This is a genomic window from Collimonas sp. OK607 (genome assembly GCF_900111995.1).
GTDB lineage: Bacteria > Pseudomonadota > Gammaproteobacteria > Burkholderiales > Burkholderiaceae_D > Collimonas.
In genome coordinates, this window is sequence record NZ_FOKF01000014.1 from 1 (window position 1) to 57,529 (window position 57,529).

Below are 57,529 nucleotides of genomic sequence, written 5' to 3' on the forward strand. Positions count from 1 at the left end.
GTAAGCGTCTGCTTAGCGCCGTCTGTACTACCTGATCCGATGCCTGCATGATTGAATTGGGTGCACAAATTGAATGTGCCCACAATTTCAATTATGGACACAAAAATTCAACCAGTCATTTCGTCCCCAAAGCGCGGCCCGTACCGTCGGCACACAGTCGAATTTAAGCGTGCCGTTGTTGCGCGCTCGTTGGCGATCGGCACGTCGGTCTCACGTGTGGCTCGCGAGTACAACGTGAACGCCAACCAAGTCTTCGCCTGGCGCAAGCAGTTTGGTGAAGTGCCGCACAACGTCGCTGCCGACGGAGCTTGCCAACTGCTACCGATCACGGTGACCGAATCGGCGCCGCTATCTTGCGATAGCGCTGAGAGCGCAATGCCCGCTGCCGGTGTGATCGTGCTTAACGTGGGACGGGTGCAACTGCGCCTGGAAGGCAGCGTTGACGCGACGACGCTAGCCCAGGTGCTGGGGCGCCTGCTACCGTGATCGGCCTGCCGGCGGGCACGCGCATCTGGCTGGCGGCCGGCGTCACGGACATGCGTTGCGGCTTCAATGGTCTGGCCGCCAAAGCCCAAACGGCTTTGCAGGAAGATCCGTTCAGCGGGCATGTGTTCGTGTTCCGGGGCCGGCGCGGCGACATCATCAAATTGCTCTGGTGGACCGGTGACGGTTTGTGCCTGCTGGCTAAACGGCTTGAGCGCGGCCGCTTCGTCTGGCCGCAGGCCGTCGACGGCGTGGTGTCGCTGACCCAGGCCCAGCTGTCGATGCTGCTTGAAGGCATAGACTGGCGCCGCCCTGAGCGCACTTGGCGGCCATCGTCGGCCTTGTAAACGTTGCGAGGCTCGCGTAAACTTGGCGCATGCTCAGCTCAGCCGACCTGCCCAACGACATCGATGCCTTGAAGGCGTTGTTGCTCGCCAGCGAGCGCTTGTTGCAAGAACGTGACGATCAACTGGCCGGCCTGACCGAGCAACTCAATACGCGCGCCGTCGAGATCGAGCACCTCAAGTTGCAGATCGCCAAGCTGCGGCGTATGCAGTTCGGTCGCAAGTCCGAGAAACTTGACCATCAGATCGAGCAACTGGAACTGCAACTCGAAGACCTGCAGGCCGACGAAGGCGAAGCGGGGCGCGAGATGCCGGCCGCCGACCAGGCACCGCGCAAGAAGTCGGTGCGCCGCCCCTTGCCTGACCATCTGCCGCGCGACGAGAAGATCTATGCACCGCCAGCTGATGCCTGCCCGGCCTGCGGCGGCGGTTTGCGCCAGCTCGGCTGCGACGTGGCCGAGCAGCTTGAGTTCGTGCCGGCAAGCTTCCGCGTGATCCGCCATGTACGCCCCAAGCTGGCCTGCTCCTGCTGCGACGCGATCGTGCAGGCGCCAGCGCCCAGCCGGCCAATCGAACGAGGCATCGCCGGCCCGGGCCTGCTGGCGCACATCCTGGTGGCCAAGTTCGCCGACCACTTGCCGTTGTATCGCCAGTCGGTGATCTATGCACGCGAAGGTGTTGAGCTTGATCGCGCCTTGCTGGCCAGCTGGGTCGGTGCCGCCAGTGCGCTGTTGCGCCCGTTGGTCGATGCAATCCGGCGCCACGTGCTGGCAGCGTCCAAGCTGCATGCCGACGACACCCCGATCCCGGTGCTCGCGCCCGGCAACGGCAAGACCAAGACGGCACGTCTGTGGACCTATGTGCGCGATGACCGGCCCGCTGGTGATACCACGCCGCCGGCGGTGTGGTTTGCTTATACGCCGGATCGTAAAGGCATCCATCCGCAAACCCACCTGGCAAAGTTCGAAGGCGTGCTGCAGGCTGACGCGTATGCGGGCTTCAACGCGCTGTTTGAAGGCGGCACCATCCGCGAAGCGGCATGCTGGGCGCATGCGCGGCGCAAGTTCTACGATCTGCACGCGGCCAGGCCAACGGCCTTGACTACCGAGGCGCTGCGCCGGGTCGCAGAGCTGTATGTGATCGAGGCCGAGATCCGGGGCAAGCCGCCCGATGAACGAAGACATATCCGCCAAGCCCGATCACGCCCGCTGGTCGATAACTTCGAACACTGGCTGCGTGCCACGTTAGAGACACTGTCGCGCAAGTCCGACACGGCAGCGGCGATCCTGTATGCCCTCAAGCTGTGGCCGGCGCTGGTGCGCTACTGCGACGATGGCACCATCGAGATCGACAACTCTGCTGCCGAGCGCGCCTTGCGCGGCGTGGCGATCGGCCGTCGCAACTACCTATTTGCCGGTGCCGACAGCGGCGGCGAGCGCGCTGCCGCCATCTACTCGTTGATTGGCACTGCCAAACTCAATGGTGTCGACCCCGAGGCTTGGTTGCGCCATGTGCTGGCCCATATCGCTGACCATCCGGTCAACCGTGTTGAAGACTTCCTGCCATGGAACTGCGCGACGCTAGTGCCATCTAGTTCCAACCACTCGAGAAGCACATAATTCCCACACAATCTGCTTTGCGATAATGCGAACATTTCCTACACAATCTGCTTTACTGAAAAGCAGATTGTGTAGGAAAAAAAACAAACACAACTGACCCGTTAACATAAATTTCGACGCAAATTTGGATATGCCATTCATGCATGCCAAAACAGGTGAAAATCACGATTCGGCTTCGCGTCGTTACTCTCAATCATCCTAAACTCAGCAGGCCTTGTCCACACGGTACAGGGAAGACGCTTACGACCTACTGATCACGAATCAAACATTAAATTTCGAACCGGACGTCCAAATCACGAACCAGAGAAAGTAGATCGAATTCGTGTGAGTAACACCCATAGATCCGAACATCCAAAAGAAAAAAGCGCTTAATAATCAAACTAACCATTTGATTATTAAGCGCTTTTTTCTTGTTCTCCCAGATAACTATCTGAGCAGCTGACTCTTTGGCGGTGGATGCAGTCTTGTGCGAACCTGTCTACGCCCCCTATTCCCTGTAACAGGGAAAAATACAGCGAATTGACCGAATTTGTTCTGCTTTTGGTTGGGGGAACTATGGACAAACCCGCGCCAGCGCTCGCGTTCCCGGCTAATTTAAGCAACTGATGGAATTACAGAACAGGGACCCAATAGGGAACGGGCAGGGAATTTTCAATTCGCGTTCGCAGCTCGAGCGGATGACAGACGTGTCCGTGCTGCTGGGGGGAAGGCCATACATTCATTCCGGTTCAAGTTAAAATTGTAGACAGCGTCCGGGCCTAATCCATAGTGCTGCGCTCAATCAGTGACTCCTTCGGGGGTGTCGAGGAATCTCAACTTTAAGCCCCCCTCTCCCGAGAAAAGGCGTCCACCATTACTCCGCATAGGCCTCATATTTCAACAGCCCGTCGCTGACTACAGCTCAATTTGATACTTCCGTGATAGCCCGTTTAAATAATGCCAACGCCAACAAACGCTGCGTTGCATGATCGACAATAGGCGCAGGATATTCAGTAGTTAACCCGCTTATTGTTTTATCCAGCCATGGCGCATAAATGGCTTTATTACTCAATTGAGCAAGTTCCGGGCAATAACGGCGAATAAATTTACCCTCAGGGTCAAAACGTTCCGATTGCGTCACCGGATTAAAAATTCTGAAATATGGCTGTGCGTCGCAACCGGTCGAAGCAGCCCATTGCCAGCCGCCGTTATTTGAGGCCAGATCAAAATCCATCAGCTTTTCAGCGAAATATCGTTCTCCCCAGCGCCAATCAATCAACAAGTCTTTGACTAAAAAACTGGCGGCAATCATGCGCAAACGATTATGCATATAGCCTGTTTGATTAAGCTGACGCATCGCAGCATCGACAATCGGAAAACCTGTACGGCCTTGGCACCATGCAGCAAAATACGCCGGATTATTGGGGAAAACAATGGTGTTATATGACGGTTTAAATACCTGCGTTACCACTTCTGGCCGATGCCAGAGAATTTGCTGATAAAAATCGCGCCAGATCAATTCAGATAACCAGGTCTGGGCGCCAATACCTCCCGTATGCCATGCCACACGTGCCAGTTCCCGGATGGATACCGTGCCAAAACGCAGGTGCACAGACAAATACGAAACCCCTTTGATGGCGGGGAAATCTCTGGCCTGATGGTATTGTCCGATGCGCTGGCAAAAATCTTCAAACAACATCTCGCCGCCTTGCATCCCCGGTTTATACAAATCGACATTGCAATCTTCAAAACCCAGCTCGGATAATGGCGGTAGCTCAGGTTCAGTCAATCTGGCCAGATTATTCAGATACGGTAAAACCGGATAAGAGCGCAAATAAAAATCGTCCACTTTGGCCAGCCATACGCGCTTATAGGGCGTAAACACGCTGTACATACCCTGCGCCTGCGTCAGGATCTCGTCTTTTTCAAAAATGACCTGATCTTTATAGCTGTGAAACCCGATACCTTGCGCAGCTAATTGTTGTGCGACGCCAGCATCGCGGCAGATCGCCTCCGGTTCATAGTCATTATTGGCATAAACGGCAGCGGCTCTGTATTGTTGTGCTAAAGCGGGAATTTCACGACAAGGATCGCCATACCTAACCAATAAATCTGAGCCTTGCTCGCGCAGACTAGTTTTTAATTGCTGCAAGCTGTGCCAGATAAATGCCAGACGAGGATCTCGTTTGGGTAAGGTTTGCAAGATAGTGGAATCAAAAATGAATACAGCGATAACACGTTGTGAGTTTCTCAGCGCTTTATGTAAAGCAGCATGGTCAAACAATCGTAAATCGCGACGAAACCAAACTATTGCAGTGGCAGACATTGGCTTTAAAAAGGAAGAAATGTTACAACCGGCTAGCAAGCCAATTATGCATCTGTTTTGGCGATACGTTCAGAAAATAGTTGCGCCATCACTTGGCGCAGCCAGCGGTTCGACGCATCCGCGTGATAGCGCTCGTGCCAATGCTGCTTGACCGAGAAACTGGGCAGCTTGACCGGCACCGGCAGCATGCGGATATGTTCGCGTCCTGCCATCACCGCGCCATAGCGATGCGGCACGATGGCAATCATCTCGGTCTCGGCGACGATGCGCGCTACGCCGAGGAAACTCGGCAGTTGGAGTACGACGTTGCGCTGCACTGCTTCTTGCGCGAGCACCTTGTCGACGATGGCATGGCCGGTGCCGGAGGTGCGCACCACCACATGCGCCTCGCGCTGAAGTGCCTCAAGCCGCAGAGTCTTACCTATGCGCGGATGGTCGGCCGACACCAGGCAGGTGAAATGTTGGTTGAACAGGGTCTGCTGGTAGAAGCCCGCCTCTAGGTGCGGCATGAAGCCGACCGCCAGATCGACCGTGCCATCGGCCAGTTCGGCCGGGCTGTCCGGTGAAATTTTCGAAACGTCGAGGCGAATGCCCGGCCCCACTTCCCTCAGATGATTCAGCAACTGCGGCAACAGCACCACTTCGCTGATGTCCGTCATGCAGATGCGGAACTCACGCTGGCTGTCGGCCGGTTCGAACACCGGTTGTTCGGCCAACGCATGCTGCAGGGCCTGAATTGAGCGTCGCACATCGGCGATAGCGTTCTGCGCGCGCGGTGTAGGCTCCATGCCCTTGGCTGTGCGGCTGAACAGGCGGTCGTTGAAATGTTCGCGCAACTTGGCCAGTCCGATGCTGACCGTCGATTGGGGCAGGCCGAGGTTGTCGGCTGCGCGCGTCACGTTACGAGTCTTGTAGATCTCGTCGAATACCAACAGCAGTTCGAGGTCAAAACGGGCCATGATTTCACCCACCATTATTTAAAAACATGATTATAACAATCAAGTTATATCCATTTCCTAAATAACTTAAAAAGCGCAGAGTGATGCCATTCACAAGACGTATGGAGACCATCATGAAATCTGATAACACTGAAATTCCGTCCATCCTGATTGCCGGTGGCGGTATCGGCGGCATGGCGGCAGCACTGTCACTGGCGCGCCTTGGCATACAGGTAACAGTGCTGGAACAAGCCGCCGTCATGGGCGAGATCGGCGCCGGCATCCAACTTGGGCCTAACGCCTTCGCCGCGCTGGACGCGCTGGGCGTAGGCGCCGCCGTGCGCGATCGCGCCGTGTTCACGGAGCGTCTGGTGATGATGGATGCGGTGGATGCGACCGAAGTCGGTACCTTCGAAGTCGGCGAGCCGTTCCGCCAGCGCTTCGGCAATCCCTATGCGGTTATCCACCGCGCTGACATCCACGCCGCCATCCTGGAACAGGTACGGAAAACCCCGCAGGTCGAACTGATCACTTCTTGCCACATCGACAGCGTCAGGCAGGATGCTACCGGCGTCACCGTGACCGATCACCAGGGCCGCACCTTCCGCGCCGGCTACCTGATCGGCTGCGATGGCGTCAAGTCGGTGGTGCGCCAGCACGTGGTCGGTGACGACGTCCGTGTCTCCGGCCATGTGGTGTACCGTGCCGTAGTGCCAGCCGAACGCATGCCGATGCCGCTGCGCATGAACGCACCGGTGGTGTGGGTCGGTCCCGACTGCCACCTGGTGCACTACCCGCTGCGCGGTGGCGAACAATACAATCTGGTGGTCACCTTCCACAGCCGCGATGCGGAAGTATGGGATGTACGCGACGGCAGCAAGGAAGAGGTACTGTCCTACTTCACCGGCATCGACGCGCTGCCACGCCAGCTGCTGGAGACGCCGGACAACTGGCGCCGATGGAGCACCGCTGACCGCGAGCCGGTTGGCAACTGGACCGCCCGCCGCATCACGCTGCTGGGCGACGCCGCCCACCCGATGCTGCAGTACCTGGCGCAGGGCGCCTGCATGGCGCTGGAAGACGCAGTGACGCTGGGCGAAGCGATCAGTCACTGCAACTACGACATGACGGCCGCCTTCGCACTGTACCAGCAATCGCGCATCGCCCGCACCGCCCGTGTGGTGCTGTCGGCGCGCGAAATGGGCCGTCTGTACCACGCGTCTGGCGTCGAACGCCTGGTGCGCAACGATCTTTGGAAGGGGCGCGATGCCAACGGCTTCTACAACGCCCTGCAATGGCTGTACGGCTGGACCGCCGCCACCTGCCTGGCCACCGTCACCGACAAGGAGCAGCAGCATGCATAACGATCTGATCGTCGCCCGCCAGTCCCTTTACGACGACATGCAACAGCTACACCTGGCGCCGCTGTGGGCCTCGCTGCACACGCTGGTGCCGAAAGAACCGACGCCACCGTATGTGCCGGCCCTGTGGCGCTACGAAGATATCCTGCCGCACCTGCGCCGCGCCGGGGAACTGATCTCGGCCGAAGAAGCCGTGCGCCGCGTGCTCGTGCTGGAAAATCCCGCACTGCCCGGCCGGGCCTCGATCACGCAATCACTGTATGCCGGACTGCAGCTGATCCTGCCGGGCGAAGTCGCTCCGGCGCACCGCCATACGCAAGCCGCGCTACGCTTCATCGTGAGCGGCAGGGGCGCCTACACGGCCGTCGACGGCGAACGCACTACCATGCATCCGGGCGACTTCATCATCACCCCATCCTGGACCTGGCACGACCATGGCAATCTCGGCATCGACGGCCACACGGAACCGGTGGTCTGGCTCGACGGCCTCGATATTCCGATGCTGCGCTTCTTCGACGCCGGCTTTGCCGAAAACGGTGAGGAAACAATCCAGCATGTGGCGCGCCCGGAAGGCCAGAGCTATGCCGCCTACGGCAACAACATGGCACCCGTAAAACAGCTGCATGCGACACCCAGTTCGCCGGTGTTCAATTATCCGTACACCCGCACCCGCGAGGCACTGGAAACCTTGCGCCGCACCCAGGCGGTCGATGCCTGGCACGGCGTCATGCTTCGCTACATCAACCCGTTGACCGGCGGCTCACCAATGCCGACCATCGGTGCCTGCATGCAGCTGCTGCCGAAAGGCTTCCGAGGTCAGCGCCACCGCAGCACCGACGGCACCGTCTACAACGTGGTCGAGGGCAGCGGCAGTGTAACCATAGCGAACACCCGCTTCAGCTTTGCGCCGCACGACACCTTCGTGGTGCCTTCGTGGGCCACCGTCGCTTTCGATGCGCCCGAGGACGTGGTGTTGTTCAGCTTTTCCGATCGACCGGTGCAGCAAGCCATGGGCGTGCTGCGCGAAGCCTTCCTACCCGATTAAACCTCTCATCACATCAAGAGCACATCATGACCGCCAATTTCATTTTCCCCCCGCAAGCCATCGTCGGCCTGCCCGTCAACGGTACGGACGCCACCTTCCCGGTACGCCGCATCTACTGCGTCGGCCGCAACTACGCGGCGCACGCCCGCGAAATGGGTTTCGACCCGGATCGCGAACCGCCGTTCTTCTTCTGCAAACCGAACGATGCCGCCTCGGTGGTACCGGTGCCCGCCGATGCTACGGCGCAACTGCCATACCCGGCCAGCACCGAGAACTACCATCATGAGATTGAGTTGGTAGTCGCCATCGGCAAGGGCGGCAAAAACATTGCACCAGAGGAGGCGGCAGCTCACATCTTCGGTTACGCCGTCGGCCTGGACATGACGCGCCGCGACCTGCAGATGCGCATGCGCGAACAAGGCCGGCCATGGGAGATAGGCAAGGCCTTCGATTATTCGGCGCCCGTCGGCCCGCTGACTCGTCTGGCCGACAGCGGCGAATTGCGTAGCGGCGCCATCGAGCTGAAAGTCGATGACAAAACCACCCAGCGCAGCGACCTCACGCACCTGATCTGGTCCGTCAGCGAAACCATCGCCCAGCTGTCGACGCTGTTCGAACTGCAGCCGGGTGACCTGATCATGACCGGCACACCCGAAGGCGTCGGCCCGGTGGTGCGCGGCCAAACCATGGTCGCGCACATCGCCGGCCTGACGCCGATGACAGTCAAGATGGTCTGATACCTCGTTGCGGCCAGCCAGCAGGCCACAGAAGCCTGCGGCGATCGCATCCGACAACGCCACAACCACAACGCACGGAGACATGATGCCTACATCACCCACTATGGATGTCCAGCAGTTCATCGACAGCCATCCCTTTTCCCGCTTCCAGAAACAGCTGCTGGTACTGTGTTTTCTGGTAGTCGCCATCGATGGGTTCGACACAGCATCGATCGGTTTCATCGCCCCGGCGCTGCGCGCCGAATGGCACCTGACGGCAGCCAGCCTGGCGCCGCTGTTTGGCATCGGCCTGTTCGGCCTGATGTCCGGCGCGCTGCTGCTCGGCCCATTGGCGGACCGCTATGGCCGCAAGCCGGTGCTACTGCTATCGGTTGGCTTCTTCGCCGTCGCCAGCCTGCTATCGGCCTTCGCCACCGGCCTGCCGATGCTGCTGGCGCTGCGTTTCCTCACCGGTCTGGGGCTGGGCGGCGCGATGCCGAGCGCAATCACACTGACTTCCGAATACTGCCCGCAGCCACGCCGCGCCAGTCTGGTGACGCTGATGTTCTGCGGCTTCACGCTAGGCTCTGCGTTCGGCGGCCTGATCGCCGCGCAGCTTCTGGCATCGATAGGCTGGCGTGGCGTGCTGCTGATCGGCGGCGCCTTACCCCTGTTGCTGCTACCGGTACTGTGGATGGCGCTGCCAGAATCGTTGCGCTGGATGGTGATGCGCGGTCGCGGCGCCGTCGCTATCGCAGCCCTGGCCTCACGGATCGAAACACGATCCGGACATGCTCTGCCACAACTGGTGGTCAGCGATCGCAAGCTACCCGGTTCCCCGGTGGCGCAGCTGTTCCGTCCCGGCCTGCTGGGCGGCACGCTGCTGTTATGGAGCACCTTCTTTATGAGTCTCCTGATTATCTACCTGCTCTCCAGCTGGCTACCGACGTTGCTCAGTGGCGCGGGCCACAGCCTGTCGCAGGCGTCCTTCATCAGCTCCGCGTTTCAGATCGGCGGCACCGCCGGCGCCATCCTGCTGGGCCGCTGGATGGACCGCTACCGTCCCCAACGCGTGCTGGCGATCGCCTACCTGGCGGCAGCCGTGTGCATCGTGGCTGTCGGGCTGTCGACCGATAACGTCCCTTTGCTGGTGCTGGCCGTGTTCGGCGTTGGTTTCGGTGTTAGCGGTTCGCAGGTCGGCGCCAACGCGCTGGCTGCCGCCTTCTATCCGACCGCCAATCGCGCTACTGGCGTCAGCTGGGCCTCAGCCGTCGGCCGCAGCGGCTCAGTGGTCGGTTCCATGGTCGGTGGCGCGCTGCTGGCTGCGCAACTGAGCAACCAGACCATTTTCCTGCTGCTGGCCATTCCCGCCGTGCTGGCCGCCTGCGCCCTGCTAGCAATGGGCCGGCTGCAAGACCGGGCGAAAACAGCCTTTGTCTCGTCTCCTACCGTCACTGAAAGCACCGCAACATGAAACTGCATACCTATTACCGCAGCTCCGCGTCCTATCGCGTGCGCATTGCGCTGAACCTGAAGCAGCTCACTGCAGATGAAGCATACATCCACCTGTCGCGCAACGGCGGCGAACAATTCAGCACAGCATTCGACGCGCTCAATCCCCAGCACCTGCTGCCAGTGCTGGAGGATGACGGCCAGCTGTTGACGCAGTCGCTGGCCATCATCGAGTACTTGGACGAGACACGCCCGGTACTGCCGCTGCTGCCATCGGACGCCGCCGGACGCGCCCGCGTGCGCGCGCTGTCTCAAGCAATCGCCTGCGACATCCATCCGCTGAACAACCTGCGCGTGCTGAAATATCTGAGCGAACAATTGCAGGTGACGCTCGACCAGAAAAATGCCTGGTATCGCCACTGGGTCGCACTCGGGCTGCAAGGACTGGAGCAGCAACTGGCAAGCGACAGCATCACCGGGGCCTTCTGTCACGGTGAAACACCGACCATGGCCGATTGCTGCCTGTCTCCACAAATCTACAATGCGCGCCGCTTCGACTGCGACCTCACGCCCTACCCGACGCTGATGCGCATCAGCGCCAACTGCGAGGCATTGCCAGCCTTCCGCGACGCCGCGCCGGATCGACAGCCGGATGCCGAGTAACTTCACGCAGCACCATAAAATATAAAACATAAAACGGGGACTTCAATATGAAAAACATCACCTTCGGCGCGCTCGCGCTGGCAGCTCTGCACGCCGTTACGGCACAGGCCCAAAGCCAGGTCACAATGTACGGCGTCGTCGACACCGGCCTAGCCTACACTACAAACGTCAATGCCGCCGGCAACGCCCAGGTCAAGATGCCCAGCCTGACTGGCAGTCTGCCATCGCGTATCGGCTTCAAGGTAACGGAAGATCTGGGTGGCGGCCTGCAGGCGCTGTTCGTTCTGGAGAACGGCTTCAGCGTCGACTCGGCAGCGTCAACCAGGGCGGCCGCCTGTTCGGACGTCAATCCTGGGTTGGTTTGAAAAACGCCTACGGCACGCTGATGCTGGGCCGGCAGGTCAACATGACTTACCTCGCTACGCAAAAAACAGACGTGCTGGGACCGAACCTGTTCTCGATCAGCAGCATGGACCTGTACCTGCCTAATGCCCGCAGCGACAACGCCATCGGCTATCTGGGCAATTTCTCCGACCTCGTGATCGGCGCCACCTACAGCACCGGGCGCGACACGTCCTCGGCTGGCGGCGCCGCCGGCACCGGCTGTGCCGGTGAAGTGGCGGGCAACGCCAAAGCCTGTCGCCAGATCACTGCGCTGATCGGCTATGAAAGCACGCGCTACGGCATCAATACATCCTACGACATTTTGTATGGCGGTCCCGGTGCCGCCAATGGATTGACCAGTGCCGACAATCACGACCAGCGAGTGACTGCCAATGGCTACGTGATCATAGGCTCCACCAAAATCGGCGCCGGCGTAATCTCCCGCCAGGTGCGCGCCGCCACCGGCACAACCACCTCAGACTTGTACTATGCCGGCGTGACTCAGCCTTTGTCGCCATTGCTACAACTGGACGCGCAGGCGGCGCGCCGCAATGTCAAGAACAGCAGCGATGACACCACAATGCTGGTGGCCAGGCTCAGCTACCTCCTGTCGAAACGAACCTCGCTGTATTCGGCGATATCCGCATGTACAACTTGAGAGAAAAGCAGCCCTCCAACAAAGAAAACCGTCCATCTTTGAATACTCTCCATGGTCTCTGATTCCTGGAAATAAAAATTAGAAGCAGATCATGCATTGACACATAACCTGCAATTTTTTAATGCAAGCGTGAAAGACCGCAAATGGCCGTTTTGAGCTGGTCGCGGGAGGTTGATTTCGACCCTAAGGCGTCGGTCGCGCTTTCGAAAAGCGGACGTTATGAGTACATGCAACTGGAACTCATAGAGCTGCTTACCGCAAAGGCTGGTCGATTTTTAATGCTGACCTAAACGGATATCCCGCCTATCTCTGAAAGTCAGGACGACTCAGCATAAGGAAACCATGATTCTGCGCCATTGAATTCGTAGTCTTTGCCCTTTCGTCCTTCCCACTCTCCCAGAATGTACGGCCACTCTATCTCAAGTACGAAAATGTAATTGGGAAGAATGGTATAACGACGTTCCTCCATGTCAACGACCATGGTTTTCCGTTCAATCCGTTGACGCATCCAAGAAAAAGCTAGGTAGCGGGAACAAGAAGACATCGCAAAGGCACATCCCCAGGCGAGACCAGGGATATCGTGACCATCAATCTGAATTGTATGATACGAGTCACCCCACGGTGGTTCGCCCACGTAGGGCAACTGGATTTCGTGATTTCCATTCGGAGAAACCAAGAGAAAATCACCCATCCCGGCCCACTCTTGGCGATGTTCTTGGCTAAATTCGATTCGAGTTAACGTCATAACTAGCACTATCTTCTAAAAAATGACACCAGCTGTGAAACAACGGTGTCACGCGACATATTCTGGCCGGCATATAGCTACGAAATTTCAACCGAGAGCAAACATATAGGCACAACCGCTGGTCGCGGGACGTTTTTACCCATCCATGACCGCTTACGAATACAAGCACGACTGGCCGCTCCTGGCCGGTTGCCGTCGTTCAATGCTCTTACTTTGATTTTTTCATGCCTAACAACCCTTGAGTCTATTTGTGTACTTAGCATAAAAATGCGTTGAACTATCGAGGCAGGTTTTACGCTTACTATTTGCACATAAGGGTGTCCTCAGATACGCAGTACGGGCAGGTTGTATCCCCACCAACACACGTTCCCACATATTCGAGTTCTGATGTATTACCCTGACTTGTTAGTCTGGTGGTTGTGTAAATTTTGTCGCCCGGGACTCCTGCATCAACAAAAAATTGGCGTAAGGCCCGTGCACGTGCTTCTGCCAACGGAACTTGACTATTCTTGCCAGAACCAAGAGCGTCTCCATCTGTGATGATGATCAGCGTTTCTCTGCTCGCCTGAAGCATTGCCTGAATGTCGGCGGGATTGTTGGGGTCTGCCTTGATCGTGATATTGCCGCCGTTTGGCGGGGTGATCGTAATTTCAAGATTGCGCAATGACTCTTCAAGCTCTTTCTGATTGAGCAATTGAATTTGTTTCAGAATATCTTTTTCGTCATCCTGCATACATCCGCCCCTTTTATTTTTGACAATCATAGCCGAAATAAGCAGTGACTTTTCCTTGGCGATTGTGGGATTTTTGGTGTGTAGCGAGATTCGGCATTCTTTGCGAATGCCCTCAATAGAAAACTGACGGCGATAATAGTAAACACCGTGGCGGGATTGTTGGATTCTGCAAGCAAGCTTCATGGCAACCTCTGGTGAAGAGGTACCCCTATGAGTGCCACCATGAGTGAAATACAAATAAAAAAGCCCTTGAAAAATCAAGGGCTTATCTTATTCTGGCGGTGGATGCAGTCTTGTGCGAACCTGTCTACGCACCCTATTCCCTGTAACAGGGAAAAATACAGCGAATTGACCGAATTTGTTCTGCTTTTGGTTGACGTCACCAGGGACAAACCCGCGCCAGTACTCACGTTTCCGACTATTTTAAGCAATTGGCAGAATTACAGAACAGGGAACGACTAGGGAATGAGCAGGGAATTTTTAATTCGCGCCTGCAGTTCAAATCCGCTTTAGGGATTCGAACTGCGGATTACCTTTTCCCATTCGCGACCGAGTACCGTTGAGAGGGATAGATATCTAAAGAAACTTAGGCCATCGCGCAGGTCTTTTGACTGTCGGGCCAGGGACGCTTCGAATAGGTGGATTTCGACATTGGTGCCTTCCTTCCGACATTACGTCAAGAGAGCTACAAGTCGGAATGGATCAGCCACCTTGTGTACGTCAATCTGATGCATGTCTTCCTCCGTTTTCTTGATTATGTTTTTTTACTATCAGGAATAAAATATTGCGAATGCAGTGCCCCTCTCGCTCAGTAACGAGCGAGTTTTCTATGCATTCAGGAGGCGTATTTTCGAATGGGGGTTGCCGTCAACCGAATGGTCCGCATGCTGACCGCCTAAAAGAGTCGGCGACAGCTTGCGCGGATTTCAGGAGACGGCGCCTTCCCGGATCATGGTCAATTGGAGCAGGAGAAACTTGAAGCAACGTTGACGTCGCCAGCGATGTACTTCGGCCATTGCGGATACTCGCACAGTGGGCGAGTCCGGCCGGCAGTCGGGGGATTCATATCAGTGATGACCAGATTGCTCGGAGCCACGCCTTTTGTAATCCAGTTGTCCAACACTGTCAGCGCGTCATAGGCGCCTTCGAATTGTCCACCAAAACCATGGGCCCCACCTGGCACAAGGTAGAATTTGAGAAACGACGAGAGCTCTCCTTGTCCGTAAGATGCCAGCAACCGATTGTAGTAATCAATTGACATTTGCGCAGGAATAAACTGATCTGATTGCCCATGTTGAAGAATTAATTTTCCGCCACGATTTTTGAAAGCTGTCATATCAGTACTTGTGGCATCCATTAGATTACTTACCGTTTTCGTTCTATCAGTGAGAGCTCCCGGATTTGAAAAATTGAAAGTCATCAAGTCGATAGCGGGGTTCCGCGCAATAGCGAATCTGACCAGGTCATTCGGGAATGCATAGAAAAAAGATCCCTGACCTGCGGCGGCAGTAGCCGGATCCACGATCGCATTTTGTGCGGAAGTTCCCAGCGGGGCTACATAAGGATTCCAGAAATCAGTGCCGGAAAGAATGTTGTACGCGGGGATAGTGCGGATGCCGTTTGCGAAGTCAAAGCTAGTGACAAGTGGCGTCGCCATGGTATTGACTGTATTGATTTGAGCATCCGACAGGCAAGTGTTGCCTGAGTCGACGCCTCCGGGGCAACGGAGGGTCGCCGGATCGAAATGGCACAGCGCGGGATTGCTGATGAGGCCGTCCGCTGCACCATCCAGACTGTCACATTGCGCCATTACGGCGGCTTTCAGAACAGAAGCCTTGGCGACGCTGATAAACCCGCCAGGAGCAAGAGAGGCTTGTGAAACTCGGCCCATCTGAAATGACAGCCCTAAGAGTTCAGACGCGGGGTATGTGGCGATAACGCCATCATAATCGGCAGGGTATCTCTGCGCCGCCACGAGACCTTGGCGCCCACCGCCCGAGCCACCAATGTAATAGCTATGAGAGAAAGGTACTCCATAGCGATTCTTCGCTAGAAATTGGGAGACATCGTGTGTTTTTTTTACATGCTCTCCAGCGTAATTGGCCAGGGCTTCGTCGTTTTGCAAAAACGTGCCGTCCGAAACGTTCCCTTGGTGCCCACTATCGCTCCCGAGAGTCACATACCCGCGTGCCAGCGGAGACTTTGCCCCATTAACTTCAGTGGAGGTGAGGCCGGAGCTGGCAAAGCCAGTAGTCACTGGGATAGTGCCGTCGAGCCCCCCGCCACCAAAATGGACGGATTTTCCGTTCCAGGTGCTGGGCAGATCCACTTCAAAGCGTATGTCGGGAGCTGAAAAATCTACAGGCTGAATTTTTCCTAGCACCTTGCAATACTCGCCAGAAGTGTTGCCCTCTGCCGTCGCTGCGATCAGAGTCGCACTCGCAATCGACGCTCCGGACGTAGGAAGTCCAATCTCCGATGCGGGGACATTAAGTCCCTGCATGGCTGCACACATTTCAGCCGATGTTTTCGCTGCAACGGGCGACGTTATCGAATCGCTGCCACCACCGCAACCAGCGACGACAACCAATGCCGATCCGGCGACGCAAACCAGGCGCAAGCGCGCGCGGACAACCGATAGCTTGAATTTCATGTTTTGTCTCCTTTGAATTTTTAATGTGACTTCTTTACTACCTGGAATAAAATTTTGCGAAGGCAGTGACGTCCTCTCGCTCGGTAAGGAAAAGCGGACATTGGAACCCTGTGCGGCGAGTTGTTGAAATCGATGGCAAAGCTGCAAATGCCGTCCTGTGGGAACAGCCCTGCCATCACCGACCTTATCTACGCTAGTTCAGCCACTTTTTGACAAACGAGTAATGGCTTCTTTGCTCCCGGCCTGTTCCCGGAGCTTGAATTTCTGAATCTTCCCGGTCGCGGTCTTCGGCACCTCGGTGAAGACTACCCGGCGCGGGCATTTGAAGTGGGCCAGGCGCTCACGGCAGAAGGACAGAATCTCGGCCTCGGACGGCTCGGCTGCAGAGGATTTCAGTTCAACAAAGGCGCACGGAACCTCCCCCCATTTGTCGTCGGGCTGGCCCACCACGGCTGCATGAAGCACGGCGGGATGAAGATGCAACACATCCTCGATCTCGATTGAAGAAATGTTTTCACCACCAGAAATGATGACGTCTTTTGAGCGGTCCGTGATCTGCACGTAACCGTCGGCATGAACGACCGCCACATCACCAGTGTGAAACCAGCCGCCGTCAAATGCCCTCTTCGTTGCGTCCGGATTCTTCAGGTAGCCCATCATGACTGTATTGCCTCGCAGCAGGATCTCGCCGGCGGTCTTCCCGTCACGAGGCACTGGTACCAGTGTTTCGGGATCCGCGACCATCATGGCTTCGAACCCGGCAGCACGAGCGCCTTGCCTGACTCGAAGTTTGGACTTCTGGTCCGTGGGCAGGTCATCCCAACCATCCTGCCAAACGCAGCTCACCGGTGTTCCACAGACTTCCGTAATGCCGAAAACGTGATCGACCTGGAAACCCATGGCGGAGACCGCTTCGAGGACCGCGGCGGGTGGCGGCGACCCTGCCGTGAGCACCCGAACCGGACGTGGCAGTGCCCGTTTGACCGTCTCCCCAGCGTTGGCGATCATCGCCATCACAATCGGTGCAGCACAGAAATGATCGACACCGTGCTCCTCGATGGCGTCGAAGACATTCTCAGCAGACACCTTGCGCAGGCACACGTGCGTCCCCGCAGCCGCGGTGATCGCCCACGTAAAGCACCAGCCGTTCGCGTGGAACATAGGCAGGGTCCACAGATACTTTGCGGCGTGCGGCAACGCCCAGTTGGTAAGTTGCAGCATGCTCATAAGGTAGGTGGATCGATGACTTGCGACAACACCCTTCGGATCGCCTGTCGTCCCCGAGGTGTAGTTCAGTGCGATGGGCTCCCATTCGCTCTTTGGCCAACGACCCACAAAATTCGACTCACCTTCGGCCAGAAGGCTTTCGTAGTCGGCCTCAAAGACGGCATTAGAGGCTGGCGCGAGGTGGTCATTGATAAGAACTACGACCGGACGCAGTTCCAACCGGTCCAATGCCGCCGCTGCCACTTCAGCAAATTCACGGTCCACGAGAAGGAACTTGCATTCGCCGTGTCGCAGGATGAAAGCCAGCCCTTCGGCATCGAGCCGAACGTTCAGTGCGTTGAGAACGGCGCCGGCCAAGGGCACGCCGAAGTGGCATTCCAGCATTGCCGGGGTATTGGGCGCGAGAACGGAAACGGTGTCGCCGGCACCGATTCCTCTTGCGGCAAGCGCGGAAGCCAGCCGGTAGCAGCGATCACGTGTCTGGGCCCAGGTCTGCCGATAGTCACCGTGGATCAGCGCCGTCCGATAGGGATGCACAAGGGCGGCACGATCCAGGAAACCGAGCGGCGTGAGCGGCACATGGTTCGCTTCATTGCGCTCAAGTCCTGTCTCATAGGCGATGGATTTCATACGTCTGTCTCCTTATTTTTATCATGGAATGTGGTGAACGATTCAACCAGCTCGCGCTCCGTGGCCAAGGTATTCTCGATGCAACGCTCATCCGCGTAGCCCAGGCTCATGCCACACATCAGCATCTGGTCATCGGGGATGGCGAGCTCAGCCGAAATGATGCGGTGGTACTTCAGAAACGCGGCCTGCACGCAGGTGTGCAAACCTCTGCCCCGGGCCGCGATCATGACGCTCTGCAAAAACATGCCGTAGTCGATGAAACTACCCACCTCCATGCTGCGCTCCAGCGTGAAGAAGAGCCCCACGGGCGCGTCGAAGAACTGGTAATTACGGCCGTGCTGCACGTGCATGCGCGGCTTGTCGCCCTTGGTGATGCCCAGCAAACCGTACAAGTCCCAACCCACCTTGCGACGCCTCTCGATGTAGGGCGTCACCCATTCCCGAGGATAATACTGATACGGCTCTTCGAGTTCGGCGCTGAGCGCGGGGTCGTCGTCGACCTTGGCAATGGCAGCAGACAAATTAGCCTTGGCGTCCGCGGTGACGACGTGCACACGCCAAGGTTGGATGTTCATGCCGGAAGCACTGAACCGGGCCGTATCCAGTATGGATTCGACGTCTTCACGAGACACAGGCTGATCTGAAAAAGCACGCACGCTGCGCCGCGTACGAATCGACCAGTCCACAATACGTTGGATTTCGGAAAGCGACGACAGGGGTGGCGATGAGTGGCGATTCATGGGTGTGTTCAAGAAATATAGTGAGATGGAAGGATGGGCAGCCTCTGCATCAAGCCTTGGCCCGAACCGCGTTGACACGCGGCGCAGTGCTTGCCGCAGTCGAAGAAGCCGCGCGAGACTGATTGATGCACAACACGGCAATGGCGCCGATCACACCGGCCAATGCAATGGCTATGAAGTTCTGCTCGAGCGGCAGCTTCAGGGTCACAAGCCAGCCGATCAAAACGGGCGCCACGATTGCACCGATCCGCCCGATGCCGGACGCGAAGCCGACGCCCGTTGATCGAATGGAGGGCGGGTAGAAATCACCTGCGTAGGCATAGGCCAGCAGCTGTGTGCCAAGGGTGGACGCACCGACAAAAAACACGACCAGGAAAAGCATCTCCGTCGATTTTGTGTAGGCCAAAATGATCAGCGAGGCAGCGCCGACCGCGTAGAACGTGACCAGCACGTGTTTGATGTTCACCTTGTCGCTGAGCCAGCCGCCGCCAAGCGCCCCGACGATGGCGCCGACGTTGAAGACGATCACGAAATTGAGCGCCGATCCAAGGCTGTAGCCCGCCATGGCCATCAATTTTGTGAGCCAGGAGTTAAGCGCATACACCATGAACAGGCCCGTCATGAACGCGGCCCAGATCATCACCGTGCTGAAGCCTCTGCCCTCTTGAAACAGCGATATGACGGGTGCCTGCTTCTTGCTCGCCGCAGCGCCAAGAAATTCGTGTTGCGGTGTGATCTGGAAATCTGGCACGACCTTCTTGACGATGGCCCGCACTTCTTCGTCACGCCCCTCTTTAATCAGGAAAGCCAAAGACTCGGGCATGGTTTTCAGGATAAAGGGAATAAGGAGCACAGGCAGTCCGGCGACAAAAAACACCCACTGCCACCCGTGGCTCTCGATGAGTTCCTTGGCCGTGAGCGCAACCAGAATTCCGCCGACAGAATAGCCGGCGAACACGAGGGTGACCAGCCTTGTTCGCAGAGCCGTCGGCGAGAACTCGCCCATCTGAGCCGTCACGATGGGCAACACGCCGCCGATCCCCAGGCCTGCAATGAAACGCAGGACGCTGAAACTGACAGGGTCTTTGGTCAAACCCGCCGCCGCGGTAAAGATGCTGAAAAGCGCAACGCAGAAAGCGATCATCTTCGGCCGCCCCAGCCGGTCCGCCAAAGTGCCCAGAAAGATTGCGCCGAGCATGGTGCCAAAAAGCGCCGCGCCGGCCATGATGCCGGCACTCGTCGCGGTGATGCCCATATCTTTCATGATCGACGGCAGTGCGGCGCCAACGACAGCCAAGTCATAACCGTCGATGATGAGAATCAGCACGCACCAGAAAAGGACCAGGCCGTGATAGCGATTGAACCGGGACTCTCCGACGATCGCGTGTATATTGAGTTGCTGCATATTGTCTCCATTTCTTTTTATGTGAAGGGCATGGCTGCCCATATGTGTCCAGCGGCGTCCTGAGGACGGCCCGGGTGGACGCCCGTACCGGCTAAATCAGTTCAAAGGCCGGGGCTGTGACCTCGCCGCCGCCCATGCAAAGGGAAGTGATGCCGCGCTGACGATGACAATCGCGACGTGGTTTTCAATGATTGGATTCACGGGTTCACGTACGGATACTGGTTTTGTCTGACACGATGTGAGCGGTGTTGACTACCTCGGCGCCATCCGGATCGCGCCGTCGAGTCGGATAACTTCGCCGTTCAGGTAGGTGTTCTCGACGATGTGGAGCACCAGGCTCGCAAACTCGTCGGGCTGCCCCAGGCGCGAGGGGAACGGCACCATCTTGCCGAGCGCCAGTTGCACGTCCGCCGGCATGGCCGTCAGCATCGGTGTTTCCATGATTCCAGGTGCGATCGCACAGACGCGAATGCCGAACCGAGCCAACTCGCGTGCAATGGGCAGCGTCATGGCCACCACCCCGCCCTTGGATGCCGCGTACCCCGCCTGGCCGATCTGTCCGTCGTAAGCCGCGACCGAAGCGGTGTTGACGATGACGCCACGTTCACCGCCGGTCGTGGGTTCGTTCTTTGCCATGAGGTCCGCCGCAAGCCGTACCATGTTGAACGCGCCCACCAGATTGATCTGTACCGTTCGGGCAAATGACTCCAGCGAATGTGGTCCCTCGCGACCAATGACCTTTTCAGCCGGGGCGATACCTGCGCAGTGGACAAGGCCGTGCAGTTCCCCGTGCGTGGCCGCAAAATCTGCCATCACGGCTTGCACTTCGGCCGCATTGGTCACGTCTGCCTTCGCAAATTTTGCGTTCTCACCAAGCTCCGCGGCAACCGATGCCGCCGCAGGATTGACATCGATGAGGTACACATTGGCGCCTTGAGCCGCCAACCGCCGTGCCGTCGCGGCGCCGAGCCCCGATCCAGCCCCTGTAACGAGAAATCCCCGATCTTTGATATGCATGCTTTGTCTCTTCGGTTACGGCGGTGATGCCTTATGACCGAAGATTACCGACGAACCTGGTGTCGGACCATGTCCTCAAACTTCAACTTTTGTGGGGTACCTGGACACCCCCGCGCTTAAGGGGGCCAGCGCAAAGGAGGCGGCTCAAGCCTTCGGTTGAACCGTGGCGTCAACGTCACTGCCACGCCTGTAGGCGCCCGGGCTCACGCCCGTCCATTTCTTGAATGCGCGATGGAACGCACTGGTCTCCTGAAATCCGATGCGTGCGGCGACTTCTGCAACGGTGAAGACATCGACCGAGAGCAGGTCGATCGCAATGTCGCGACGCAACTCGTCCTTGAGGCGCTGGTAATTCATACCCTCGACCTGCAGCCTGCGCTGAAGGGTTGTACCCGACATGCACAAGACCCGCGCCAATTCATCGAGCTCAGGCCAGTCGCCCGGCGGCTGGCTCCGCAGCCTGCGCCGGATCAACGCGCTCACGCTGCTCTCGTTGCGGTACTTGACGAGTAAGTTGGCCGGCGCATCGCGAACAAATGCCGAAATGCTGGCCGGTGTTTCGAGCAATTTGAGGTCCAGCAGACTCGCGTCGAATCGAATCTGCGTCGATGGCGCATCGAACACGAGGTTCTGACAAAACCGCGTGCGGTAGTGGCTGTCGTCCAGCGGCGCTGGAGATCTGAAAGTGAGTTGTTCCAACGGAATCCGGCGCCGGACCAGGCCGCAAGCCAGGCCGTGGACCAGGATGAACCAGGTGCCATAGGCGAACAGGCGGCGCATCTTTCCGTGATCGTGCAGGGTGATCACGGCAAACGCGGCTTCGCGACGCAGTTCGCCCTGAAAATCATCCAGGACCAGGCCCAGAAATCTCAGGATTCGGTGTATCGCCTGTTCCAGCGTTTCGGCCCCGGCCGAAGCCTGGCACATCAGCCGGAAACTGCCCCTGCGCATCGGATGACTGTCCATGCCGAAGAACTCGTCATCGAGCAAATCCGCCAGAACGGCCCATAACTTGGCGTAGGCAATTGCCGAAACCCGTGACAAAGGCGCGTGCAGGAGTTGTTCGTCAATTCGGGCTTGCCGCAAAACACCCCCGACATCGACACCCCGTGCGAGTGCGGCCAGCAGTGCTTCATGCACCAGCTCAATTGAGACCGTTCCTTTGTCCCCCGCTTCATTCATCGGAATTTCCATGCAAGTGTTATGTTGTCGCCATCCATCACGTGGCAGGCTCGCCAACTTTGCTGATGTCAATGCCGTTGCCCAATTATAAATGAGTTGTGCCGCCCCCCGTCATTCCTAGCAAGTCGATCTAGAGATCGAGGATTTGCATCCGTAGCCATAGAATTGCCCATCATTTGGACGCAAGACGGTACCGAGATGCTTGTGGGCAGCATAACAATGGCGGAACAACCGCGCTGCAATCCTTCTTGTTGCTGACATTGGCTGCGGGTACTTTTTCGCAGCCTTTCCATTTATTATTATGCCCCCTCGTCGAAATTCAGCGTTACCAAGCAGGCCTATATTCGGCAGACTTGTACCGCTACCAGCCACGACCACATGGCTCGGTGAACTGCAGATACCCAATGGGTCTGCTGGTTGGATGACAACGAACCCGAACGACTTCAACGCCACGCTTGAAGCGAAAAACAAGGAACACAAGTCGCTGATCAAGCCAACCATTCGGCTGTTCAAGTACTGGAACGCAACTGCCGGGTTCCCGTTCCAATCCTTCGAAATGGAGAAATGGGTCTGCGGCATGAGCTTCTGGTTTCAGGCTAATCAGAAGGACTACTTCTTTGCAGTCATTGAAAACCTGAATACCAGTACGTCATACTCGCAGTGGGTGAACAACGAAATCACGCGCGCAAAGAATGTCGTGGCCAATGTCAGACGGTACGAGAAGGATGTGCGACAGCAATGCGTCAGGTGCGTATCGTTGCGGCGTTGAATACCACCACGTCGGCATGCTGGCCGATACGGAGCGTACCGCGTTTGACCAACTTGAAATTGCGTGCGGTCAGGCCGGTCATCTTCCAGATGGCGGTCTCCAGTGGAAACAGGCCGATATCGCGGCTATAGTGTCCGAGGATGCGTGGGAACGTTCCCCATAACCGAGGATGCGGTTTTTCTCCGGTAGGAATGCCGTCGGACCCAATCATGGTTTCATCGAAAGCAAGAATGTTCTGTACGTCGCCTTCGTCCATGCCGAAATAGATTGCGCTGGCGGGCTGCAGGCGAGCGGCCGCATCAGTTTTATCGATCTGCCATTCGGAGGCAATGGCGTCAAGATCGCGACCAGCCTGCTCTGGATGCGGTTCACTGGATGCAATCAGGATACGGCCCTGCAACCTGCTCGGATCTCGATGCAGCATGGTCGAACTGGCGTTATAGGGATAGCAATCAAGTGCTACGCATTGGCATTGCATCGCCTCCCGTATACGTGGCAATGTGATTGCGGACTTTCCGAAATTTTGCGCACGTTGTAACTTGTGATGAGAAATCACCACAGGCGAATCGAGTTCGCGGCCGATCAAGAACGTCTCTTCCAACGACACCATCGAGTTGTCGGCCTCGTCACGCATATGGGTGACGTAGACCGCGCCGGTGCCGGTGATCGGACGGCAGACATCGATGACTTCCTGCGTCGACGCGTGTGCAGCGGGCGGATAATAAGTGCCAGTCGAGATGCCGATAGCACCCGCTTCCAACGCCTCCTCCAGTAGCGCGTTCATGGCACCGATTTCTGACGATTCGGCGGCGCGCTCAAGAGAGGACATTGTCATTACGCGCAAGGTCGTGTGACCGACCATAGCGGCGACGTTGACCGCAGACGGCTGCCGCCGTAGTGCATCGAGATAGCTGCGAAAGGTTGCAAACCGCGCGCTTCCAACGTCGGCAAGTAGATTTAAGGGCGCCGGCAAAGGGCTCCCCGGGTGCAGCGGTGCAATGCTGATACCGCAATTTCCCGTGATAACGGTGGTGACGCCCTGAGATATCTTGAATGTCATATCCGGTTGCGCCAACACAGCCTGATCGTCGTGCGTATGCGAATCGATAAAACCGGCCGCCACGATTTTTCCTGTAGCGTCCATCTTGGCATCGGCTTCGCACATCGACAGATCGCCTATCGCCGTGATGAAGCCTTCGAGAATGCCGATGTCGGCATCGAAGCGCGGGGTTTTGGTACCGTCGATTACGGTGCCCCCATGTATTATTAGATCGAACTTAGGTGCGAGCGGCATGCTTTTGTCCTACTTCAAGGTTAGGTGCGGGTTGCAGGCGCCAGGTCATTGCGACGAGGAAAGCGACTACCGCAGAGGTGACTAAAAACCAAAACGCCACGAAATAGGAGCCATTGAAGGCCACGATCAGGCTGCCCATTACCAGTGGGGCGATGGAGCCGGCAAGTTGTCCGCCGAAGTTCATCAGGCCGGTGGCGCTGCCGATCAGATGTGCCGGAAAGTGCTTTAGTGGTACGGAAAACACTGTCGCATAGACAAAATTGAAGGACAGCAGGCACAGAGTCCAGAAAATCACCAGCAATACAATCGATGTGGTCGATATCATCAGGGCAAGAAACACGGCACTGCACAGCGCACCGCCCATCATGAAATATTTTTCCCGGTCCTTCCCATGTTTGTCCAACATCCAGCCGACGACGTTGGTGCCGAGAAAGGCGATTAGATAAGGAATCGAAGAAGCGATGCCGATATGCAAAAGATCAATCTGGTATACCTTGAGCAGGAAGGATGGCATCCAGGAAATCATGCCGATGTACAGGATGCTGGTGCAAAACCATATTGCGGTTAACCGTAATGCGGTTGGATTTCTAATCAATTCGCGCAACTGGTTCTTCGGCCGTGCTCCGATCTTCCCACGCTGGGTAGCCATACCACCTTTTAATGCGAACCATAGGATTGCGGAGACCAGTAATCCGGCCATTGCCAGGATATGGAAAGCGCCGCGCCAACCAAGATAAATCACCGTCACGGCGACCACACCGGACCCCACGGCATTGCCGAGAAATACGGTAGAAATCAGGAACGATTTCGCCCTGGCTCGTTCCTCCTTGGGAAACACCTCAGCCACCGTAACGGAACTGGCAGGAGAGAAAAAGCCTTCGCCTACGCCGAACAGGAAGCGAATGGCAAGCAATGAAACGAAGGACCAGGCGACACTGGTCAACCCGGTAAATACAGACCATGCCACGACACACAGTACAACCACGATGCGCGAACCGTAACGGTCTGACAGCCAGCCTCCCAGTAGTTGCATCAACGCGTAGCTTACGTAAAAGGCGCTCAGCACCATCCCAGCCTGCTGCGCATTGAGCGCAAACTCCTTGCCGATTGGAATAATCGCAGTACTCATCACTATTCGATCTGCGTAACCGACTGCCCACGCAAGGAACAGGGCTGACAGGCAGATGAGTTTCTGTGCCCTGGTATTGACTGTTTCCATTGTCATCACTCCAATATAGATTTTATTTTTTGGAACGGCGAAAACATGGTGTCGTCAATGTTGTGCCATTCCCACTCAAACTATACGAGCCGCTCCTTAGGGCGTCCAATGACAAGAAATAGACACTCTATAACCAAGGGTTATATACTGTGCCATCTAAATGGAATACGATTATGCGACTACGCCATATCGAAATATTCAGTGCCATCATGCAGACTGGCAGCACGATCGGCGCCGCGAAATTGCTCCACGTTACGCAGCCCGCGGTCAGCAAGACGTTGCGGCACGCTGAGCAGACAGTCGGCTTCGCTCTGTTCGTGCGCTCCAAAGGCAAACTGGTGCCGACCCCCGAAGCCTTGCTGTTGCAGCAGGAACTGCTACCGTTCGACGAGCAACTGGTCAAAATCCGGCGTCTGGCAGCCAATCTCGCTGGTGGCACTGCCACACCACTGCGTATTGCGGCCACTCCGGCCCTGGCGCATCATCTGGTGCCGCGCGCCGTGGCTTTGTGGACACGCGAATATCCCGGATCCATGTGCCAGTTGGCAGCGTCGCATACGCGTGAAATGCTGTATTCCTTGCTGCTCAACGAAGTCGATCTCGGCCTGACGATGCAACCTATATCGCATCCCAACTTGATAACGACTGTGCTGCGAAATTGTGAAATCTATGCGATCGCGCCACCAGGCTGGTGGCCGAAAAATTCCTTGAATCGCCCGCTGCAACCGGAAGAACTCTCCGGTCAGCCTTTCATTTCCATAGACATCAAGGCTCACCTGGGTGCCGCAGTATCCTCCTGGCTCTCGGGGGTTTTCCCACCACCGGAGGTCAAGGTGTCGGTCCAGACCTACACCCTGGCACGCGCGCTGGTAGAGGCCAACATTGGGATCGCCGTGGTGGACAGCTATACAGCCCGAGCTGCAGGATCCTCAGCGAGCGTGCTTCAAATGCGAAGAATCGAGCTTCCAGTGAACAGCTACGTGTATGCATTGACCAACCGCTCACGGCCATTCGCCATATTCGCCGCAAAAAAGCTTGTGTTCGGTGCGACGTTATTGTGCAAGGCAAGACCCCGAGCCGCCCGATTGAGCGGGGCATGGCAACGCCGGCAGTACTGTCACATATCGCGATCAGTAAATTCTGCCATCATCAACCGCTGTATCGCATCTCTGAAATCTGGGCTCGTGAGGGTGTTGACTACGACCGCTCTGTGATGGCGCGCCAGCTTGGCATGTGTTGCGCCCTGGTGCGGCCATTGGAAGATGCGCTGCACCGGTATGTGATGGCGGCGGATAAAATCCACGCGGACGACACGCCGATTTCAGTATTGGCGCCGGGGACCGGTAAAACCAAAACGGGACGATTGTGGGTCTATGTCCGTGATGACCGTCGCTCGGGAGCGACTGCGCCGCCGGCAGTCTGGTTTGCTTACTCTGCGAATCGGCAAGGCCTGCATCCGCAATCGCATCTGGCCGACTTCAGTGGTGTTCTGCAAGCTGACGCTTACGCGGGATATGACGCCATTTATAAAGAGGGTCGGATTCGAGAGTCCGCCTGCCTTGCTCACGCCAGAAGAAAAATTCACGATCTGCATGTCCAACGCGCTACACCGATGACGACTGAGGCACTGCGTCGAATTGGAGAACTGTATGCGATTGAAGCCAGAATCCGAGGCCAGTCGCCCGAGCAGCGCAAACGCATCCGACAGGAGCGGGCTCGTCCATTGCTGGACAGCCTGGAGCGGTGGCTGCGCGACTGGCTCAGCACGCTCTCGTCACAGGTTGCTACCGCCAAGGCCATCAATTACGCTTTGAATCATTGGCCGGCCTTGGTATATTACTGCGATGACGGCATCGCTGAAATAGACAACAATATTGCGGAAAATGCGTTGCGTAGCATTGCAATTGGCCGCAAAAATTACCTCTTCGTTGGTGCCGATAGTGGTGGCGAGCGAGCTGCCACCATGTACGCATTGATTGGCACATGCAAGCTCAACGGCATCAATCCAGAAGCATATTTAACCTACGTGTTCACGCATATTGCCGATCATCCTGTCAATCGCATCGAGGAACTTCTACCGTGGTACGTCGCAGAAAAACTTCCCCAATTACCGCTACCAGGCCAGATATCCGCCATCTAACGGTGAACGCATTCACTGCTGGGGTACCGACGACACTTCTTGGGATGGCCGCATTTATCGACGGCGGTGGTGGCTTCTCGGTCGCCCCGGTTCCCTCGTATGGCGTCATTGCCACGGCTCACATAAAAGATTCAACGATCGCCATGCTCAAGCAGAAATCCGGCGAAACCTTACTCGAACTGCTCGATCGCCTGGAGCACGCCATCATCGAAGCTATCGCTACCGGCTATGTCGTTGACGACGTCAACGTGACGACAACATCGCAAAGCACCGTTTCAAAATAGCAAAATCTGTCAAGACGTCGCTATGGTCACGCTTACGAACTACATACTGTTCGATAGCAGTAGTGACGAAGAACGAGGCTGGGCTGATTGGAAGCCAAAGTTTGACGTTCAAATTGCCAGCTCGGACGTGGCCGTGTTCAAGATCAATGCGGTGTCATACGAGATGATTCCAGAGGCGCACATTTTCGACTGGGCCAGCTGAACTCGACGCATAATTCCCCGATTTGGACTGCTAATCTACCCACGATCCGGCTGCGCCGGCACTAGTTGCGTGCATTACACCCCAGTGCCCGGGAGGTCGAAAATAAATGGATCGCCTGCCTCCAAAGAGATTCTCTCAAATATTTTAACTAGGAAAGTCCCACTCAATTACCAATTGCACCCAAAAACCCGGCATTTTTAACAAATTTAACGAAGCCATTTTATAAATACCATGAAAAATCCCATGTCGAGAAATATCGACAATTGGCATGCCTAACAAGGGCAGTCTATTGCGGATACAATAAGGCAACATTCTATAGAACCATTGCCAGCGATGTTGATTTGCTAAAAAGGCGACGCCAGATGCAGTTCAAACAACGCAGTCTTATGCAACTCGCCGACATGATTTGCGGTAACTTCTCTGAGTCGGAGAGCTTTTTTCTTTACAGAAGCAGCATTCGTATCACCGAGTTTTTCCAGGATTGCGATACCGACTATTCGCATGACGGTTCTACTCGAAACTACTGGGTTGCAGAAACTCTCAAGACAATTCTCACGGAGCCTCAGAACAGCGCAAACACTCCTCCTGACACTTTTGCGCGGGTAATTGTGACACTCATGGACCAGGGAGATGCCTTACACGAAGGCTCAGATAGATCTGGCGCGCTCTCAATATTAAATGCAACTCTTGCACGCGAAGGATTCGAAGCATTCTATGGAACAGACAAGCATTGCCATCTTCGCCATATCGCGACAAATACGATAGCGATTGCTGCTAACCCACACCGTCCATTCTCAGCAGCAGAGCTAAAGAGACGAGATAGGTTAAACACCTATCTTGATAGTAGCTCAGAGGATACTCTTATTGCAGAAGTGCTCCTTCCCCTTTTTCGCCAGTTAGGATTCCATCGCGTTACTGCCGCGGGTCACGAAGATAAAGCATTGGAATACGGCAAAGATATATGGATGAAATATACTCTTCCAACCCGGCATCTCTTGTATTTCGGCATCCAGGTAAAAAAGGGGAAACTTGATTCAGCCGGTGTCACAAAAGGTTCAAACTCGAATGTAGCCGAGATCCACAATCAAGTCACCATGATGCTTGGACATGAAATATTCGATCCTGAGATTGGGAAGCGAGTTCTCGTAGATCATGCATTCATTGTTGCTGGCGGCGAGATCACAAAGGCTGCACGTAATTGGATTGGCAACAAACTAGATGCAACCAAGCGCAGCCAAATTATGTTTATGGACCGTGAGGACATTTTAAATCTATTCGTTGTAACTAACATCCCTTTGCCAGCGGCAGCTCTGTCGACGTTAAAGGACGACGATGACATCCCATTTTAACAACGCTAATCAATGCCAACCACCCCATACAACGCAGATTCTCCCGACATGCTGCTGTTTGAGCACACGCAAAAGATGGCTCAGCAGTTTTTCGAACGACAGGCAAAAGCAAATTCTGACCTAAAGGCTCTGTATCACTATACATCTGCGGAAGGTCTACAGTCCATACTCAAGGGCCGCTCGTTCTGGGCTAGTGACATCAGCTACCTCAACGATTCATCCGAGCTTGCATACGGCACCGAGCTTTTTAACGAGCGTTTGGCTGCTCTCGTAGAATCACGAAAATGTAATTATGTTGGGCAATTTGTGAAGTACTTAAGTGAAGCAATTGGCCCTTTCTTTCGAGAGCGATTTCGCACCTATATTGTATGTTTCTGTTCGAATGGGGACCAGTTGAGTCAGTGGCGGGGTTACTAGTGGGCACGTTTCGCTTCCCTGTCCGAACGTAATATTGCTGCTTCCTCTGATAGATCCATTTTAAAGAATCGAGCATTGATATGGCAGCATATGGCAAGATCACCCTTAGAAACTATCGTTGTTTTGGCTGGAATAATCCAGCGATTCTCGAATTTGGGGATGGTTTCACCGCTTATGTAGGACCGAATAACGTCGGAAAATCCTCTGCAATTCGCGCTATTTTTGAATTGAGAGGTATATTGGGTAATGTCATATCTACTCTGGTTAATAATAATGGCAACCGAAGCTCTGAACAGCCAGCAGGTGTGTCCGACATTGCAGAAGTTGTAAATGACAAAAATCCAGAGAAATTTGAAATCAAGATAGAGATTGAGCCGCCTATTCGTGTGGGCTCAACTTCATACGCGGTCGAAATTACCATCGAGTTCGAATATACGACCCGAACCTTCAATGCAATTGGATTTCAATTTATTAATTCAAGCGGTCAAATAGTAGTAGTTGCAAGTACTCAGATGTCAGCTATTTCTTTGGTCAATGCTGGCTCGCATGTGGTGGCCTATCAAGGCACTCAAATTGATTGTTCATCTCTTTATTTTTTTGCCAGTGATTTGGCAAAATCAAAGTATTTCCCTGCATTTAGAAATGCAATAAATGAGGGCGGCGGGCAATACTACGATTTAGCGGTAGGAACCGCACTTGTGCAAACTTGGGACTCCTGGAAGGCCGGAACTAACAGAGCTCAAAAGGTCGCCATCGGTAAGGTCGAAAAGCAGATCGCTGATTTATTAGGATTTGGTTCACTTCAAATTAATGCTGATCAAACCGGTAAGACGCTGGACGTAATTATCGATCAACTGAGAACTACTTTGAAATAAATGGCATTAGAGCTGCTTTGGGCGGCGAATACCAACCTTTGGAACCTTACCAACTACTGAGGGACAGTCTGAGGCCGTGGAAAAAAGCCGATAATTGGCGAATTGCGCGAGAAACCTCCATCGACGATATTAAGGACACGGATCTAGGGCGATTTTTTCTGTCGCTTTAATTAGGCTAGATATTTTCAACGACACGGAGCAAGACGGCTCAGCGCATTTTCTGTTCGCAGCGCGGTAGGTATGGCGGCGCTCTGCATGTTCCGTACCGCGTTATGACAATGATTCCGCGAACAGCACGGCTTCATTCCGCTTTTAGAATCTTCCCGTTCTCGGAAATCACGCCGTTTTCGAAAATGTATTTCACCTTCCTACCTTTCTCATCTTTCATGCGTAGCATGATTCTGGCACCACTTTGAATTACTTGTGGACCATCATCGCAAGTACCAAACGATGGCGATATTTTTACATCAGATTTGCTCGCCACAGTGACAAAGAAATTCAACTGGCAAGTTGCGCTGACTCCATCCGCCACGAGCACAACATCCTTATCATTCAAAACGAATTTATTCTTAAACGACATCCCCATTGAATCTGTTTCAGTGGTCAGTTTTTTCCGATCTAAAAATAAGCTCACATTACCTGCATCACCTGTGATCGAGAGTTTTCCTGCCCGCGTTGTTAGCGTCGTTTGATCGTCTGCAAACGCACTTGCACACAAGAGGCTGCCGCCAAGCCCATGCTTTGTCAACCAACATGATGCGCCGCATTGCGCTGAGCTGTTGGTTGACTCAGCCTCTGTAGCGTCGAGGTTTGGCTGATGACCAATTGATTAATTCGGCTGGCCGTGTCAACGATCAGTTGTTTGTTCTTTGCAGGAGGTTCCAATGGGTATTCGATTTCTCAAGATCGCAGTAATCTATCTATTAATCGGCGCGTTACTTGGCGGCTATATGGGGGCGGCCGAAAATTTTGCTTTGGCTCCAGTCCATGCGCATCTCGCTTTGCTAGGCTGGGCTTCCGTACGTAGAAGGTTCTGAATTACCAGACGACCGAGCTGCCCTGTGGCTCCTGTAACAACTATCATGACAAATTCCTTGGTTTGGTTGAGTAAGGCACTTACAATAAGGCATTACCTTACTTTCCGTAAGTACGCACCGAAAGGTTAGTGTAGAGATGGCAACGCAAACCAAACTGATCGCATCTGAGTCCTTTTCCGAACAAGTCCGACGCCAGGGACTCCCATCAACTGAATGCCCATGTCGTGAGATGCTTAAAGACGTCACGAGTCCTTGGGGCATACTGCTGCTTATCGTGCTGATGGGCGAAGTTCGACGTTTCAGCGAGCTGCGCAGAATGGTCGGCGGCGTGAGCGAAAAAATGTTATCGCAAACCTTGAAGCGCCTGGAAGCACACGGGTTGGTTCATCGGAAGTCTTATGGGACTGTACCGCCCCACGTGGAATATTCCCTGACTCCACGGGGAAGAATTCTGGGCGAGAGAGTTGAAGCGTTGGCCGATTGCATCGATACCATGCTTCCCGACAGTTTAGATGCACGGCGTTCACCCCCCTTCGCCCAAACACGCCTATCCTGATCTTGCAAGCACCGATGATTCTGTTGCCCGAGTTTTGCTACGTGACTGATGGTGCAAAATTCGGGCAACAGAATCATCGGTGAATTGCTTTGTAGATTTGCGCATCGGATTGACCCATTTTTGTGGCTGGCGATGATCCAGCAAGGTGGCTGATAATACGCGCGGCAAACGGTGCCTTCAGTGAAATCATGGGGCAACGCAGTTTGCAAAAATGGGGCAAATGAAGATGCAATTCCGCAGCGTGCCGAAGGCGGCAGGCGTTCTCCTGCATTTGGTGACTATCGGCCACAGTTTTACTACGATGGACATGATTGGGATGCAAGACACATTTACCCTGATGTCAAACAAGCCAATCCCGGAGATACCGTCAGAGCTTTTTTGGGGTTCCTGAGTCCGGCAGAACACCTTGGGAAGATTTATCCCGATATGACGTTCGAAATTCGAGAGGGCGCACGAACCGTAGGTAGAGGAAGAGTGACTCGAATTATTGAGCTAGAAGAGTCCGCAATTCGTTCTAATCAAAAGAACCCGTGACGTCCGATATTAATGTCCGCTTCGGAGAAAACCAATAGACCGCTTAGGGTCGGGTCCGGTCTCTCAAAATTTAGAAACCGGCCATTCAAGAAAGTAACGCCAAAGTATTTGTCGTTTGAATCGCCGAACGACGGCTATGCGAAGTGGAGCCGCTGCTCAGAATTGCATCTGAGGACAGCCAATACCGTCGACACTAGTAACAGCGTTATGGAAAATCATTGTCCGCAACCGCTGCATTGCAGACGCTCATGGACTTCTACTGGAACACTGGGGAATTGGCTAACATCGGTCAGTGTTGATAGACCCGGCCCGACCAGCACGGTGGTCAATTCGTAGCAGCGCCTGCGACTGGTGACTTACTGATCACGAATCAAACATTAAATTTTGAACCGGACGTCCAAATCGCGAACCAGAGAAAGTAGATCGAATTTGTATTGATACCCCCCATAGATCCGAGCATTCAAAAGAAAAAAGCCCTTAATAATCAAATTAACCATTTGATTATTAAGGGCTTTTTTCTTGCTATCCCAGATAACTATCTAAGCAGCTGACTCTTTGGCGGAGAGACGGGGATTCGAACCCCGGATAGGCTATGAACCTATACACGCTTTCCAGGCGTGCGACTTCAACCACTCATCCATCTCTCCTGCAACTACAACAGCGTTTCGTGAGATTTGATTTTCACGAAGCCGCGTATTATAGCAACAAATCCGGCAGAATTCGAAATTTCTGTAGAAAACCTTTATTCGTGCGTCGATTGCGCTGTTATCGATGCGAATCGACTGCATAGTGAACTAGGTCGGAGGAAGGTAGTTCAGTTATCGCCTGCTTGTTTCTTTCTGTTTTTACTGTCCCGGCTCCGAGGTCCACTAAGCGGGGGCAGAGTGATGTTTCGGCGGTGAAACATCACTCTGCCCCCGCTTAGTTCGGGCTGTTCGTCGCATAGGTCGTTAAAACAATTATTGCGCTTCCTTGAGTTGATCCAGGATGGCTGGATTTTCTAAAGTGGAAATATCCTGGGTGATTTCCTCACCTTTAGCCAAGACCCGCAGCAGACGGCGCATGATCTTGCCGGACCGGGTTTTCGGCAGGTTGTCGCCGAAACGAATTTCCCGCGGTTTGGCGATCGGGCCGATTTCCTTGGCGACCCAGTCACGCAGTTCCTTAGCGATCTGCTTGGCTTCATCGCCGGTCGGACGGCTGCGCTTGAGTACCACGAAAGCACAGATGGCTTCGCCGGTGGTTTCATCCGGCTTGCCGACCACGGCTGCTTCGGCAACCATCGGATTGGCTACCAGCGCCGATTCGATTTCCATGGTGCCCATGCGGTGGCCGGAGACGTTCAGCACGTCATCGATGCGGCCGGTGATGGTGAAGTAACCTGTGTCCTTGTTGCGTATCGCGCCGTCACCGGCGAGGTACAGCTTGCCGCCGAACTCGGGCGGGAAGTAGGCACTCTTGAAACGCTCTGGATTGTTCCAGATGGCGCGGATCATCGATGGCCATGGACGCTTGACGACCAGGATGCCGCCGTGGCCATCCGGCAGTTCCTGCCCTGCTTCGTCGACGATCACTGCCTGGATGCCCGGCAGCGGCAAGGTGCAGGAACCAGGCACCAGCGGCGTTGCGCCCGGCAGCGGTGAAATCATGTGGCCGCCGGTTTCGGTTTGCCAGAAGGTGTCGACGATCGGGCAACGTTCCCTGCCGATATTTTTGTGATACCACATCCAGGCTTCCGGATTGATCGGCTCGCCCACCGTGCCCAGCAAACGCAGTGACGACAAATCATATTGCGAAGGATGGACGTTCTTGTCAGCATCAGCCGCTTTGATCAAGGAACGGATCGCGGTCGGTGCGGTATAGAAAATGGTGGCTTTGTGCTTTTGCACCATATCCCAGAAACGGCCGGCGTTAGGATAAGTCGGCACGCCTTCAAAAATGATCTGGGTGGCGCCGACGGCGGTGGGGCCGTAAGCAATATAGGTATGACCGGTAATCCAGCCGATATCGGCGGTGCACCAGTAGACATCGTCCGGCTTGATGTCGAATACCCATTTCATGGTCAGCGCCGCCCACAGCAGATAGCCGCCGGACGAATGCTGCACGCCTTTTGGCGTACCGGTGGAACCGGAGGTGTACAAGATGAACAGCGGATGTTCGGCATCGACCCATTCCGGCTCACAGGTTTCTGCCTGCGATGCTACCAGTTCGTGCAACCACAGATCGCGGCCCGCGACAAAATTGATGTCGCCGCCGGTGCGCTTGTAGACCACTACGTTCTTGATGGTGTCGCAACCGCCCAAAGCCAATGCTTCGTCAACGATGGCTTTCAATGGCAGGCGCTTGCCGCCGCGCGCTTGTTCGTCAGCGGTCAGCACCGCGACCGCGCCGGCATCGATGATGCGCTCTTGCAGCGACTTGGCGGAGAAACCGCCGAACACTACCGAATGCGTGGCGCCGATACGGGCGCAGGCTTGCATCGCGACTACGCCTTCTACCGACATCGGCATGTAGATGACGACCCGGTCGCCCTTCTTGATGCCGAGCGATTTCAGGCCATTCGCGAACTGGCAGACTTTCTTATGCAGTTCCTGATAAGTGACCTTGGTGACATCGCCGCTGTCGGTTTCAAAGATCACCGCGACTTTGTTGGCATTGCCATTGTGCAAATGCACGTCGAGACAGTTGTAGGAGACATTCAGCTTGCCATCGTCAAACCATTTGTAGAACGGCGCATTGGATTCATCCAGCACCTTGGTGAAAGGCGTTTGCCATTGCAGGTTTTCACGTGCCAGGCGGCCCCAGAAGCCTTCGTAGTCCTGCTCGGCTTCGGCTACCAGAGCGCGATACGCGTCCATGCCGGAAATTGCTGCAGTCTTGGAAAATTCTGCCGGGGCGGGAAAAATGCGGGTTTCCTGACCAAAGGTTTCGATGTTCGCCATGCTGTCTCCTGCTTTTAATAAAAATTAATACTAAGTTGACGCTAAAAGTAAACTTTTACACTTACTTAGGCCTTACATAAATCGATGCTAGCGCTACCAGCGCCCTACAATCAACCCCGCAATCGGATATCATCGCACATTCAGCTTATTCCTACAGCTCATGCACCACACAAAATCCTACGTTTACCTGGCACTGGCCATGATGCTGGTGGGCGCCAATATCGGTTTCGGCAAAGCAATCATCACCGTGATGCCGGTGGTAGTGTTCGGCCTGTTGCGCTTTGTAATCGCCGTGATCGTGATGGCGCCGCAGTTCTTCAAAGCAGCGCCGCGCCTGGAGCGCCATGAATGGCTGACGCTGTTTGGCCAGGCGTTCTTCGGTACCTTTTTATTTACGCTGTGCATGTTGTATGGCGTGCAGCACACCACCGCTACCGCTGCGGGCGTGATTACCAGCACCTTGCCGGCAGCGGTGGCAATCCTCTCGCGTTTGATCCTCAAGGAAAGACTGCAGCCGCGCACGCTGGCCTCGATCCTGCTGGCGATCGCCGGTATCGCGGTGCTTAACCTTAGCAAGAGCGATGGCGGCAACACCTCGGTGATCGGCAATCTGTTTGTCATGGCTGCGGTGCTGTGCGAAGCCACTTACGTGGTGCTGTCCAAACGCCTGACGCAAACCCTGTCGCCGATGCGGATTACCGCCTACAGCCACCTGTTCGGCTTGTTGCTGATGCTGCCGTTCGGCCTTACTGCCGCCCTGTCTTACGATTTCGGCCAGGTCACGGCCGGCATGTGGATGCTGATCTTTTGGTATGCGCTGGCGGCCAGCGTGATCGCGTTCTGGCTGTGGCTGACGGGTACCAAACATGTGCAAGCCAATGTGGCGGGCATCTTCACTGCCTTGATGCCGCTGGCCGCGGCTTTTATCGGCGTGGTGTTTTTACATGAGAGTTTGAGCTGGGGGCATTTTGCAGCATTGGCGCTGGTGCTGACCGGGATTGCGGTGGCAAGTTGGCCGCAACCCATGAAAACCGTGCAAGAAGTGTAAAATAGCGACGCTTTATTCCTTCCCGATAATTCCAATGAGCAACATACAAGTTTCCGCGCAAAAAACATCGGCCACTCGCCGAATCGGACCTTCATGCGCCACTGAATGTACTTGTTGTAATTTCTGACCGAATATTTTTACCGAATTCCGAATTCCATTACCGAGAAACGCCATGACCACCCTCACTACAGTCAAGCAAGAAGATCTCATCGAGTCGGTAGCCGCTGCGCTCCAGTACATCAGCTATTACCATCCCGTCGACTATATCCAGCATCTGGCAAGCGCCTACGAACAGGAACAAAGTCCTGCCGCGAAAGACGCGATTGCGCAGATCCTGACCAATTCACGCATGTGCGCCGAAGGCAAGCGGCCGATCTGCCAGGACACCGGCATCGTCAACGTGTTCCTGAAAATCGGCATGGATGTGCGCTTCGAAGGCTTCAAGGGTTCGATCACCGATGCCGTCAACGAAGGCGTGCGCCGTGGTTACCTGAATCCGGACAACATGCTGCGCGCATCGATCGTGGCCGATCCGCAATTCGAACGCAAGAACACCAAAGACAACACGCCAGCCGTGGTGCACATGGAACTGGTGCCAGGCAATACGATTGACGTGCAGATCGCTGCTAAAGGCGGCGGTTCGGAAAACAAGACAAAGTTCGCCATGCTGAATCCTTCCGATTCGCTGGTCGACTGGGTCATGAAGACTGTGCCGACCATGGGCGCCGGCTGGTGCCCGCCGGGCATGCTGGGCATCGGTATCGGTGGTACTGCGGAACGGGCGATGCTGATGGCCAAGCAAGTGTTGATGGAAGATATCGACATGTACGACCTGCTCAAGCGCGGCCCGCAAAACAAGACTGAAGAATTGCGTATCGAACTGTTCCAGAAGGTCAATGCACTGGGCATCGGCGCACAAGGACTGGGCGGCCTGACCACCGTGCTCGACGTCAAGATCATGATGCATCCGACCCATGCGGCATCGAAGCCGGTGGCGATGATTCCAAACTGCGCGGCGACCCGTCACGGTCACTTCGTGCTCGACGGTTCCGGCCCGGCCTATATGGAGCCGCCATCGTTGTCGGAATGGCCGGAAGTACATTGGGTGCCGGATACCGAGAAATCGAAACGGGTTGACCTGAATACCCTGACCAAGGAAGAAGTCGCCTCCTGGAAGCCAGGCCAGACCTTGCTGTTGAACGGCAAGATGCTGACCGGCCGCGATGCTGCGCACAAGCGTATCCAGGACATGCTCGCCAAGGGTGAGAAGCTGCCGGTGGATTTCACTAACCGCGTGATCTATTACGTCGGACCGGTTGATCCGGTGCGCGATGAAGTGGTTGGCCCGGCTGGCCCGACTACTGCGACCCGCATGGATAAATTCACCGACATGATGCTGGAGCAAACCGGCTTGATTTCGATGATCGGCAAATCGGAGCGCGGCCCGGTCGCGATCGAATCGATCAAGAAGCACAAGTCGGCTTACCTGATGGCGGTTGGCGGCGCGGCTTACCTGGTTTCCAAGGCGATCAAGTCGGCGCAGGTGCTGGGCTTTGCCGACCTCGGCATGGAAGCGATCTACGAGTTCGACGTCAAGGACATGCCGGTAACGGTGGCGGTCGATTCCAACGGTATTTCGGTGCACAACACCGGGCCGAAGGAATGGCAGGAAAAGATCGCGCATGCAGCGCTGTCGAAGATCCCTGTGACCGCCATCTGATTCGACTTGATTGAAGAATCAATACGATGACCGGTAGCACTCAAGAAATGCCGATGGCGCAAGTTGCGCCCATCGGCATTTTTGATTCCGGCATCGGCGGTTTGTCGGTGCTGCAGCATATTCATCAGCATCTGCCGCACGAAGATCTTTTGTATTTTGCCGATTCGGCTTATGCCCCGTACGGCGACAAATCCGAAGCGGAAATTTCCGCACGCTCGCTGGCGGTGACGGAATTCCTTCTGCAAAGCGGCGTCAAGGCGCTGGTGGTTGCCTGCAATACCGCTACCACCGCCGCCATCAAGGCGATACGCAGTGCATATCCGGATTTGCCGGTGATCGGTATCGAACCCGGACTCAAACCGGCCGCCGCCCAAAGCCTGAGCAAGATCGTCGGCGTATTGGCCACCAAAGCGACGCTACTGAGCGCCCGGTTGCTGACATTGCAACAGCAAATCAGCGCGGCCAGCGGTGTGCATTTCGAACTGCAGGCCTGCGTCGGCCTGGTCGACCAGATTGAAAAAGGCGAATTGCGCTCTGCCCAAACCGCACTTTTGCTGCGACGTTATATCAGTCCGTTGATAAAACAAGGCGCCGATACGCTGGTGCTCGGCTGTACCCACTATCCGTTCGTCCGGCCGTTGATCGAGGAAATCGTTGGCGAGCTGACATCCCAGCCAGTCGCCGTTATCGATACCGGCGCTGCGGTCAGCCGGCAGCTGGTAAAGATATTGACTGAAAACAAACTGCTGCGCACTTCCCCGCGTGCGGGCCAGGTGAACGCCTTCACCAGCGGTAGCCAGTCGGCCCTGACGACCGCGTTTGTCAACTTGCTGCAGCTGCATCCGCCGGTGTCGATGGTGGGTACAATCGGTCAGCCCGCAGGAATTTCATAAAAACCGATAAATTAATTTGCCAAGCGGCGGGCAAGTTTGTATAATTGCCAGCTGCCTTAGTGCTGAATAAGCATGATGGTAATTGCAGTAGTACAGCAATGGTGGCTGTAGCTCAGTTGGTAGAGTCCAGGATTGTGATTCCTGTTGTCGTGGGTTCGAGCCCCATCAGCCACCCCAACTAATTCAATAAAATCAAATAGTTACACAATATTTGATTTTCATGTCGTAAAACAGCGACATACATGATTTACTAAAAAGCCCATCCATCCGATGGGCTTTTTTGCGTTTATGCGCGGCAATCCCGCAACCGTGATTTGTCGTGATCTTCAGGCACTGCGCTTAACAAAAAACAGCGCCGTCCCCACTCCCATCAGCAGTCCGCCAAAAAAACGGTTCTGTTTCTTTACTGCGCGCGCATCACGAAAATAACCTTGCATGGTCGATGCGGCAAAGGCGTAGCTGTGCATCACCACCAGATCGACTGTACACATGGTCGCGGCAAGCAGCAGCAACTGCGGCAGCAAAGGACTTTCGCCGCTGATGAACTGCGGCAGGACGGCCACCATGAAAATAATCCCCTTGGGATTGGTGGCATTGGTCATGAACCCCAACAGCATGCGCTTGCGCATGGTTGGCGGTGTCGCATGCATGGCCGGCTCAGGCTGCTGAAGCGCAGCGGCGTCCACCTTGGCCCGCCATTGGCTCAAGCCCAGGTAAATCAGATAGAGCGCGCCGACAGTCTTGACTACCGTGAACATGGTCTCGGAAGCCAGCAAGATCGAACCCACTCCGGCACCCGCAACAAAGAGAATCAACAACAGACCCAACTGTAAGCCGGCAATGGTGGCGGAAGTTCTCTTTACTCCATACGACAAGCCATGCGACATCGACAACACTGCGCCGGAGCCGGGAGAAATGGCAATCAGCCAGCAAGCGGCAAAGAAGGTAAACCAGGTATGAAAATTCATGATCGGGAAAAAACGATAAAAAAATAGCGGTAAAAATCGGCGGCAGAAGGTTAACTGCAATTCTTCGTTATCTGCTTCGAGTCGGACGCGACAGGATATCACTACCCGCCAATACTGGCTGCAGAGCCTATTCCGGCGCTCACCATCCCCTCATACGCGGCTACATATTCGACAAATTCCATCCAATTCCGTCAATCAATCTGATTTTTGTCAAAAAATTTCTACCCCGACAAGAAGCATCAAACAACGCTGGGAGCGCTGCGGCAAATTAGCCACAAGGCCTTTAATTGATTGCCCCCACGCCGTTCTTATTTTTCAGAAACTTGAGCTAAGTCAAGGCCGTACGCTGACCAATGGAAGCACTCTGAACCGTCGTACCTAAAATTATTCTATAACGATGGAGACCCTATGACTTTCAAATTAAAGCCGTCGCGAACGGCGCTGGCCGTCGCATTTTCGATTCCCTCACTGACGCTTTGCGGTACCGCCTTGGCCGATCCGGCAACCGACGCCCGCATCGAAGCTTTGGAACAACAGGTAAAGACGTTGATGACAAAGCTTGAGCAGGTGTCCGAGAAACAAGAAGCACCTGCCGATGCCGCACCAACCAAAGTGGCATCTGCCATGCCACAGGCGTTAACCGACCGCGCCAGGAAATTTTTCGAGGCGATTAAAGACGTTGAATTCTATGGCAACCTGGATGTATCGCTAGACGGCAGCACCAAGGGGTTGAAGAATTCCTATAACGATGTGGGCGGCGGCCGGGTTGTCTCTCCGGTTGGACAGAACGGCTGGCAAGGCGATCTGTCCACCAACCTTTCCTATGTCGGCATACGCGGCAAACATCCGATCAACGATACCTTGTCGCTGGTATATCAACTGGAAACGCAAATCGACGTCACCGCTACCGCCGGCTCGTCCAATTCCACCAGTGCGCAGGACACGACCGTCAAAGGCGCGCTGACCTCGCGCAACAGCTATCTCGGCCTGGCCGATGCCAGATGGGGCGCGGTTAAGCTAGGGAAGACCGACGCTCCCTACAAGACTTCCACCGCCCGCATGAACCCGTTCTCCGGCATGTGGGGCGACTACTCCGTCATCATGGGTAATACCGGCGGCGACAACCGCGTCGAATTCGGGACCCGTCTTGATCATGCGCTGTGGTACGAATCGCCTAAGTGGCGTGGATGGAGTTTTAATGCACTGATATCGCCGGGCCAGAACCGCGGTTACGAAAACTCAATCCAGGCCAGCGGCGAATCCAGCTGCACCGGCGGCAATATCCCAGGCAGCGGCGGCGGTGCGATCACTTGCAACGACGGCAGCTACGGTAGCGCCTACAGCGCCAGCGTTTCTTATGAAAACGGGCCGCTGTATGTGACTGGGGCTTATGAACTGCATTCCAGGGTCAACCGCACCGGCGATGTCGCCGGGACGCCGCAAGCACTGGCAGATCCGACCGGGCTGGATCAGAACGACGTCGGCAACGAGTACGCTTACAAGATCGGCGCCCAATATTCGTTCCCGACAAAGACTACTGTCAGCGCCATCTACGAGGTCATGCGCAGGAATATCCCGGCTTACCTGGCCGAGCAAAACGAGCGCTCACGCAACGGTTACTGGCTGGCGTTGACGCAAGACCTGACGCCGGACGACAGCTTATCCATTGGCTGGGCGCATGCCAACGCTAGTCCGGGAGATCCGGGGCAGCACAATACCAGCCCGGTTGACGGCATAGGTACGATCAATCCGGACAATGCCGCCAACATGTACACGGTGGCGTATAAACACAAGATCGACAAGCAAACCACCTGGTATGCGAACTATGCGGTGACTGCCAATCACGCGTTAGCCCACTACGACCTCGGTGCCGGCGGGCGCGGCGTGACTGCCGATTGCCACGATGGCCAGACGATCGCATCGGGTGCGCCGAACTGTTATGCAGGTGGCCGTTTGCAAGGCGTATCGGCCGGTGTGAACTATAAGTTCTGATTGCCGCTTAACGGTAAAAATAGGAAGGACGTAGGGTGGGCACGCTTTTGTGCCCACCCTACGCGGCTATCGCACCGAACGATAGGGCTGGCTGCGTCCGCGCTTGCTTAGCACCAGTTGCCAGAGTTGTCCCTGGCCTGAACGGAAAAACCCGGCCGAAGAAAGTATGAAATATTTCCACATGCGATAGAAACGTTCGTCGTATTTAGCTGACAGCTGCGGCCACGCCCGTTCGAAATTGTCCCACCAGGCCATCAGTGTAAGATCGTAGTCGCGGCCGAAATTGTGCCAGTCCTCAACCAAAAAGCGCCCTTCCAGAACCTCCGTGATTTCGCTGGCGGACGGCAAATGGCCGTTAGGAAAAATGTACTTGTCGAGCCAGACGTCCCGTTTCTTTTCGGTCACGTAATTGCCGATGGTATGCAACAGAAACAAGCCCTCTGGCGCCAGCAGTTTTCCCGTAACATCGAAGTAAGTGGCGTAATTTTTTGCACCAACGTGCTCGAACATGCCGACTGAAACAATCTTGTCGTATTGCCCGTCAAGCTGCCGATAATCTGTCAGCTCGATTTTTACGGGCAGTCCGGCACAACGTTCTTGCGCGAGTTTTTGCTGCTCTTTCGAAATCGTGATGCCAACCACTTCAACCTGATAATTTTCAGCGGCATAGCGCGCCAGGCCACCCCACCCGCAGCCGATATCCAGCAGGCGTTCGCCCGGTTTCAATTCCAGCTTCTGGCAAATCAATTCCAGCTTATGCTGCTGCGCTTCTTCAAGATTGCTAGCGCGCGCCCAATAGCCGCAGGAATACATCATGTTCGAATCAAGCATGCTTTCGAACAGATCGTTGCCGATGTCGTAGTGCTGCTCGCCGACCTGGAATGCGCGGCTTCTGGTTTGCAGGTTGAAGAAATTCTGTCGCAGGATTTCCAGGAAAAATTTGATCTTTGCGAGGCCGACAACCGTTTGCTCAAGATCGTGGCTGGTGACCCGGAAGAAGAACTCATCCAGGCTGGCGCAATCCCAGTCACCATCCATATACGACTCGCCGAGACCGAGCTCCCATGTCGAAAACATCTTTTGAAAGAAAATCGGATTGTGGATTTGCATATCCCATGGCCGCTCGCCATTCAACCGGATGTCCGCATGTTCAAACAGCTGACGGATGATCTTTGGCGCGTTTGCATCCATATCGAATGCTGCCGGGATGGTCTTGCCGACTTCCACTTTATCCATGTAATACTTCCTTCCAAGGTAGCGTTACGGAACAGCCTTTTTTATCGATGCAAACGGAGAGATGATCAGGTTGGTTATCGGCTACGAACGGTTTGACTTCAGCTAGCAGGACGCCGCAGGAACGCCAGCAGCAGACCAAATCCGATCATCAGCGAACCACTGGCGCGGTTGAACCAGCGGAACCGTCCGCCGGCATTGGTGAGTGTCCCTAGCCTGGTGCCGATAGCGGCGTAGATGGCGATCGCTATCAGTTCAAACAACAGGAAGGTTGCGCCCAACACGATGAAGCTGGTCGTATAGGCTGAACGATCGACGAATTGGGGAAAGAACGCTGTGAAGACCAGGATCGCCTTGGGGTTTCCGGCCGCTACCAGGAATTCCTGCTTGGCTAACCGGCGCAACTTGTCAGCCGGAAGTTCGAGGCGAGTTTTAGCATTATTGGCATTGCTGGTGGATCCCGACAGCTCGATCGGAGCAGAACGGAACAGTTTTATGCCCAGCCATACCAGGTAAGCGGCGCCGGCAAATTTCAATATCGTGAATAGCGTTTCCGACGCAATCAGCAGCGCCCCCAAGCCAAAGCCTGAGATGGCGATCATGACCGCAAAGGCCAGCAATCGCCCGAACGCAGCAAGAATGGAGTAACGCATGCCATCGCTCGCGCCGTTGGATAAGGACAGCACGTTATTCGGACCGAACGCCATATTTATGGCGAAGCAGGCCGGGACGAAAAGCCAGTAATTTTGAAATGACATGGCAAATATCTCTGTTTAGAATTTCAACCAACACGCTCTAATAATTCAAGCCGGTTTTAGAACCGGTCTGCGGTAAATATACGCGTTAATCCGGCGATTGGCACATCGTTCTTTACAACGAAACCGGCAAAGTATTCAATATTAGCAGCCTCCTCCGCTGTAACTGGCCGCGCGTGTCAGCCCCGCCTATGGGCCACACTTATCTCATATCTAGCGGAGTGCTCCGAAGCGGCGGTGAAAATGCCTGGTCAAGCTCCACCAGATCCTGCGCCGTGAGCACGATATCCAGCGACGCGTGATTCTCGCGGACGTGCGCCGGATCGACGGCCTTTGGAATCGCAATGACATGTTCCTGCCGCAGCAGCCATGCCAAAGCTATCTGGGCCGGGCTGGCGTCATGGCGCCGGGCGATCTCTTTCAGGTGCGGATTGTTCAGCAGTCGCCGCTGCTCGGTCGCCGCAGACTCAAGTGGCGAGTACGCCATCACGGGTATAGCGTGTTTGCGGCACCAGGGCAGCAAGTCCCATTCAGGGCCGCGCCGCATCAGGTTGTAAAGCACCTGGTTGGCCGCGATCTGGTCGCCGCCGGGCAATGCGCTCGCTTCTTGCATATCGTTTCTGTCGAAATTACTGACACCGAAATCGCGTATTTTTCCTGCATTCTTGAGTAACTCGAACGCTTCAAGCGTTTCCGCCAGCGGAACCGAACCGCGCCAATGCAGCAGGTAGAGATCGAGATAATCCGTGCCGAGCCGCCGCAAGCTGCGCTCGCAAGCGGCCTGCACTCCACGTCGATCAGCGTTGTGCGGATATACCTTGCTGACCAGGAACACATCGGCACGCCGTCCGTGGATTGCCTTGCCCACAATTTCTTCGGCGCCGCCATCGGCATACATCTCTGCCGTGTCGATCAGGTTCATACCGAGATCCATGCCTAATCGCAGCGCATCAATCTCTCGCTTTTTCTGAACCGGATCCTCACCCATGTACCAGGTCCCCTGTCCCAATACCGGAATTGCGCCACCGGATGGTAAAAGCAACGTTTTCATTGTCGATTCAATTTGAAAGAGAAAAAAGAAATCTTAAACCCGCTTTGCATGCACATGGTACGGTGAAACGCGCGATCTTGGCGCGGGCGCATTATTTTTGCCGACTACGCAAGCCAAGGCCCGGCTGGTGATGGCTTTGCCGGAGCGGCAGGTGCCAGACCCGCTAGTGGCGTGGGAGGGGGATAACGATACCTTCAAGAAGAAGGCATATATGGAGGCGTACGGGCGGAGGATGTGGCGCGAACGGCTGGCAGTGGATCCGGCATTCGCAGCCGGGTTCAGGCAGAAACTGGCTGACGATCCGGCATTTGCTAAAGATCCGGCGCTAAGGCATCGGTATGCCGGATATAACTTCTTTCTGAATTTACTTCTGTACGTTGCCGATTTTTTTCGACAAATAAAAGCGTAAAGCAAAAGCAGCGACAACGGCGAGTAATGGCAGGGCTTGAATGATGTTCATGGGCAGGGCTCCGAATTAATAAACTGTGTTGATGCGTTGCAGCATATAAAAACGGGGGACTTATTGCCAATTGTTATTTCTGATTCCTTATATAAGCTTCATGAATATCACTGCAACTATCGAATCAGTCGCGCAATATAAAAAGCCCGCTATCTTTAACGATGCGGGCTTTCCCTGTCTCCTCACCTCTAGAGAGATGGACTCTTTTTTGCGTGAAGCGATACTGAGCCAAAAAACTTTAACCGTCATCATGCACCGCAACATAGCGTTGTTTTGCACCCACAGACAAAGATACCGCTTGTAAGCTTATGTGTTTTTCGCGTAACGATAGCGATATTCGTCGCTGTTGGCATTTTTGAAATAATCCGCATTGGGTAACAGTGCCTCACGCTTGAATCCCAACCGCTCCACCAAGGCAATCGATGCCTGATTACGCGTATCGATGAGCGCATATACCGAGTCGGCGGCAAAAGCGGTCATCAAATGATCCCTGATTTGCATGCACATTTCCGTTGCATAACCGCGGCGCTGGTATGGCTTGAAGACGAAATAAGCCAGCATCGCCTGCCCATCCGCATCGACGCCTGCCTGGGCGTAGCCAACATATTCATCGTCGCCAGCAAGTTTTACTGCCCAATTCAGCCAGATTTCAGATCCGTCCGGAGAGGAGCGGCTTTCGAGGCGGCTATAGCGTTCCGTCAGAGACGCCAATGACGCCGGCGCGTCCTGAGGGATAAACGGATACAAGGCCGGATCGCAAAAATGGGGAAACAGCGCCGCAGCATGTGCAGCCAGCAGCGGCTCCAGGATCAGGCGCTGAGTAATTAATGTTGTTTCTGCGGGTTTCAAATCGACGTCCATTCCTGCTGTCCCATTACGCATTTCGCATCACCGTCCCTGCCGGATGAAATCTACCGCCTTCTCGGCAATCATGATGGCTGGTGCATTGGTGTTGCCACCGATTAGCGTCGGCATGATCGATGCATCCACCACCCGCAAACCCTGGATGCCATGGACTTTCAACGTCGGATCGACAACAGCGGCCGGGTCGACGCCCATCTTGCAGGTGCCGACAGGATGGTAAACCGTATCGACATACTTCCTTAATGCGTCGCGTATCTGTTCATCGGATTCCACACCTGCAGTACGCATGTCACGCGTGCTGTAGCTGGCCAGCGCCGGCGCGTCCAGCAATTTGCGCGTCATCTTGAACGCATCCACCATGTCTTCCAGATCTTGCGGATGATCCAGGAACCTGGGATCGATCAGCGGCGCATCCTGCGGATTGGTATTACGTAAGCGGACATCGCCTTTGCTCTGCGGCCGCAACAAACAAACGTGGCACGAAAAGCCGTGGCCGAGGCGTAGCGTTCGCGCATGATTTTCAACGCCGGCCATGACAAAATGCAATTGCAGGTTTGGCGCAGGCAAATCGGGCCGGGTCTTCAAAAAACCGCCGCACTCGGCAAAATTACTGGTCAGCATGCCGCGCCGCTCATGGCGGAAACGCTGTAGCTCCTTGAGCATGCGGACCGATCCGCTGGCTGAAATACCGAAGGTATCCAGGCTGTCGGATTTATGGCAAAACACGAAATCGGGATGGTCTTGCAGATTCTTGCCGACGCCTGGCAAATGATGTTGCACCTGGATGCCCAGCTGGCGCAACTCGGTGCCGTCGCCAATGCCCGACAACATCAGCAGCTGCGGCGACTGGAATGCGCCCGCGGAGAGGATCACCTCACGCCTGGCGCGCAGCACACGCAACTTGCCGCCCTGCCGGACTTCCACGCCGGTTACGCGTCCCTGTTCGATGATAAGGCGTTCCGTATAAGCGCCGGTTTCCACGCATAGATTGCTGCGTTGGCCCATATGCGGCATCAGGTAAGCACGCGCGGCACTCCAGCGCTCGCCGTTTTTCTGGGTAACCTGGTAAACACCCAATCCTTCCTGATGCTCGGCGTTGAAATCCTCGCTGAGCGGATAGCCGGCCTGGCGTGCAGCTTCCAGATAGTGCAGATGGAGTGGATTGTCGGTGCGCAGATCGCTGACCCATAGGGGGCCGTCTTGACCGTGCCAGGCATTGCAAATCCGTTCGTTATGCTCCGACTTCTTGAAGTAAGGCAGCACATCGTCAAAAGACCAGCCATTGTTACCGAGTTCGGCCCAATGATCATAATCGGAGCGATGGCCGCGAATATAGACCATGGCATTGATCGCCGACGATCCGCCCAGTGTCTTGCCGCGCGGTTGATAACCGCGGCGGCCGTCGAGTCCGGCCTGAGGCACGGTTTCGAAAGCCCAGTTGTTGAGCCTGGTCGGCACCATGGCAAGCGCCCCAACCGGCATCTTTACAGCCCAACTATCGCCGCTGCCACCCGCCTCCAGCAAACAGACCGACAGCTCCGGGTCTTCTGTCAGGCGGCCCGCCATCACACACCCGGCCGAACCGCCTCCTACCACCACAAAGTCAAACTCATCGTTCACTATGCGTCTCCCGTTCCGGATATCGCTCTTGGTTATATTTATGCGTTGCAGATCGACAAGCCTGCCAGGCGACAAATTTAACAGTTACGGGATGATCACGCCATGCGGTGTATTAGAGCATTTGTTTCAATTACGCAAAATATTCAGTCGCTTGCACAAACAATGCACAAAAAGGATGCGACCAATGCGGTAGATTCAATGTGCTTTCGACATGACTACCAGCCATTTGCGAAATAACAATATTTCCAAATGTCCGGCCTGGATGCCGGCATTGCATTCGACCACGGGATTGCTTCTGTAAAGGCGCTTGTAGAAATCGCGGCAGATGAACAACTCACGCTTGCCGAAGCGCATCAGGATTGAGGAAGGGGTAGACTCCATACCAAAGCGGGAGCCGGAGGTAATATCCAAGTTCGTCATGGCAGCAATTCCAATCTCGTTGAAGGGAAGTCCACTGTACCATAACTACTGTATGTGCATACAGTAAAATGCGATGTGTCTGTTTTTAGTCACGCCGCAAGCCGGCCATCGGCACAACTTGCGGCTGCATGAAACACCGGCTCAGCGCCGGTTCAACGCATCGGCCAAATCAACGACGCCAGCCGCGGTCATGGTCATGGTAGCGATCATGCCAGCCGCGTCCGCCGCGCCAGTAGCCCGGGCGACCGTAATAAGCCGGCGGGTAATAGCCTGGGGCGCCATACACTACGACCGGAGGCGGCGCCACATACACCGGCGCCGGCGCGTAATAGACAGGCGGCGGGTTGTAATAGACCGGTGGCGGCGGGTAATACGCAGGCACACCGATATTCACCGACCAGTGTGCTCCAGCGAACGCCGGGGTTGCCGAAAACACGCCGACGGCAAGCAATCCCAGCAGGGCAACGCGCATGGTTTTTTTCATGGCAGTTCTCGATGGCTTTAAGTTAAACATAGCTATATTTAACCTAATTTCGAAACACAACGCCATGCACAAGTCGTAAGGCCTGTAACAACATGTATCACAATGATTAAAATGTCGTTTTTTTCGTACATGTGAACGCGAAATTATTCGATGACCAGGCCCTGGCGTTTGTATCTTGCGATTTTTATCAGCCCCTGCGCGATCAGGAAAAGTCCCACCAATAGCATGACTGCATTAGCCATTACCCGTGGGTAACCCAGCACCGTGACATTCAGGAACGGATAGGGATAAAACCCCGAAAGGCTCCCACGAATCATCGCCATCACGAAATAGGCCAGCGGGTAGATCAGCCACAAAAGACTGTCTTTTGCCTGCAAGCCGTTCTTCACTGCAAACAACAGCCAGTACAAGGTAAACAGCAACGGAACGACGGTATGCAAGCCTTCGTCCGCGAGCCGATGCAAGCCAGTGAACGGGGCATGGTTACGCAGCAAGAGGTTGTAGCCCAGGCCGACAAAGATGATATACAGGGCCAGCGCGGCCAATACCCCGGGCCGCGAGAAATAGCGGCCAGGCGCGGAATCCGGCATGAGTAACAGCGATGTGCAGCAAACCGCCAACAGGACATTGGTCAGGATCGTCAAAAAACCAAACATGCGCCAGACGGCCTCGCCGTAAGTCATGCCCTTGTCTACCAAAGCAGGAATTGAAATGGAAAATTGCGCGGCAATGGCGAACCAGGCAACCAGCGCAATCAGCAACAGCAACAATTGCGGTGCGACAGCTTTTTTCATAGACGATTTCCGAGGTATTGAGGCACTACGCTAGCGCCATGTTTCAGGAAACAATGCCTTGATCGACACTCAACATGCGTTCCACATAGCGTGCAATCAGATCGACCTCCAGATTGACTTGCTTGCCAACCTGCAGATGTTTTAAGGCAGTCACTTCGATCGTGTGGGGAATCAGGTTGATCGAAAACAGGCAGCCGTCGGCTACATCGTCGACCCGGTTCACCGTCAGCGAAACGCCGTTGACCACCACCGAACCTTTATAGGCAAAGTATTTGGCAAGATCGCGCGCGGCCTTGATGACCAGTTCCCAGGACTCGCCCACCGGCTCGAATTTCTGCACCAGGCCGAGACCGTCGACATGGCCGGATACCAGATGGCCGCCCAGCCGATCAGCCAGGGTCAGCGCCTTTTCCAGATTCACTTCGCCGCTGGCGTCGAGGCCAACTGTGCGGTTCAGGCTTTCGCGCGAAACGTCGACTTCAAAGCTGTTGGCGGTCTTTTCGACCACCGTCATGCAGGCGCCATTCAAGGCAATCGAATCACCAAGCGCGACGTCAGCCAGCGGCAAGGCGCCGGCGTGGATGTTCAGCCTGACGCCATCCTCGGCGCTGGAACCGAGCGGTTTAACGGAAGTAATTTTGCCGACTGCGGCGACGATACCTGTGAACATGATAGTGATATAGAAATTAATGGAATCGTGCAAGGATACGCAAATCCTCGCCAATCTGCTTGATTTGATGAAATTTCAGGGTCACCTTATCCTGCAGATTCTCCAGTGCGGGCAGGCTGAACATGCCGCGGCCGTCGCCCAGGATAGCCGGCGCCAGATAGACCAGCAATTCGTCGACGCAATGTTCCCTGATCAATGAAGCGTTCAGCTTGGAACCGGCTTCGACATGCAACTCATTGATCTGGCGCTTGCCTAGTTCGAGTATGACTTGCGGCAAATCAACCTTGCCACCGGCGTTTGGCAGCACCACTACCTCCGCTCCCCGTTGTTCCAGCAGCGCCTGCTTTCCAGCATCGACAGTGGCGCAGAAAATCAGGTTGCCGCCGCCGACCAGGATTTTTGCATCCGGGCTGATGCTCAATTTACTGTCGACAATGACGCGCAACGGTTGCCGAGCTAGCTGCACGGTACGCACCGTCAGCTGCGGATTGTCTTCCTTCACCGTGCCGATCCCGGTCAGGATGGCGCCGGCGCGGGCGCGCCACATATGGCCGTCGTCGCGCGCTGCCTGTGAAGTGATCCATTGGCTTTGGCCATTCCGCAGCGCGGTCATGCCATCCAGGCTGGCGGCTACTTTCAGCCTTACCCAGGGCTTGCCAGATTGCATTCGCGTAAAAAATCCGATATTCAACTCGCGCGCCTGCGCCGCCAGAACACCCGATTCGACCGCTATCCCTGCCGCTTGCAGGCGCGCCCTGCCCTGTCCTGCCACCAGCGGATTGGGATCGTCCATGGCCGCCACCACCTTGGCCACTCCGGCCCGTGCCAAGGCATCGGCGCAGGGCGGCGTGCGGCCGAAATGGCTGCATGGCTCCAGCGTGACGTAGACGGTGGCGCCGCGCACGTCGTGCCCTTTGGCGGCGGCGTCTTGCAGCGCCTGGATCTCGGCATGGTTGCCGCCCGGCGGCTGGGTAAAGCCGCTGCCGATAATCTGGCCGTCCTTGACGATCACGCAGCCGACGGCGGGATTAGGCGCACTCGACAGCTGGCCGTTTTCCGCCAGCTGCAAGGCTTGCGACATCAGTAATTCAGCTTGGGTCATGGGTTAAGCCCGGAAGTAAGCCTGGAGATCATGTAGAAGCCATAAGTAAAAGATATGCGGTGATTGTACAAAATATGCCGGAACCACCGTTAATTAAAATGCGATGCGGGGTATTAACCTGATTTCAACCGGATTTCAAGACGGCGGGACCAGGCTGGCAGCCGCGCTATTGCGCACAGTGACGACCCGCTTGAATACAGCGCGCAACTTGCGGTCGCTCGCCAACCTGGCGCTGCCGCTGCAATCGATATAGCGCTGCTGCTCGATGGAGAGATCGCGTTCGCCGGACAGCAACAAACACAGCCGGACGCTGACCACTCTGCCCCAGTTCTGGTGCTGGTCGCCGGATAAGCTTGCGACCTGCGCCGCGCTCAAGAACTGACTGACGCTCACATCGTTGAGAGCCGCTACGCCATACATCAGTTGCATGTCTTCGACATTATTGAGGATCGGTTGCGCACTATTGTTGCCATTGCCTTGGCAATATAAAGAATTAACGCTAGCGCCTGCACGTGTGGCAACAAAAAAGAGGTTGCGCGCAATGCGGACATATGGCGCCAGCAGATAGGCAGGATGACCGGGCGGCACTACGCTCGGGCTAACTCCCACACCATTGCAGTCAACGCCGGCGCCGCTGGCCGGATCGACATGGTCGTCCAGCCGGTAACTGACTTCAAAACCAGCCATCCCCGGATTTACGCTACACGAGAAATCTTTCCCCGGAGCCAGCGGCTTGACGAAACCATGTTCACAGCCGCGCAAACCTTGCGCGGGCGTGCCGTCGGCAAGGATAAAATCGGTGATCGCCATGGCACTGGCTGTGACCAGATTGCCAAACCCCGCTTGCCGCAAATCCCGTTCCATCAACCTCATGGCGTAGTTGCCATCCTGATACAGGCGTCTCTTATCCTCGCTCAATCGAAAACTGGCGCTACTGCCAAGATAAAGCGTTGTGCTCACCAACAGCACGCCGGAAGCAATCGCCATTGCCACCAGCATCTCCACCATCGAAAAACCACTCCGAAATGGCGCTTGCAGCACACGCTTTTGGCAGATGGCGGCAGCAATCAGCATTCGCCGCCATCCATCTTGATGCTGATGCGTCCGGAACTGGCGATGCACACCGTGCGCGCAAACTCGTCGTTGTGGCTAAACACCACGTTGGTGAAACTGCTGCTGGCGTTGCCGGTGCCGTTATAGGTAATCGACCTCCTGCCGGCGTTGGCCTGGGTATTGTCATCCAGCGCACCTTGCCGCAGCAATATTTTACGGCTATCGCTGACCATCACCAGCCAACCGGCGCCCCAGTCGCCGGCGGCATGTTTGGCGGTGGCTGCCGCACTGCATATGGCGTCGGCAGAGTCGGCATCGATCTACGGCAGATCAACACTGCGCGACCCCGCTGGATCGCCTCGCTGCGCACCAAGGCAAGTGCGGCGATGAATCGGCTGGTTTCCGCAGATAGCCGGTTCTGAATCACAAACGACCGCATGGATGGCAAAGCCAGGCTTAGCAGGATGCACATGATCGCCAGCGTTATCATGGCCTCGATCAGCGTCATGCCTGAAGCCATGCTTGAATCTGGCGCATACGCGCGCCTGGTCGAGCGCAGCATACGCATAGGCGGCCCTGGTTATTGTCTTTGTGATGTTTTCAACAACCATTCTCGCAAAAAAATAGCGCCGATCAGAGCGGCGCTAGTTTTTTTAAGAATTTACTTTCTACTTTCTACGAGTTGGCGGCCCGGAGAACTCTTCAATCATGTTCTGGAACTCGGCGACGTCTTCAAAACTCTTGTAGACCGAAGCGAAACGGATATACGCAATCTTATCCAGACGCTTCAATTCGCGCATGACCAGTTCGCCGACATGGCCTGAGAGAACCTCCCGCTCGCCGCTGGAAAGCAGCTTTTCCTTAATGCGCTGCAATGCCTCGTCCAGCGCCTCGACCGATACCGGGCGCTTGCGCAAGGCCAGCATCAGGCTGGCGCGCAATTTGAGCGGATCGAAATCGGTGCGGCTGCCGTTCTTCTTGACGATCACCGGCATCGCCAGTTCTATCCGCTCAAAGGTAGTGAAACGTTTGTCGCATTGCATGCAACGGCGCCGACGACGAATCGAATCGCCCTCTTCCGACACGCGCGTGTCGAGCACCTGGGTTTCTTCATGCTGGCAGAACGGACATTTCATGATGGCAGTAATCCGAAAGTTATTGCGGCGGGCAGTGTCGGCAGTTCCATCTCTACATTATTCCTTTTTGGAGCCTCGCGTCGTTTATGCGTCGATCTTATGCGAACACACCACCACCGATGGACCATGGGCCCGTGCAGAATTCAAGCTGCGCCGGGCCCATGGTTTTATTCAATCACCGACAAGCTCTGCAGCGCATCGGCAATCAGTGTATCAAGCTGCATACTTAAGCTGCATACACGGGGAAAGCGTCAGTCAGTTTCTTGACTTCAGCCTTGACCCGTTCGATGGTCGCTGCGTCATGCGGGTTGTCGAGCACGTCTGCGATCAGGTTGCCGACCTTGGTTGCTTCCGCTTCCTTGAAGCCACGGGTAGTGAACGCCGGGCTGCCGAGACGGATGCCGGAAGTGACGAATGGCTTTTCCGGATCGTTAGGAATGGCGTTCTTGTTACAGGTCATGTGAGCTGCGCCGAGAATCGCTTCGGCTTCCTTGCCGGTGATTTTCTTGGCGCGCAAATCAACCAGCATCACGTGCGATTCGGTACGGCCGGAAACGATACGCAAGCCACGTGCGATCAGTGCTTTCGCCAGGGCGTCGGCATTCTTTACCACTTGCTGCTGATAAGCCTTGAATTCAGGCGTCAGCGCTTCCTTGAACGCTACCGCTTTACCAGCGATGACGTGCATCAGGGGGCCGCCCTGGATGCCTGGGAAAATCGCCGAATTGATGGCTTTTTCGAACTCGGCCTTCATCAGGATGATGCCGCCGCGCGGGCCGCGCAGGGATTTATGGGTAGTCGAAGTGACGAAATCGGCGTGCGGCACCGGGTTCGGATATTCACCAGCGGCGATCAGGCCGGCGTAGTGCGCCATGTCGACCATGAAGTAAGCGCCGACGGCCTTGGCCACTTTAGACATCCGCTCGAAGTCGATGCGCAATGCGTAAGCAGAAGCACCGGCGATGATCAGCTTTGGTTTCTTTTCGTGCGCCAGGCGTTCAAACGCGTCGTAGTCGATTTCTTCTTTTTCGTTCAGGCCGTAGGAAACCACGTTGAACCACTTGCCGGACATGTTCAATGCCATGCCGTGCGTCAGGTGGCCGCCTTCAGCCAGCGACATGCCCATGATGGTGTCACCTGGCTTAAGCATCGCGAAGAACACGCCCTGGTTGGCTTGCGAACCGGAATTCGGCTGCACGTTGGCGGCTTCGGCGCCGAACAATTCTTTCACGCGGTCGATCGCCAGTTGCTCGGCGATGTCGACGAATTCGCAACCGCCGTAGTAACGCTTGCCTGGATAGCCTTCAGCGTACTTGTTGGTCAGCTGCGTGCCTTGCGCTTCCATCACGGCAGGCGAAGTGTAGTTTTCCGAGGCGATCAGCTCGATATGCTCTTGCTGACGATGGTTTTCTTTCTGGATGGCGCTCCACAATTCTGGATCGACATTGGCGAGGGTGTGGTTTTTTTCGAACATGTGATACTCCAATCGATAAGGGTGTGCCTAAATCGAATGAGGGCCAGAATAGGGGGAATGCGGCAGCCTCAGTCGTACTTTCCATTCGGGCTGCCCAGGCGCACGGCGTATGAAATCTCACGCTTCCCGGTGGATGCCCACCTTTTGCCGAACGCAGCTGCGATCTTTTGAATCCGCATCGGTCCGGTTTTTTCGCCAGTCACGTGAGACGAAATGGAGCCGCTATTGTAAGTCATGCCCCAAATTTGAGCAAGATTGGTACGCAAACACCGGTCCCGTTCCGATCAAGCGGCCACGCTTAAGATATTCGGCAAGATTCAATGCGTCGCGGCGGATTAGGGCCAAGATTGGGCTACAATTTCCAACTTGGCAAATCGCAACAATAGGAGCAATGACCATGATTGTCTTGATTACCGGCGCAACATCTGGCTTCGGTGCCGAAATGGCACATAAATTCACCAAAAATGGCCATCAGGTCATCGCTACCGGCCGCCGCAAGGATCGCCTGGATCAGTTGGCAGCCGAATTGGGCGCCGCGGTGCTGCCGATCGTCATGGACGTCACCGACAAGGTTTCAATTAGCGCCGCGCTGGCTGCGCTGCCGCCGGAGTGGCAAGAGATCGACGTTCTGGTCAACAATGCCGGCTTGGCGCTGGGCGTGGAATCGGCGCAACAAGCCTCGCTGGAAGAATGGGAAACCATGATTGAAACCAATTGCAAGGGACTGGTGACCATGACTCGCCTGGTGTTGCCCGGCATGGTGGCGCGCGGACGTGGCACCGTGATCAACCTCGGCTCGATCGCCGGCGAATACCCTTATCCCGGTGGCAATGTGTATGGCGCCACCAAAGCGTTCGTCAAACAATTCACCTTGAACCTGCGGGCCGATCTGGTCGGCACCGGCGTACGCGCAACCGATATTGCGCCTGGCCTGTGCGGCGGCACCGAATTCTCCAATGTACGCTACCGCGGCAACGACGAGGCTGCCGCCAAAGTGTATGAAGGCACCCAGCCACTGACGCCTGGCGATATCGCCGACACCGCTTACTGGGTCGCGACCTTGCCTGCCCACATTAATATCAACCGCATCGAAATGATGCCAACCTGCCAAGGTTTTGCTGGCATGAGCATTAAACGCAGTTAAATAAGCAACATTAGTCGTAGGGTGGGCGCAAATACCCAAGCGGATGTACCGCAGCAATGCGTGGGCACTTGTGCCCACCCTACAATGTGCCGATAGATTGCAACTGCTGTCCCGCACACAACCGAAGCAACCCAAACAATGAGCAAGATAACAACCGCCCCGCATCCCGACTTCAGCTGGCGCATCCGGGTGTATTACGAAGACACCGATACCGGCGGTGTAGTGTTTTATGCCAACTATTTGAAATTTTTCGAACGCGCCCGTACCGAATGGTTACGCGCAGCCGGCGTCGGCCAGCGCACGCTGGAGCAGACCGATGGCGTCATGTTTGTCGTAAAAAGCACCAGCGTCGACTATCATGCGCCTGCCAAGCTGGATGACGAGCTGGAACTGACCGTGGTGGTCGAGCGCATGGGGCGTGCCAGCGTTGATTTCATTCAACAAGCCTGGCGCCTGGGTGAAAATGAACCGACGTTGCTGGCGACCGGCCGCATTAGCGTGGCCTGCGTCAATGCCGCCACTTTCCGGCCGCAGGCAATCCCGAAACAGGTATTGCACAATATTAAACCCGGCGCCGCCCATTCCGTGCCGGCAGCTGCATAAATTACGCCTTAATGTGTTTGCCAGAATAGTTCATGACAGCAACTCTGACGGCACAATGAACCTTCGCACACTGAACACGGTCTCATGCAGCAATGCAAAGAAACCGGGAAATGCGATAGCGCCCGGC

54 protein-coding genes, 2 tRNA genes, 2 pseudogenes and 1 riboswitch are annotated in these 57,529 nt (G+C 55.4%); of the genes and pseudogenes, 27 read left to right on the forward strand and 31 right to left on the reverse strand.

The annotated features are described in order from the left end of the window. Positions 1-93 precede the first annotated feature (93 nt). From BM029_RS26455 to BM029_RS11455, 3 genes are read left to right on the forward strand one after another with little or no spacing between them, the layout of a single operon-like run. A complete protein-coding gene (locus BM029_RS26455; protein ID WP_092436101.1) occupies positions 94-486 on the forward strand; it encodes an IS66-like element accessory protein TnpA in 393 nt (130 codons plus the stop codon). Continuing rightward, positions 483-830 (forward strand): IS66 family insertion sequence element accessory protein TnpB, encoded by a 348-nt coding sequence (gene tnpB, locus BM029_RS11450; protein WP_092436103.1) that lies wholly within the window; start codon positions 483-485, stop codon positions 828-830. The genes BM029_RS26455 and tnpB overlap by 4 nt, the downstream gene beginning before the upstream one ends. A gap of 29 nt (positions 831-859) precedes the next feature. Then, a complete protein-coding gene (locus BM029_RS11455; protein WP_092436105.1) occupies positions 860-2,446 on the forward strand; it encodes an IS66 family transposase in 1,587 nt (528 codons plus the stop codon). Between the two features lie 901 nt (positions 2,447-3,347). Here BM029_RS11455 and BM029_RS11460 read toward each other — a convergent pair. After that, positions 3,348-4,751: a cryptochrome/photolyase family protein gene (locus BM029_RS11460; RefSeq protein ID WP_092436107.1), complete on the reverse strand. Its 1,404-nt coding sequence runs from the start codon at positions 4,749-4,751 to the stop codon at positions 3,348-3,350. A 44-nt stretch (positions 4,752-4,795) separates the two neighbouring features. Then, positions 4,796-5,710, reverse strand: a complete 915-nt coding sequence (locus BM029_RS11465; RefSeq protein ID WP_092436277.1) for a LysR family transcriptional regulator — start codon at positions 5,708-5,710, stop codon at positions 4,796-4,798. Between the two features lie 113 nt (positions 5,711-5,823). On the opposite strand from BM029_RS11465, the gene BM029_RS11470 reads away from it, so the two are divergent. The 6 genes from BM029_RS11470 to BM029_RS11495 all read left to right on the forward strand — a co-directional run bounded on the left by BM029_RS11470 (position 5,824) and on the right by BM029_RS11495 (position 11,968). Then, positions 5,824-7,053: a 3-hydroxybenzoate 6-monooxygenase gene (locus tag BM029_RS11470; RefSeq protein ID WP_092436109.1), complete on the forward strand. Its 1,230-nt coding sequence runs from the start codon at positions 5,824-5,826 to the stop codon at positions 7,051-7,053. Then, complete coding sequence (gtdA, locus tag BM029_RS11475; protein ID WP_092436111.1) at positions 7,046-8,095, forward strand: gentisate 1,2-dioxygenase; 1,050 nt, start codon at positions 7,046-7,048, stop codon at positions 8,093-8,095. The genes BM029_RS11470 and gtdA overlap by 8 nt, the downstream gene beginning before the upstream one ends. Before the next feature lie 26 nt (positions 8,096-8,121). Beyond that, complete coding sequence (locus BM029_RS11480; protein ID WP_092436113.1) at positions 8,122-8,832, forward strand: fumarylacetoacetate hydrolase family protein; 711 nt, start codon at positions 8,122-8,124, stop codon at positions 8,830-8,832. A gap of 85 nt (positions 8,833-8,917) precedes the next feature. After that, entirely contained in the window at positions 8,918-10,285 is a 1,368-nt protein-coding gene (locus BM029_RS11485) for an MFS transporter (RefSeq protein ID WP_092436115.1), read from the forward strand. Beyond that, the gene (gene maiA / locus BM029_RS11490) at positions 10,282-10,926 is read left to right on the forward strand and encodes a maleylacetoacetate isomerase (RefSeq protein ID WP_092436117.1); all 645 of its coding nucleotides are present in this window, start codon (positions 10,282-10,284) and stop codon (positions 10,924-10,926) included. The genes BM029_RS11485 and maiA overlap by 4 nt, the downstream gene beginning before the upstream one ends. A gap of 223 nt (positions 10,927-11,149) precedes the next feature. Beyond that, positions 11,150-11,968 carry a porin gene (locus tag BM029_RS11495; RefSeq protein WP_256381606.1) on the forward strand — a complete coding sequence of 273 codons (819 nt, stop codon included), beginning with the start codon at positions 11,150-11,152 and terminating at the stop codon, positions 11,966-11,968. Between the two features lie 316 nt (positions 11,969-12,284). On the opposite strand, the gene BM029_RS11500 is transcribed toward BM029_RS11495, so the two are convergent. The 8 genes from BM029_RS11500 to BM029_RS11540 all read right to left on the reverse strand — a co-directional run bounded on the left by BM029_RS11500 (position 12,285) and on the right by BM029_RS11540 (position 22,300). Then, positions 12,285-12,659, reverse strand: a complete 375-nt coding sequence (locus BM029_RS11500) for a hypothetical protein (RefSeq protein WP_092436278.1) — start codon at positions 12,657-12,659, stop codon at positions 12,285-12,287. Positions 12,660-13,014: 355 nt separating this feature from the next. Next, entirely contained in the window at positions 13,015-13,629 is a 615-nt protein-coding gene (locus BM029_RS11505; protein ID WP_139217230.1) for an OmpA family protein, read from the reverse strand. Positions 13,630-14,401: 772 nt separating this feature from the next. After that, the gene (locus BM029_RS11515; protein WP_092436123.1) at positions 14,402-16,099 is read right to left on the reverse strand and encodes a tannase/feruloyl esterase family alpha/beta hydrolase; all 1,698 of its coding nucleotides are present in this window, start codon (positions 16,097-16,099) and stop codon (positions 14,402-14,404) included. 198 nt (positions 16,100-16,297) lie between these two features. Beyond that, positions 16,298-17,956, reverse strand: coding sequence for an AMP-binding protein (locus BM029_RS11520; protein WP_092436125.1), 1,659 nt, complete (start codon positions 17,954-17,956; stop codon positions 16,298-16,300). Further along, a complete protein-coding gene (locus BM029_RS11525; protein WP_092436127.1) occupies positions 17,953-18,696 on the reverse strand; it encodes a nitroreductase in 744 nt (247 codons plus the stop codon). The genes BM029_RS11520 and BM029_RS11525 overlap by 4 nt, the downstream gene beginning before the upstream one ends. Before the next feature lie 49 nt (positions 18,697-18,745). Continuing rightward, complete coding sequence (locus BM029_RS11530) at positions 18,746-20,101, reverse strand: MFS transporter (protein WP_092436129.1); 1,356 nt, start codon at positions 20,099-20,101, stop codon at positions 18,746-18,748. 252 nt (positions 20,102-20,353) lie between these two features. Then, entirely contained in the window at positions 20,354-21,118 is a 765-nt protein-coding gene (locus tag BM029_RS11535) for a 3-hydroxyacyl-CoA dehydrogenase (protein WP_092436131.1), read from the reverse strand. Positions 21,119-21,262: 144 nt separating this feature from the next. Beyond that, positions 21,263-22,300 (reverse strand): AraC family transcriptional regulator, encoded by a 1,038-nt coding sequence (locus tag BM029_RS11540; RefSeq protein WP_092436133.1) that lies wholly within the window; start codon positions 22,298-22,300, stop codon positions 21,263-21,265. Positions 22,301-22,721: 421 nt separating this feature from the next. On the opposite strand from BM029_RS11540, the gene BM029_RS11545 reads away from it, so the two are divergent. Then, the gene (locus BM029_RS11545) at positions 22,722-23,069 is read left to right on the forward strand and encodes a hypothetical protein (protein WP_244545009.1); all 348 of its coding nucleotides are present in this window, start codon (positions 22,722-22,724) and stop codon (positions 23,067-23,069) included. On the opposite strand, the gene BM029_RS11550 is transcribed toward BM029_RS11545, so the two are convergent. After that, positions 23,044-24,363 carry an N-acyl-D-amino-acid deacylase family protein gene (locus BM029_RS11550; protein WP_092436135.1) on the reverse strand — a complete coding sequence of 440 codons (1,320 nt, stop codon included), beginning with the start codon at positions 24,361-24,363 and terminating at the stop codon, positions 23,044-23,046. The genes BM029_RS11545 and BM029_RS11550 overlap by 26 nt on opposite strands. After that, positions 24,347-25,582 (reverse strand): MFS transporter, encoded by a 1,236-nt coding sequence (locus tag BM029_RS11555; RefSeq protein ID WP_092436137.1) that lies wholly within the window; start codon positions 25,580-25,582, stop codon positions 24,347-24,349. The genes BM029_RS11550 and BM029_RS11555 overlap by 17 nt, the downstream gene beginning before the upstream one ends. Positions 25,583-25,755: 173 nt before the next feature. Between BM029_RS11555 and BM029_RS11560 the strand changes: the two are divergent. From BM029_RS11560 to BM029_RS11590, 7 genes and pseudogenes are all read left to right on the forward strand, one after another. Next, positions 25,756-26,529: pseudogene (locus BM029_RS11560) on the forward strand (LysR family transcriptional regulator); the annotation flags it as partial. Positions 26,530-26,549: 20 nt separating this feature from the next. Then, positions 26,550-27,722: pseudogene (locus BM029_RS25895) on the forward strand (IS66 family transposase); the annotation flags it as partial. 44 nt (positions 27,723-27,766) lie between these two features. Continuing rightward, on the forward strand, positions 27,767-28,006 hold the full coding sequence (locus tag BM029_RS11570; protein WP_092436141.1) for a hypothetical protein: 240 nt from the start codon (positions 27,767-27,769) through the stop codon (positions 28,004-28,006). Between the two features lie 22 nt (positions 28,007-28,028). Next, positions 28,029-28,208, forward strand: a complete 180-nt coding sequence (locus tag BM029_RS11575) for a hypothetical protein (RefSeq protein WP_092436143.1) — start codon at positions 28,029-28,031, stop codon at positions 28,206-28,208. A gap of 362 nt (positions 28,209-28,570) precedes the next feature. Continuing rightward, entirely contained in the window at positions 28,571-29,557 is a 987-nt protein-coding gene (locus tag BM029_RS11580) for a hypothetical protein (protein ID WP_092436145.1), read from the forward strand. A 12-nt stretch (positions 29,558-29,569) separates the two neighbouring features. Beyond that, on the forward strand, positions 29,570-29,974 hold the full coding sequence (locus tag BM029_RS11585; RefSeq protein WP_139217233.1) for a hypothetical protein: 405 nt from the start codon (positions 29,570-29,572) through the stop codon (positions 29,972-29,974). Between the two features lie 80 nt (positions 29,975-30,054). Next, complete coding sequence (locus BM029_RS11590; protein WP_092436150.1) at positions 30,055-30,849, forward strand: AAA family ATPase; 795 nt, start codon at positions 30,055-30,057, stop codon at positions 30,847-30,849. A 301-nt stretch (positions 30,850-31,150) separates the two neighbouring features. Here the strand turns inward: BM029_RS11590 and BM029_RS25615 are convergent, their stop codons facing one another. Beyond that, positions 31,151-31,597, reverse strand: coding sequence for a hypothetical protein (locus BM029_RS25615; protein WP_139217234.1), 447 nt, complete (start codon positions 31,595-31,597; stop codon positions 31,151-31,153). A gap of 425 nt (positions 31,598-32,022) precedes the next feature. On the opposite strand from BM029_RS25615, the gene BM029_RS11600 reads away from it, so the two are divergent. Then, positions 32,023-32,442, forward strand: a complete 420-nt coding sequence (locus BM029_RS11600) for a winged helix-turn-helix transcriptional regulator (RefSeq protein ID WP_092436154.1) — start codon at positions 32,023-32,025, stop codon at positions 32,440-32,442. 180 nt (positions 32,443-32,622) lie between these two features. Continuing rightward, a complete protein-coding gene (locus BM029_RS11605; RefSeq protein WP_211482469.1) occupies positions 32,623-32,976 on the forward strand; it encodes an EF-Tu C-terminal domain-related protein in 354 nt (117 codons plus the stop codon). A 556-nt stretch (positions 32,977-33,532) separates the two neighbouring features. Here the strand turns inward: BM029_RS11605 and BM029_RS11610 are convergent. Next, positions 33,533-33,623, reverse strand: a tRNA-Ser gene (locus BM029_RS11610). Between the two features lie 312 nt (positions 33,624-33,935). Beyond that, positions 33,936-35,918: an acetate--CoA ligase gene (acs, locus tag BM029_RS11615; RefSeq protein ID WP_092436156.1), complete on the reverse strand. Its 1,983-nt coding sequence runs from the start codon at positions 35,916-35,918 to the stop codon at positions 33,936-33,938. Between the two features lie 160 nt (positions 35,919-36,078). On the opposite strand from acs, the gene BM029_RS11620 reads away from it, so the two are divergent. From BM029_RS11620 to BM029_RS11635, 4 genes are all read left to right on the forward strand, one after another. After that, the gene (locus BM029_RS11620) at positions 36,079-36,966 is read left to right on the forward strand and encodes a DMT family transporter (RefSeq protein WP_092436158.1); all 888 of its coding nucleotides are present in this window, start codon (positions 36,079-36,081) and stop codon (positions 36,964-36,966) included. 172 nt (positions 36,967-37,138) lie between these two features. Next, positions 37,139-38,686, forward strand: coding sequence for a fumarate hydratase (locus tag BM029_RS11625; RefSeq protein ID WP_092436160.1), 1,548 nt, complete (start codon positions 37,139-37,141; stop codon positions 38,684-38,686). 26 nt (positions 38,687-38,712) lie between these two features. Further along, a complete protein-coding gene (murI, locus tag BM029_RS11630; RefSeq protein WP_244545010.1) occupies positions 38,713-39,579 on the forward strand; it encodes a glutamate racemase in 867 nt (288 codons plus the stop codon). A gap of 101 nt (positions 39,580-39,680) precedes the next feature. After that, positions 39,681-39,756: transfer RNA gene (locus tag BM029_RS11635), tRNA-His, on the forward strand. A 149-nt stretch (positions 39,757-39,905) separates the two neighbouring features. Here the strand turns inward: BM029_RS11635 and BM029_RS11640 are convergent. Continuing rightward, positions 39,906-40,547, reverse strand: coding sequence for a LysE family translocator (locus BM029_RS11640; protein WP_092436283.1), 642 nt, complete (start codon positions 40,545-40,547; stop codon positions 39,906-39,908). A 408-nt stretch (positions 40,548-40,955) separates the two neighbouring features. On the opposite strand from BM029_RS11640, the gene BM029_RS11645 reads away from it, so the two are divergent. Then, positions 40,956-42,539: a porin gene (locus BM029_RS11645; protein ID WP_092436162.1), complete on the forward strand. Its 1,584-nt coding sequence runs from the start codon at positions 40,956-40,958 to the stop codon at positions 42,537-42,539. Between the two features lie 66 nt (positions 42,540-42,605). Here BM029_RS11645 and cfa read toward each other — a convergent pair whose 3' ends face one another. The 3 genes from cfa to BM029_RS11660 all read right to left on the reverse strand — a co-directional run bounded on the left by cfa (position 42,606) and on the right by BM029_RS11660 (position 45,578). Continuing rightward, positions 42,606-43,775 carry a cyclopropane fatty acyl phospholipid synthase gene (gene cfa, locus BM029_RS11650; RefSeq protein WP_092436164.1) on the reverse strand — a complete coding sequence of 390 codons (1,170 nt, stop codon included), beginning with the start codon at positions 43,773-43,775 and terminating at the stop codon, positions 42,606-42,608. Between the two features lie 98 nt (positions 43,776-43,873). After that, positions 43,874-44,530: a LysE family translocator gene (locus tag BM029_RS11655; protein WP_092436166.1), complete on the reverse strand. Its 657-nt coding sequence runs from the start codon at positions 44,528-44,530 to the stop codon at positions 43,874-43,876. A 199-nt stretch (positions 44,531-44,729) separates the two neighbouring features. After that, complete coding sequence (locus BM029_RS11660) at positions 44,730-45,578, reverse strand: aldo/keto reductase (RefSeq protein WP_139217235.1); 849 nt, start codon at positions 45,576-45,578, stop codon at positions 44,730-44,732. A gap of 97 nt (positions 45,579-45,675) precedes the next feature. Between BM029_RS11660 and BM029_RS11665 the strand changes: the two genes are divergently transcribed. Next, positions 45,676-45,987 (forward strand): hypothetical protein, encoded by a 312-nt coding sequence (locus BM029_RS11665; RefSeq protein ID WP_139217236.1) that lies wholly within the window; start codon positions 45,676-45,678, stop codon positions 45,985-45,987. A gap of 357 nt (positions 45,988-46,344) precedes the next feature. On the opposite strand, the gene BM029_RS11670 is transcribed toward BM029_RS11665, so the two are convergent. From BM029_RS11670 to glyA, 12 genes are all read right to left on the reverse strand, one after another. Continuing rightward, positions 46,345-46,920, reverse strand: a complete 576-nt coding sequence (locus BM029_RS11670; protein ID WP_092436172.1) for a GNAT family N-acetyltransferase — start codon at positions 46,918-46,920, stop codon at positions 46,345-46,347. Positions 46,921-46,926: 6 nt separating this feature from the next. After that, entirely contained in the window at positions 46,927-48,522 is a 1,596-nt protein-coding gene (locus tag BM029_RS11675) for a GMC family oxidoreductase (RefSeq protein WP_092436174.1), read from the reverse strand. 195 nt (positions 48,523-48,717) lie between these two features. Then, positions 48,718-48,942: a hypothetical protein gene (locus tag BM029_RS11680; RefSeq protein WP_038492120.1), complete on the reverse strand. Its 225-nt coding sequence runs from the start codon at positions 48,940-48,942 to the stop codon at positions 48,718-48,720. Positions 48,943-49,111: 169 nt separating this feature from the next. Further along, complete coding sequence (locus BM029_RS11685; RefSeq protein WP_211482470.1) at positions 49,112-49,426, reverse strand: hypothetical protein; 315 nt, start codon at positions 49,424-49,426, stop codon at positions 49,112-49,114. Positions 49,427-49,569: 143 nt separating this feature from the next. After that, a complete protein-coding gene (locus BM029_RS11690; protein ID WP_092436178.1) occupies positions 49,570-50,220 on the reverse strand; it encodes a Pr6Pr family membrane protein in 651 nt (216 codons plus the stop codon). 43 nt (positions 50,221-50,263) lie between these two features. Then, on the reverse strand, positions 50,264-50,890 hold the full coding sequence (locus BM029_RS11695) for a riboflavin synthase (protein ID WP_092436285.1): 627 nt from the start codon (positions 50,888-50,890) through the stop codon (positions 50,264-50,266). A gap of 16 nt (positions 50,891-50,906) precedes the next feature. Continuing rightward, complete coding sequence (gene ribD / locus BM029_RS11700; protein ID WP_092436180.1) at positions 50,907-51,992, reverse strand: bifunctional diaminohydroxyphosphoribosylaminopyrimidine deaminase/5-amino-6-(5-phosphoribosylamino)uracil reductase RibD; 1,086 nt, start codon at positions 51,990-51,992, stop codon at positions 50,907-50,909. 135 nt (positions 51,993-52,127) lie between these two features. Continuing rightward, the gene (locus tag BM029_RS11705; RefSeq protein ID WP_092436182.1) at positions 52,128-53,066 is read right to left on the reverse strand and encodes a PilW family protein; all 939 of its coding nucleotides are present in this window, start codon (positions 53,064-53,066) and stop codon (positions 52,128-52,130) included. After that, a complete protein-coding gene (locus tag BM029_RS11710; protein WP_371329112.1) occupies positions 53,060-53,278 on the reverse strand; it encodes a GspH/FimT family pseudopilin in 219 nt (72 codons plus the stop codon). The genes BM029_RS11705 and BM029_RS11710 overlap by 7 nt, the downstream gene beginning before the upstream one ends. Beyond that, on the reverse strand, positions 53,278-53,613 hold the full coding sequence (locus BM029_RS11715; RefSeq protein ID WP_092436186.1) for a pilus assembly FimT family protein: 336 nt from the start codon (positions 53,611-53,613) through the stop codon (positions 53,278-53,280). Before BM029_RS11715 ends, BM029_RS11710 begins: the two co-directional genes overlap by 1 nt. 100 nt (positions 53,614-53,713) lie before the next feature. Continuing rightward, on the reverse strand, positions 53,714-54,181 hold the full coding sequence (gene nrdR, locus BM029_RS11720) for a transcriptional regulator NrdR (RefSeq protein ID WP_092436188.1): 468 nt from the start codon (positions 54,179-54,181) through the stop codon (positions 53,714-53,716). A 226-nt stretch (positions 54,182-54,407) separates the two neighbouring features. Continuing rightward, entirely contained in the window at positions 54,408-55,655 is a 1,248-nt protein-coding gene (gene glyA / locus BM029_RS11725; protein WP_092436190.1) for a serine hydroxymethyltransferase, read from the reverse strand. Between the two features lie 85 nt (positions 55,656-55,740). Then, positions 55,741-55,868: riboswitch (ZMP/ZTP riboswitch) on the reverse strand. Positions 55,869-56,052: 184 nt separating this feature from the next. Here glyA and BM029_RS11730 point away from each other — a divergent pair. Beyond that, positions 56,053-56,799, forward strand: coding sequence for an SDR family oxidoreductase (locus BM029_RS11730; RefSeq protein ID WP_092436286.1), 747 nt, complete (start codon positions 56,053-56,055; stop codon positions 56,797-56,799). 138 nt (positions 56,800-56,937) lie between these two features. After that, a complete protein-coding gene (ybgC, locus tag BM029_RS11735; protein WP_092436192.1) occupies positions 56,938-57,402 on the forward strand; it encodes a tol-pal system-associated acyl-CoA thioesterase in 465 nt (154 codons plus the stop codon). The last annotated feature ends 127 nt before the right edge of the window (positions 57,403-57,529 follow it).

Excerpts from the sequence above, each read along its gene's own strand:
- cfa (WP_092436164.1), bottom strand. The coding sequence starts at position 43,775 with ATGGATAAAGTGGAAGTCGGCAAGACCATCCCGGCAGCATTCGATATG.
- BM029_RS26455 (WP_092436101.1), top strand. The coding sequence starts at position 94 with ATGGACACAAAAATTCAACCAGTCATTTCGTCCCCAAAGCGCGGCCCG.
- BM029_RS11680 (WP_038492120.1), bottom strand. The coding sequence starts at position 48,942 with ATGACGAACTTGGATATTACCTCCGGCTCCCGCTTTGGTATGGAGTCT.
- BM029_RS11485 (WP_092436115.1), top strand. The coding sequence starts at position 8,918 with ATGCCTACATCACCCACTATGGATGTCCAGCAGTTCATCGACAGCCAT.
- BM029_RS11640 (WP_092436283.1), bottom strand. The coding sequence starts at position 40,547 with ATGAATTTTCATACCTGGTTTACCTTCTTTGCCGCTTGCTGGCTGATT.
- BM029_RS11585 (WP_139217233.1), top strand. The coding sequence starts at position 29,570 with ATGCCAACCACCCCATACAACGCAGATTCTCCCGACATGCTGCTGTTT.
- BM029_RS11620 (WP_092436158.1), top strand. The coding sequence starts at position 36,079 with ATGCACCACACAAAATCCTACGTTTACCTGGCACTGGCCATGATGCTG.
- BM029_RS11690 (WP_092436178.1), bottom strand. The coding sequence starts at position 50,220 with ATGAAAAAAGCTGTCGCACCGCAATTGTTGCTGTTGCTGATTGCGCTG.
- BM029_RS11550 (WP_092436135.1), bottom strand. The coding sequence starts at position 24,363 with ATGCCGCTCGCACCTAAGTTCGATCTAATAATACATGGGGGCACCGTA.
- BM029_RS11505 (WP_139217230.1), bottom strand. The coding sequence starts at position 13,629 with ATGAAGCTTGCTTGCAGAATCCAACAATCCCGCCACGGTGTTTACTAT.
- glyA (WP_092436190.1), bottom strand. The coding sequence starts at position 55,655 with ATGTTCGAAAAAAACCACACCCTCGCCAATGTCGATCCAGAATTGTGG.
- BM029_RS11540 (WP_092436133.1), bottom strand. The coding sequence starts at position 22,300 with ATGAATGAAGCGGGGGACAAAGGAACGGTCTCAATTGAGCTGGTGCAT.
- BM029_RS11710 (WP_371329112.1), bottom strand. The coding sequence starts at position 53,278 with ATGGTCAGCGATAGCCGTAAAATATTGCTGCGGCAAGGTGCGCTGGAT.
- BM029_RS11530 (WP_092436129.1), bottom strand. The coding sequence starts at position 20,101 with ATGCAGCAACTCAATATACACGCGATCGTCGGAGAGTCCCGGTTCAAT.
- BM029_RS11670 (WP_092436172.1), bottom strand. The coding sequence starts at position 46,920 with ATGCGTAATGGGACAGCAGGAATGGACGTCGATTTGAAACCCGCAGAA.
- BM029_RS11515 (WP_092436123.1), bottom strand. The coding sequence starts at position 16,099 with ATGAAATTCAAGCTATCGGTTGTCCGCGCGCGCTTGCGCCTGGTTTGC.
- BM029_RS11590 (WP_092436150.1), top strand. The coding sequence starts at position 30,055 with ATGGCAGCATATGGCAAGATCACCCTTAGAAACTATCGTTGTTTTGGC.
- BM029_RS11520 (WP_092436125.1), bottom strand. The coding sequence starts at position 17,956 with ATGAAATCCATCGCCTATGAGACAGGACTTGAGCGCAATGAAGCGAAC.
- BM029_RS11580 (WP_092436145.1), top strand. The coding sequence starts at position 28,571 with ATGCAGTTCAAACAACGCAGTCTTATGCAACTCGCCGACATGATTTGC.
- BM029_RS11535 (WP_092436131.1), bottom strand. The coding sequence starts at position 21,118 with ATGCATATCAAAGATCGGGGATTTCTCGTTACAGGGGCTGGATCGGGG.
- BM029_RS11685 (WP_211482470.1), bottom strand. The coding sequence starts at position 49,426 with ATGAAAAAAACCATGCGCGTTGCCCTGCTGGGATTGCTTGCCGTCGGC.
- BM029_RS11695 (WP_092436285.1), bottom strand. The coding sequence starts at position 50,890 with ATGTTCACAGGTATCGTCGCCGCAGTCGGCAAAATTACTTCCGTTAAA.
- BM029_RS11730 (WP_092436286.1), top strand. The coding sequence starts at position 56,053 with ATGATTGTCTTGATTACCGGCGCAACATCTGGCTTCGGTGCCGAAATG.
- BM029_RS11715 (WP_092436186.1), bottom strand. The coding sequence starts at position 53,613 with ATGCGTATGCTGCGCTCGACCAGGCGCGCGTATGCGCCAGATTCAAGC.
- BM029_RS11500 (WP_092436278.1), bottom strand. The coding sequence starts at position 12,659 with ATGGGTGATTTTCTCTTGGTTTCTCCGAATGGAAATCACGAAATCCAG.
- BM029_RS11645 (WP_092436162.1), top strand. The coding sequence starts at position 40,956 with ATGACTTTCAAATTAAAGCCGTCGCGAACGGCGCTGGCCGTCGCATTT.
- BM029_RS11465 (WP_092436277.1), bottom strand. The coding sequence starts at position 5,710 with ATGGCCCGTTTTGACCTCGAACTGCTGTTGGTATTCGACGAGATCTAC.
- BM029_RS11470 (WP_092436109.1), top strand. The coding sequence starts at position 5,824 with ATGAAATCTGATAACACTGAAATTCCGTCCATCCTGATTGCCGGTGGC.
- acs (WP_092436156.1), bottom strand. The coding sequence starts at position 35,918 with ATGGCGAACATCGAAACCTTTGGTCAGGAAACCCGCATTTTTCCCGCC.
- BM029_RS11455 (WP_092436105.1), top strand. The coding sequence starts at position 860 with ATGCTCAGCTCAGCCGACCTGCCCAACGACATCGATGCCTTGAAGGCG.
- gtdA (WP_092436111.1), top strand. The coding sequence starts at position 7,046 with ATGCATAACGATCTGATCGTCGCCCGCCAGTCCCTTTACGACGACATG.
- BM029_RS11570 (WP_092436141.1), top strand. The coding sequence starts at position 27,767 with ATGGCCGCATTTATCGACGGCGGTGGTGGCTTCTCGGTCGCCCCGGTT.
- nrdR (WP_092436188.1), bottom strand. The coding sequence starts at position 54,181 with ATGAAATGTCCGTTCTGCCAGCATGAAGAAACCCAGGTGCTCGACACG.
- BM029_RS11660 (WP_139217235.1), bottom strand. The coding sequence starts at position 45,578 with ATGAAAACGTTGCTTTTACCATCCGGTGGCGCAATTCCGGTATTGGGA.
- ribD (WP_092436180.1), bottom strand. The coding sequence starts at position 51,992 with ATGACCCAAGCTGAATTACTGATGTCGCAAGCCTTGCAGCTGGCGGAA.
- BM029_RS11545 (WP_244545009.1), top strand. The coding sequence starts at position 22,722 with ATGACAACGAACCCGAACGACTTCAACGCCACGCTTGAAGCGAAAAAC.
- BM029_RS11625 (WP_092436160.1), top strand. The coding sequence starts at position 37,139 with ATGACCACCCTCACTACAGTCAAGCAAGAAGATCTCATCGAGTCGGTA.
- BM029_RS11555 (WP_092436137.1), bottom strand. The coding sequence starts at position 25,582 with ATGGAAACAGTCAATACCAGGGCACAGAAACTCATCTGCCTGTCAGCC.
- BM029_RS11460 (WP_092436107.1), bottom strand. The coding sequence starts at position 4,751 with ATGTCTGCCACTGCAATAGTTTGGTTTCGTCGCGATTTACGATTGTTT.
- ybgC (WP_092436192.1), top strand. The coding sequence starts at position 56,938 with ATGAGCAAGATAACAACCGCCCCGCATCCCGACTTCAGCTGGCGCATC.
- BM029_RS11480 (WP_092436113.1), top strand. The coding sequence starts at position 8,122 with ATGACCGCCAATTTCATTTTCCCCCCGCAAGCCATCGTCGGCCTGCCC.
- BM029_RS11705 (WP_092436182.1), bottom strand. The coding sequence starts at position 53,066 with ATGCTGATTGCTGCCGCCATCTGCCAAAAGCGTGTGCTGCAAGCGCCA.
- BM029_RS11525 (WP_092436127.1), bottom strand. The coding sequence starts at position 18,696 with ATGAATCGCCACTCATCGCCACCCCTGTCGTCGCTTTCCGAAATCCAA.
- murI (WP_244545010.1), top strand. The coding sequence starts at position 38,713 with ATGACCGGTAGCACTCAAGAAATGCCGATGGCGCAAGTTGCGCCCATC.
- BM029_RS11600 (WP_092436154.1), top strand. The coding sequence starts at position 32,023 with ATGGCAACGCAAACCAAACTGATCGCATCTGAGTCCTTTTCCGAACAA.
- maiA (WP_092436117.1), top strand. The coding sequence starts at position 10,282 with ATGAAACTGCATACCTATTACCGCAGCTCCGCGTCCTATCGCGTGCGC.
- BM029_RS11655 (WP_092436166.1), bottom strand. The coding sequence starts at position 44,530 with ATGTCATTTCAAAATTACTGGCTTTTCGTCCCGGCCTGCTTCGCCATA.
- BM029_RS11575 (WP_092436143.1), top strand. The coding sequence starts at position 28,029 with ATGGTCACGCTTACGAACTACATACTGTTCGATAGCAGTAGTGACGAA.